The organism is Amycolatopsis thailandensis (genome assembly GCF_002234405.1).
Taxonomy (GTDB): Bacteria; Actinomycetota; Actinomycetes; order Mycobacteriales; family Pseudonocardiaceae; genus Amycolatopsis; species Amycolatopsis thailandensis.
On sequence record NZ_NMQT01000056.1, the window covers coordinates 1 to 53,886 of the forward strand.

Consider the following 53,886-nt stretch of genomic DNA (forward strand, 5'->3'; position numbering starts at 1 on the left):
GATCGGGGACGTTGAGTGTCCCTGATCCTCCGTTGATCAAGGTCGTGCCAGGCGCGACCGGTGACGGGGGAAGATTCCGGACGCTCAACGGCCGGAATCTTCCCCCGTCGACCGCATCGGCTTCACTTGACCGCCAATCACACCAGTGGGTAGGTAAATACGGTCCGCCAGAACCCGAAACGCCACTTACGACACCCGCTTACGCGACTTTGCCGAGACCCAGGCGCAAGGGGCGTTCGCGATCCGCCGGCTCGACTTTCCCGGTCCCTGTTCCCAATGTCGCATTTGTGTCGCTGAGCGTCTCGAATGCGACATTGGGAACATCGCCGCCGAGAACCCGGATCGCCACTCGCGACCACCTGGACCGACCTGGCGAGGGAGGTGTCGGGATCGAGCCGGGGCATTCAGGCGACCCACTGCGACGCTTGATGCCACCGGCACCGCTGGACCGGCACCGCTGGGCCGGGGCGGCCGTGACGCGAAAGCCACGTTCACAACCTTCAACGTTGCGAAAGTGGCTTTCACAACCCCGCGTCGAGCTGATCAAGGCCGTGCCGACCACGTCCAGCGGCAGACGACGTGACGGACCCGGCAGGTAACCGAACATCGCCGCGGAGAACCCGAAGCGCCACTCACGACCACCTGGACCGGTGACTCACCCGGGCAGCAGTGCCAGCTCGGCCAGCGCCTGCTCCCGCCACGCGGTGAACGACGGCGCGGTGGAGAGCTCCACGGCCAAGGTGAGGCATTCCCTGGCCTCGTCGAGGGCGCCGGCTTCCCGCCAGGCCCGCCCCTCGCGGATCGCGCTGATCACTTCCAGCCCGTCGAAACCGCCTTCCCACGCGAGCCACCGGCTGGTGCGGTAGTGACTCGCCGCCTCCCGCCATTCGGCGAGAGCACCGAGCACGTCACCGATGGCGCGCAGGGTCAGGGTCTTCAGCAGCTGATGGAAACCGGGATAGGTGTCGCTCGCCAGTCGTTCGGCGTCGGAGAGCACGGCCCGGTGCACCGCGAGCGCCTCGGCGTGCCGACCGGCGTTGAGCAGTGCCCGCCCGTACATGTTCCGCGCCGTGGTTTGCCCGTCCCAGAACGGCAATTCGCTCGCGAGGTCGTATCCGCGCTTCGCGAACTCGAACGCTTCGGCGCTTTCTCCGATCAACCGCAGCACCTGGCCGAGGTAGATGGACGCCCAGGTCTGTTCGACGCGGTCGCCGATCCGGACGGCGATGTCCAGCGCGCGGCGGTGCGCCACCACGGCGCCTTTGTCGTCGCCCTGACAGACACTGCCGGCCCAGCCGACGAAGTTGAGCAGTTTCGCCTCGCTCCCGGCGTCGCCCAGCGCGCTCGCCGCGGCCGCGCCGAGCGAGAAGATCTCCAGCCACGGCTTCTGGGCGCTGCGTCCGTCGGAGTACCAGTGCAGGGCGATGGCGAGTTCGGCGACCTCCCGGTGCCGGCCCTTCCGTGCCGCCAGCCGGTGCGCGGCGACCCAGTTCCCGCCTTCGACGTCCAGCCACCGTGCGCTCTCGTCCCGCGAGCCGAACCGCCCTGTTTCGGGCGCCTTGGGATAGAACAGCCTCGCCGCTTCGGCCGCTTTGTCGAGCAGGTGGGCGAGCACGATGTCCCGCGTGGCCGGATCCTCCTCCGCCTCGAACCGTTCCTCGGCGAACAGGCGGATCAGGTCGTGGAACTGGTGACGTTCCGGTTCGGCCGTGGTCTGCAGGAGGCTGGCGTCGACGAGTTCGTCGAGATGGTCCTGGACGTCGGCGGGGGAGGCGCCGGAGACGACGCCCGCGAGTTCGGGACCGAAATCGGCACCCGGCACGGTCGCCAGCCGCCGGAACAGCCGCCGCGCCCCGGCCGAGACCGCGCGATACGAGAGGTCGAACGCCGAGCGCAGCTGGAGATCGCCCGCCGCGAGCGCGCGCAGCCGGGTGCTTTCGTCGCGCAGCCGGTCGGCCAGCTGGGCCAGGGACCACTGCGGCCGGGTGGCGAGCCGGTTGCCCGCGATCCGGACCGCGAGCGGCAGATATCCGCACAGCTCGACGAGTTCCCGCGCGGCGGCGGGTTCCGCGCGCACCCGGTCGGCGCCGGCGATCCTGGCGAGCAGGCCGGTCGCGCCGCCGTCCGAAAGCGGTTCGAGCCCCAGCCAGCGGGCGCCTTCGAGGCCGGCGAGCGTGCGACGGCAGGTGATCAGGGTGAGGCTGTCCGGACCGGTGACCAGCAACGGCCGGACCTGCGCCTCGTCGGCGGCGTTGTCGAGCAGCAGCAGCACTTTCCGGTCTTCGAGCAGCATCCGCAGCAACGCCGACCGTTCGCTTTCGGAGGCGGGGACCTGACCCGGCGCGACGTCCAGCGCGCGCAGCAGCCGATCGAGCGCGGCCTTGGCGCTCAGTGGTTCCTCGTCCATCCCGCGCAGGTCCACCGCGTAGCCGCCGTCGGGGAAGTCCGGGCGCCACCGATCCGCCGCGGTCACCGCGAGCGCGGTCTTCCCGACCCCGGCCTGCCCGACGATCGCGACCACGCCGCCACCCTCGGCGACCTTCGCGGACAGTTGCTCCAGTTCGCTTTCCCGGCCGGACAGATCCGCCACCGGCGCGGGCAGCGCGCAGGTCGCCGCGACCTGGGCGGCCAGCGCGGGGTTCCGGCGCCGTCCCTGCTTGGCGACGGTCAGGAAGAATTCGCGGTCACCGCCGGTCAGGCCGAGCGCGTCCGCCAGCACTTCGGCGGAGCGCTGCTGGGCGGCTCGCGCGCGGCCGCGTTCCAGCTCACGCAGGGCGCGGACGCTGATCCCGGACGCTTCGGCCAGCCGCCCCTGTGTCCAGCCCGCGGCCCGGCGGTGTTCGAGCAGCAGCTTGCCGAACACCGACCGCTTCTCAGTCGCCTCCACGGGTTCCACCACCGTCCATTCAACCGGCAGGCTTCCGGTGACGAAAAGCTGCCCCCCGCTTCCGCTTGTCCCGCCTTCTCCGTGGCCGGTTACCTGGAAAGCATGTCGACGACCATGACGACACCGGTCCGGCCGATGGCCAGGACCCAGGAACGCGGGGAGATCCGGGTCGCCGTGCACGCCGGTGACCCGCTCGTCCGGGCGGGCCTGCGCAGCGCGCTCGGCGACGGCCCCGGCATCACCCTGCGGGACGACCCGGACCAGGCCGACGTCCTCGTCGCGGTGGCGGGAAGCGAGCCGCACCGGATCCCGGCCGGGTCCGCCCGGCTGGTGCTGGTCGCGGATCAGCCCAATCAGGCGGAACTGTGGGCCGCGGTGGAACGCGGGCTCGCCGTCGTCGTCGCCCGCGCCGAGGCGACGCCCGGACGGCTGCGGCGCGCCGTCGCGGACGCCCACGCCGGCCGGGGGGATCTGCCCGCCGACCAGCTCGGCAGTCTGCTCCGGGGGATTTCGCGGCTGCACAAGGAAGTCCTCGAGCCGCGCGAGCTGACCCTCAGCGGTTTGTCGCCTCGGGAGACCGAGGTGCTCCGGCTACTCGCGGAAGGCTTCGACACCGGTGAAATCGCGCGGCGCGTGGCGTACTCCGACCGGACCGTGAAGAACATCCTGCACGGCCTGCTCAGCCGGTTCGGACTCCGCAACCGCACCCACGTCGTGGCGTACGCGCTCCGCGAAGGTCTCATCTGACGAGCGGACTTCAGATGACTCCTTCACGGATCGCGTACGCCACCGCGTGCGAACGGTTCCGTAGCCGCAGCCGGTCGGTGACGGAGTAGATGATGTTCTTCACCGTGCGCTCGGAGTAGGAGAGCTCGGCGGCGATCTCACCCGTGTCGAGCCCGTCGGCCATCAGGCGCAGGACGTCGATCTCCCGCGAGGAGAGCGCGGCCGCGGCGGGCCCGCTCGGCGCGAGCATCTCCCGGTGTAGCCGTTCGGCGTGTTCGGCCAGCCGGTCGAGCAGATCGGGCGGCGGGCCCGTGCCCGCCGACGCGGCGACGCGGACGCTGTCGGCCACTCGCGCGTCGGTCGCCGCCGACCTCGGCAGGATGGCGACCACCCGGCACGCCACCGCGGCCGCGAGCCCGCCCTCCTCGATCCGGTCGGTCACCAGCACGATCGGCTTGCCGAGCTTGGCGGTGACGGCGCGCAACGCGGTGACCGCCTCCGTCGAAAACCGGTCGAAGGCCGCGACGACGACGTCTGTTCCTTCTCGCGTCCGGCCGTCGACCACCCGCACGGCCGCCCGGGTGTCGAGGAGGTCGGCCATTCCGGCCTTCGTGATGGGGTCCAGGGCGCAGACGCTCACCCGAACTGCTTGCATGTGCCCCTCTTCTGCCGTGGACCGCTCCGTCCACTGTGGATCTCGGGTTTGTCAAGAGCCGCAAGGACAAAAAGCGTTGCCCGCACGATCGAGCGGACCTCTTGTACCGTGGGCTCCGGGTAGCGGCCCGCCTGGGTGACCCCCACACCTGACGGTGGGTCGCTCCCTTTTCCGCGCGGCTCGTGGCGATTCTCGCCCGCCGCGAACGGCCCCGGCAACGCGTTCGGCCGTGTCCTGCTTCCCCCGCCAGCCGAGACTGGCCGATTGGGCATCCGCTATCCGTACGACCCGAAAAAAGTGCCTCCGAGCTGGGAAGACGCCATGATGGCGCCACGTGGCACCACTTTGGCCTTGCATTGGCGCCATCGTAGTGCCATGATGGCACCATGGATTTGACGCCCTTTGTGGACAACGTTCGCCGGGAGCTCGCCGTCGCCGCCGAGGCGGGCGGAGCCGAGGCGAGTGCCCTCGCCGAACGCCTGACCGCGCCGCTCGCGTCGGCCATCCGTCTCGCGCTGCTGGACGCGTTGTCCGCCGCGTCGGACGAGATCACACGGGACCTCGCGCCCGGTTCGGTCGAGGTCCGGCTTCGTGCCGGGGAAGCCAGCTTCGCCGTCACGCTGCCCGCGGTCGAGCAGGCCGCGCCCGCCGCGGCGGCGGTGCCGGAACCTCCGGCGCCGCCGATGCCGCCACTGCCGCCGATCCCGGACGAGGAAGGGGCGACGGCCCGCATCAACTTCCGGCTGCCGGAACAACTCAAGGCGCGCGTCGAAGAAGCCGCGGCCGCGCAAGGTCGTTCGGTCAACGCGTGGCTCGTGCGGGCCGCGTCCGCCGCGTTGCGACCGTCGGAACCGGCCACGCCGCCCGCCCCGGCGAGCGGCGGTCTTCCCGGCACCCAGCGCTACACCGGCTGGGTCAGCTAGACCACCTAGACCAGCACAAACACCGATCACACCACTTCCGAGGGGACAACCATGCCTTCTTTCGCCACTCCCGAACCCATTCTCGCCGACCTCGAACCGGTCGTCGGCAGCGTCCGCATCGTCGCCGGAGACCGCACCGACACGGTCGTCGAAGTCTCCCCGATGGACGAGAACAACGACTCCGACGTCGAAGCCGCGAAGCGGACCGTCGTCGAATTCTCCGGCGGCACGCTGACGGTCCGCGCGCCGAAAATGCGCCTGCTCGACTTCTCCCGGCGGACGCGGTCGATCGACGTGACCATCGAACTGCCCGCCGGCTCCCGGGTGCAGGGGAGCACCGGCCTCGGCGACCTGACGGTGACCGGGCGGATCGGTTCGTGCCGCTACAAGTCCGGGACCGGGCACATCCGGCTCGACCACACCGGTGAGCTGAAGCTGCACTCCGCGTCCGGGAGCATCGTCGTCGGGCACGTCGAAGGCAACGCCGACATCAGCACCAGTTCCGGCCGGGTCGAGGTCGGCGCGATCACCGGCACCGCGGTGGTCAAGAACTCCAACGGCTCCACCACGATCGGGACGGCGGGGGACGCGATCCGCCTCCGCTCGGCCAACGGCGACATCGCCGTCGACAAGGCCGAAAGCGGCGTGGAAGCCAAGACCGCCAACGGTTCCATCCGGGTGCTCGACGCCGTCAGGGGCAAGCTCAACCTGGACACGTCGATGGGGAACGTCGAGGTGGGCATCCGCGAGGGCACCGCGGCCTGGCTCGACGTGAACACCAGCTTCGGCCGCGTCATCAACGACATGACCGCCGCCACCGCGCCCGGCGCCACGACCGACAAGCTCGAAGTCCACGCCGGTACCTCCGTCGGCGACATCATCGTTCACCGCTCCTGACCCGCGAGTCCTTACATTCCAAGGGGATCCACATGAGACACCCGGCCATCTCCGCGACCGGACTGCGCAAGTCCTACGGCGACAAGGTCGTCTTGGACGGCATCGACCTGCACGTTCCGGCAGGCACCGTCTTCTCGCTGCTCGGGCCGAACGGCGCGGGCAAGACCACCACGGTCAACATCCTGTCCACTCTGGTCGGTCCGGACGCGGGTGGCGCGACCGTCGCCGGCGCCGACCTGGCCACCAATCCGGACGGCGTCCGTGCCGCCATCGGCGTCACCGGCCAGTTCTCCGCGGTCGACAACCTCCTCACCGGTGAGGAGAACCTGTTCCTCATGGCGGACCTTCACCATCTGCCGCGCCGCGCGGGGCGGAAGCGCGCCGCCGAACTCCTGGAGCGGTTCGAACTGAACGACGCCGCGAAGAAGACGCCTGCCACGTTTTCGGGTGGCATGCGCCGCAAACTCGATCTGGCGATGACCCTGATCGGCGACCCGGAGGTCATCTTCCTCGACGAGCCGACCACCGGTCTCGACCCGCGAAGCCGCCGCACGATGTGGGAGATCATCCGGGACCTCGTCGAGGGCGGCGTGACGATCTTCCTCACCACGCAGTACCTGGAGGAGGCGGATCAGCTCGCCGACCGCGTCGCCGTCCTCGACGGTGGCCGGATCGTCGCGCTGGGCACGCCCGACGAACTGAAGCGGCGTGTGCCCGGCGGCCACCTGCAACTGAAGTTCCCCGACGCCGCCGCGCTGAGCGACGCGACCCGCGCGCTTCGAGTGTCCACTTCGGACGAAGAGGCGCTGGTGATCCGCGTGCCGACCGACGGCACCCTCACCGCTCTCCGCGCGGTGCTGGACCGGCTCGACGCCGAGGCCGTCGCCGTCGACAGCCTCACCGTGCACACCCCGGACCTCGACGACGTGTTCCTCAGCCTGACCGGTCACCGGACCGAAGCGACCAAGGAGATGGCCCGATGACCACCCTGTCCCTCTCGATGCGTGACTCGGCGACCATGCTGCGCCGCAACATCCGGCACATGCAACGGTATCCGTCGCTCACCATCATGCTGATCGGCCAGCCGATCGTGTTCCTGCTGCTGTTCGTCTACGTCTTCGGCGGCACGCTCGGAAACGGCCTCGGCGGCGGGGGAGGCAGAGCCGAGTACGTCGGCTACGTGACGCCCGCCATCCTGCTCGTGACCGTGTGCAGTGCCGCGCTCGGCACCGCGATCTCCGTCGCGACGGACATGACCGAGGGCATCATCGCCCGGTTCCGCACGATGGCGATCAGCAAGGCCTCGGTCCTGACCGGGCACGTCATCGGCGCGTTCATCCAGACGGCGTTCGCCCTCGCCGTCGTCTTCGGGGTCACGCTGCTCGTCGGCTTCTCGCCGACGGCGGGCGTCGGCGAGTGGTTCGCCGTCGTCGGCGTGCTGTTGCTGCTGACCATCGCGCTCACCTGGCTTTCGATGGCGCTCGGCCTGGCGGCCAAGAGTGTGGAGACGGCCAGCAACACGCCCATGATCTTCATGCTGCTGCCCTTCCTCGGCAGCGGGTTCGTGCCCACCGACTCCATGCCCGCCTGGCTGCGCTGGTTCGCCGACTACCAGCCGTTCACGCCGGTCATCGAGACCATCCGGGGACTGCTGCTCGGCACCCCGATCGGCGACAGCGGCTGGTTCGCGGTGGGGTGGTGCGTCGTGCTCGCGACCGTCGGGTACCTGTGGTCGAAGTCCTTGTTCGCGAAGGAGCGTGACCGCTGATCTTCGGTGCGCTGGGGGTCGCCCCGGGCCGGAACCGCCTTCAGGGTTCCGGTCCGGGGCGTTTTGCTCGTGAGTGGTAAGGACGGTTCTATTGAGAGGCAAGGTGAATATGGCGTGATCGAGTCTCCTGCCGAGCTGACCTTCGCGACACGGACTGAACTGGCCCGCGGGAGCCGGTCGTGACCTCAACGGTCCACACAGGACACTCGTTCCAGGTTAAACGCCCGTTTTGGTCACTTCGCGCGGTCTTGTGAAGGGGTCGTGAGTGATAAAGAGGGTTCTAACCCTCATTATCACTCACGACCCCCCGCGGAAAACCTCATATGGCCGTAAATCGGACACTCGATCGTCCCATGTTGACACTCGGGGCGCGCCTGGTCGCCGTCCAGTCCGGAACCATGTCCCCGGGCGGCGAAGAGGACCTGCGCGGCAGGATCGACCATGCCATATTTGCTTATCGCCCAATAGTCGTCCTCGCCACTCACGACAGTGCTTTCGCGCGACTGGGTGGACGACACCCGTGCTCAGACGGACGACACACGTGACTGGACGGACGACACGCGACGGGCTCGGCTGCACCTGAGACGCGATCGGCTCTAATCGCCGCTCGCCCAAGCGTCGATGCCGTCCAGGAACCGGTCCACCCCGAAGGCGAGTTCCGCGGGCAGCGCCCCGTCGTCGGCGGCGTCGTGTCCTGAAGGGACAGTGGCTTCCGCCGCGTGGACGGCCGCCAGCGCGGGGTAACCGACGGGGTCGATGAGGTCGTTCAGCGCCAGCGACAGTTCCGTTTCGGTGTGCGGGAGCCCGCCTTTGGTCTTGTGCGCGCTGTTCATGTCCAGGCTGATCTGCGCGGTGCCGCGGACGACGGCGGTCAGGTGCAGGGCGGCGGCCCTCGCCTCGGCGGGGGCGAGCCCGGCTTTGAGCAGGGGCCGGAGCAGGCGGTCCAGCCAGGCGAGGTGGTTGGGGCCGATCGGGGAGTGGTCGAGCGGGACACGCAGCAGCCAGGGATGCGTCCGGAAGCCTGCCCAGAGCGCCCCGACCCACCGATGGACGGCGTCACGGAAGTCCGTCGCGTCGTCGAGTTCGGGTGGCTTCGCGGCCGCGACGTCGGCCATCACCTCCAGGAGCAGGTCCTTGCTCGCGATGTGGTTGTAGATCGACATCGTCGAGTAGCCGAGTTCGCTGGCGACCCGCTGCATGGAGAGCGCGTCCAGGCCGTCGGTGTCCGCGACTTGGATCGCGGCCTGGGCGATGTGTTCCACGGAGAGCCGGGCCCGCGGCCCGCGCCTGCCGGGGGTGCGTCCCGCCCACAACAGCGCGAGGCTGCGCTGGAGATCCGGGCCCTTGCCGTCACGTGTCGCCATCCGTCCATCCTAAAACTCTGTATGCCATACATTCATGTGTATGGTGTACATAGTTTCTGATCGTCTTCTCCCGAACGGATCACCATGACCTCGTCGAACGCGCCCCGCTGGTGGCGGCGCCCCTGGATCGTGCCGTTGATGCTGGTGGCGGGCGCTTTCCTGGCCTTCGCCGTCCCGCCGTACCTGACCTTCGACCCGGCCGAATCGCGCCTCGAACCGCCGCCGGGCAACGACTTCTACTACCCGCTGCTCGTCGCGCACGTCCTCTTCGGCACGGTCGCCATGGTCACCGCCTGTTTCCAGGTCTGGCCCGCGTTCCGGGCCAAGTACCGGCGCGGGCACCGGATCACCGGGCGGATCTACGTCTTCGCCGGAGCCCTTCCCGCCGGGCTGGTGGGGCTGTACATCGGCTGGCACACGGCCGCGGGGCCCTCGGTGCGGGTGGCCAACCTGGTGGGCTCGGTGCTGTGGATCGCGGTCACGGTCATCGGGCTGCGGATGGCGCGTCAGCGCCGGTTCGCCGACCATCGGCGATGGATGTCCCGCAGCTTCGCGCTTTCGATGTCGATCGTGCTGAGCCGGGTGATCAACATCGTGGCCACGATCGTGCTGACCCCGCAGATCGACACCACCTTCGGCGGCAGCGAGGCGCTCATGAAGTACAGCGCCGTGAGCATCGGCGCCTGGGGCGGCCCGTTGCTTCTGCTGGTGCTCGCGGACTTCGTGCTGGAGCGCCGGAAGGCCCCGAAGAAGCCCTCCGGCGAACCCGTCACGAGCCCTGCGCCCCGCAGGCAAGGTCGCCCGGCGGCCGCGAGCCGGTGACCAGGAACCTCGTCGCGAGGTCGTTGGCGCATTCGTTGTCCTTGAACAGGTACGCCAGATGCCCGCCTTGATCGACCGTGACCATCCTGGCGCGGTCCCCGAAGGCCTCGCGCAGCTTCCGGGCGCCTGCCAGCGGCGTGGCCGGATCGCGGAGGTTCTGCACGATCAGCACGTTCGACGGGCCGTGGCCGGTGATCTTCACCGGCGGTTCGATCGGTTCGGACGGCCAGAACGCGCAAGGCGTGACGTTCGCGGCCGCCGCGCCGAACATCGGGTGCCGGAACCGGTCGATCGCCACGTTGCGCCGGTAGTTCCCGACGTTCTCGGGCCAGTCGGAGTCGTTGCAGATCACGTGCAGCTGACTCGCGATGTAGTTGTCGGACGGGTACGCGGCGCCGGCGGGCGATCCTCCGGGGGCGGGCGCCGGCACCGGTTTCCCGGTGTCGAGCGCGCGCCAGGTCTCGGCCAGCTTCGGCAGGTTCTTGTCGTAGTAGAGATCGGCGAACGTGACGTGCCGGAACGCCTTGCCGTCATAGCCGTCCGGGCTCGGTTTCCGGTCCAGCCGCGCGGCGAGCTCGAAGTACTTCGCGGTCACCTGTGCCGGTGTCCGGCCCAGGCCGTACTCGGGCTTCGAGGCGGCGAATTTCGCGAAGTCCGGGAAGCGGTCCTCGACACCCTGTCCGAACATCCGCGCGAAGTCGGCGTCCCAGCCGCCGGGGCCGGTCGCGCTGTCGATCAGGAACCGGTCGCTGCGCTCGGGGAACAACGAGGTGTACACCGAGCCGAGGTAGGTGCCGTAGGAGATGCCGAAGTAGTTCACCTTCCGCTCGCCCAGCGCCTCGCGGACCCGGTCCATGTCGCGCGCGGTGTTGGCGGTGGTCATGTACGGCAAGAGCGACGCGGTGGCCGACGAGCCGCATTTCGCGGCGACCCCGGCGACCCGCTGGGCCTCGGTCGTGACGTCGGCGGAGTTCCTGGCGTACAGCGGGATGTTGGTCGGATGGTCCAGGAGGCTCAGCCCGCAGGTCACCGGGGTGCTGTTGTGGACGCCTCGCGGGTCCATCCCGATCACGTCGTAGCTGTCGAGCACCTCTTGCGGGATCTTCAGCTTCCTGAGGGTGTCCGGATAGGCCAGCCCTTCGCCGCCGGGGCCGCCGGTGTTGGTCAGCAGCACGCCGCGGCGCTTCTCCGGTTTGGCGCTCGCCAGCCGCGAGATCGCGATCTCGATGGTCTTCCCGCCGGGGTCGCGGTAGTCCAGCGGGACGTCGAGGGTGCCGCACTCCAGTCCGAGACCGGCCGCCTCCTCCGGGCACGGACCCCATTTCGGCGGGGGCGCCGCCGACGCGACCGCCGGGGTCGCCGCGGTCACCAAGGCGGCCGCGAGAACGGGAAGAAGGGCTTTGCGCATGAGCTTTCCTCCATTTCGGACGGTCATCGGCGCGGTTCCCAGCGGAAGAGCCGCGAAGCCAGCACGACGGCGACGACGACCCAGGCCAGCGTCGGCGCGAGCAGGAGCAGCGAATCGCCGATGGCGACGCCGCCGTTCCAGGCGTTGACGGCGAGTTCGGTGGCCGAGCCACCGGGCAGCAGCCGCTTGACCAGGGTCAGGTCGTCGGTGCCGGAGAGGCCGACCCACGAGGCCACGGCGATGACGCCGAGGCTGACCGGCAGGGTGGTGACCTGGGCGTGCTCGGGTGAGTTGGTCAGGCCCGCGGTGGCGAGGCCGAGGCCGATCATCATGGCGACGGTGGCGAGCACCGCCACCACCAGCAAGGCGACGTTGGCGGGTGTTCCGGCGACCACCCCCAGCACGATCATGATCACGGTCACCTGGACGAGTGAGATGACGGTGACCGGCAGCACGAGCCCGATCAGGATGGACGAGTCGCCGGCCGCGGTGGAGCGCAGCCGCTTGAGGAACAGGTTCTGCCGCCGCGAGGCCAGCGTGGTCACGGCGCTGGTGTAGAGACCGAAGGCGCACACGGTGAACATCACGATCGCCGCGACGTAGCCGAGACTGCCGATCTTCTCGAAGAGTTCGTGCTGATAGACGAAGAACGCGGAGATGGCGAGGGGCATCACGAAACTGGTGATCAGGACCGAGCGGTTCCGGAAGATCTGGATCAGCTCGCTACGGGCTATCGAAAGCATGTCGGAAGTCCTTTGTGGAGTGGTCTAGTCGTTGTCGATGGCGCGGAACACGTCGTCGAGCCGGGTCGGGCCCGCTTCGAGGTCCAGCAGTTCGATCGCGTTGTCCCGCGCCCACCGCAGCAGGGTGTGCAGGTCCTTCTGCAAGCCGAAGGTCTCGATGACGAACTTGCCGTCGTGTGCACGCCTGCCCTGCAACGGCAGTGCCGGAGCCGACGCCGGAAGGGTGAACCGGATCACGGCGGGCAGCGTCCGCGTCAGTTCGGAGACCGTGCCCTCCTGGTGGAAGGTCCCCCGGTGCATCAGGCCGATGCGGTCGGCGCGCTGCTGCGCCTCCTCCAGGTAGTGCGTGGTGAGCACGATGGTCGAACCGTCCTCGCGCATTTTGTCGACGGCGTCCCACAGCGCGTCCCGCGATTGGATGTCCAGACCGGTCGTCGGCTCGTCGAGGAAAACCAGTTCCGGCGAGCCGTACACCGCGGTCGCGAAGTCGAGCCGCCGTTTCTCGCCACCGGAAAGCTGTGACACCTTCGTGGTGGCCTTGCGGGTGAGGTCCACGACGCCGAGCACTCGTTCGAGCCGGTCCGTACGCCGCGTCAGCGCCCCGATCAAGTGGATCGATTCCTTCACCGTCAGATCCGGTGAGAAACCGCTCTCCTGCAACATGATGCCCATCCTCGGCCGGACGGCGGCGCGGTCCCGCGGGCTCTTGCCGAGCACCCGCACCGTGCCCGACGTCGGGTTTCGGTGTCCTTCAAGGGTTTCCAGGGTCGAGGTCTTCCCGGCCCCGTTCGTGCCGAGCAGGGCGTAGAATTCGCCCCGTCCCACCTGGAAGGACAGATCCTTCACGGCGTGGAAGTCGCCGTACTTCAGGTTCAGCCGGTCAACGTCGATCACTGGTGTCGAAGTCATACCTTGATCTCAGCCGCTCGGACGCGGTCCGGCCAGTGCGGCCACGTCATGATGAATCCATGACGTGGTGTCACTGTTGCCCGCCGTGGCGGAAGGCCGATACTGGTCCCATGTCTGATGTGGACACCGAGCCCGCCAGGGGAAAGCTGCGCAGGCTCAACCTCACCATGTTCCTCCCGCTCTTCGCCGTGGCCGGGGTGATCGTGGTGGTGACGGACGCGCGGGCCTGGTGGCACGCTGTCGTCCTGAGCGCGAGCGTGCTGGCGGCCGGGGTCGCCTTCGTGCGCTGGGCGTCGGGTGAGGTCCTGCGGGTCGCGATCCCGTGCCTGGCCGTCACGGCGGCCGTGTGGCCGTTTTCCGTGCTGCTGATCGGCGGCGGCTCGGCGTTCTTCGGAATCCTCCTCGTGGGTTCCTTCGTCATTCCCCAGCTGCCCCGGCACCGGGTCGCGGCCGCTTTCGCGCTCCCCACCTACATCGCGGGGGTGGGCGCGCTGAGGCTGCTCGTCGCCCACGACGACGTCTCCGGCGAGCTGATCCGGTTCGTCTTCGTCCCCGCCGGGATCACCGCCATCGTGGTCGGCCTCATGTTCCCCAACAAGCGGTTCTACGACGTCGTCGAGGAACTCGAGGAGTCGCGCGAACGGGAAGCGGAATTGGCCGTGATCCGCGAACGCGTCCGGTTCGCCAGCGATCTGCACGACATCCAGGGCCACACGCTGCACGTGGTGAAGCTGAAGACCGCGCTCGCGCGGAAACTGGTGGACATCGACGCCGAGCGGGCCAAGCAGGAGCTGGGGGAGATCCACGCGCTGGTCAGCGACACGATCACCCAGACGAAGGAACTCGCCTATTCTCAGCGAGAGCTCAACCTCTCCGCCGAACTGGAGAACGCGAGGAACCTTTTCGAGGCCGCGGGGATCCGTGTGCGCGTCAACCGGGAGGCGGACGTCGACCCGGACGCGGGCAGGCTGCTCGGCCAGGTCCTGCGCGAGACCACGACCAACATCCTGCGCCACGCGCAGGCGACCCGGGTGCGGATCACCCTGTCGGAATGGAGCATCGGCATCGTCAACGACGGCGCCCAGCGCGCACCGCTGCCGGAACTCCGCGGGCTGGCCGCGCTCGAACAACGCGTCGTCGCCGAAGGCGGCGAACTGACGGTGAAGCAGGAGGACGGTCAGTTCGTGACGGCCGCGTCCTTTCCCGGCAAGCGTTCCGAAGTACTGGAGAAGCGATGACCACGGTGGTGCTCGCCGACGACGAAGCCCTGCTCCGCAAGGCGATGGCCGCGCTGCTCCCGCTCGAGGGCGAGATCACCGTCCTGGCGGAAGCGGAGAACGGCGAGGAGGCCGTCGAGGCCACTCTGCGGCACGAGCCCGACGTCCTCGTCATCGACCTGGAGATGCCCGGTGTGGACGGGCTCGGCGCGGTCGCGGAAATCCGCCGCACCCGGCCGAACCAGGTCATCCTCATGCTGACCCGGCACGCGAAACCCGGGGTGCTGCGCAAGGCCCTCAAACTCGGTGTCCAGGGTTTCGTCAGCAAGGCGGCCGAACCCTCGCACATCACGTCCGTCATCGCCGCCCTGCACCAGGGCAAACGCTGGATCGACCCGGACGTCTCCGCACTCGCCGTCGTCGACGACTGTCCCCTCACCGAGCGGGAGCTGGAGGTGCTGCGGGTGACCGGTGAGGGCTACTCCGTCGCCGAGATCGCCGGCCAGCTGCACCTCGCGCAGGGCACGGTGCGGAACTACCTCTCGAACGCGATGCAGAAGACGCAGACCCAGACCCGGCACGAGGCGGCCCGGTACGCCCGCGAACACGACTGGCTCTAGCTCTGGCGCGCCCGGATGTGGGCGCGTTCGCCCTGCGGCCCGAAAAGGACCAGAGTCTCCACGGCGTGCCCGTCGGCCGAGCCGAGCCAGTGCGGCAGCGCGGTGTCGAATTCGGCGGCCTCGCCGGGCGGCAGGACCATGTCCCGGTCGCCGACCACGAGCCTCAGCCGTCCATTGAGGACATACACCCACTCGTAGCCGCCATGGGTCTGCGGCGTGGGTTCCGCCGGTTCGTCACGGCTCGGGATCAGCATTTTGAACGCCTGGACACCCCCGGCGCGCCGGGTGAGCGGCAGGAAGGTCATGCCGTGGCGGTGAATCGGCCGCAAATGGATCCGCGGGTCTCCGGTGCGGGGCGCGCCGACGAGATCGTCCAGGGGCACGCCGTGCACGCGGGCCAGCGGCAGCAGCAGTTCCAGGGTGGGCCGCCGCCCGCCGCTTTCCAGCCGTGACAAGGTGCTTTCCGAGATCCCGGTCGTCGTCGACACCTCGGCCAAGGTCAGGCCCCGGTGTTTGCGCAGCGCGCGCAACCGGGGGCCCACCGCGTCCAGCACCTCGTCCGTCTCGTCCATGCCGTCGATCTTGCCAGGTCGGCAAGTTTTCGTGCCAATTCGTGCCGCCCGAGGCGAAGGTGGTGCCCATGAACGCGACCGAATTCTGGGACGGACTCCACGAACGGCGCTCCGCCGGACCGCCGAAGGTGAACACGAGACTGGCCGAGATCGCCGGCCCGCTGACCCCGGGCACCGCGCTCGACCTCGGCTGTGGTGGCGGGGGAGACGCGTTGTGGCTGGCCGCCCGGGGCTGGCGGGTGACCGCTGTCGACATCTCCGGCGCTGCCGTGCGCTCGCTGCAGGGACGCGGTGAGCCGATCAAGGCGCTCCGCGTCGACCTGGCCGAAGACTTCCCGGGCGGCACTTTCGATCTGGTGTCCGCGCTGTACTTCCACACACCGTTCGCGCTGGACCGGGTCCGCGTGCTGCGGACCGCCGCGAACGCGGTGAAGCCGGGCGGACGGCTGGTGATCGTCGATCACGGCTCCGCCGCGCCCTGGTCGTGGGATCAGGACGCGCGGTACCCCACCCCGCTCGAAGTGGCCGCCGAGCTGGCGCTCGACCGGACGGAATGGTCGATCGACCGCGCGGACGCCGCCGAACGGCGGGCCACCGGTCCCTCGGGGCAGACCGCGACCGTCGTCGACCACATCCTGGTTCTCGGACGGACGGGGCGATGAGCCGGAAACGGGATGCCGGGCCTCCGTCCACCGGACCGGGTGAGAAGGACGTGCTCGCCGGGTTTCTCGACTACCTGCGCGCCGCCGTCGTCGCCAAGGCCGAAGGGGTGCCGGGAGACCTGGCACGGGCTCCGGGAGTGCCCTCCGGCACGAACCTGCTGGGCCTGGTCAAGCACCTGACCCAGGTGGAACGGCACTGGCTGCTCGGTCACCACGTCGCCGACTGGAAGGCGACGTTCCACCCGGCCCCCGAAGACACGACGGCGTCGATCCTCGCCGCCTACCGGGAAACCATCGCCGAGGCGAACGACGAAATCGCGTCCTGGGACGACCTCGCCGCGAAGGGGCCTCGCCGGGGATCACGGCGCTGGACGCTGGCTCATCTGATCGAGGAAACCGCACGGCACGCGGGACACGCCGACATCCTGCGCGAACTGATCGACGGCGCCACCGGGCGCTGAAACGGAGACTTCCATGCTCCACCGAGCAGCCGCGTTCGTCGCGGCCCTCGCCCTGCTGACGGCTTGCGCTTCGCCGACGGCCGCCCCGTCCTACGACACCGTCACCCGCGGCGACACGGCTTTCGCGCAGCGGTTCCGGCACGAGTTCGCCGACGTCGACGGCGTGAAGATGCACTACGTCACCGGCGGGAAGGGAGCCCCGCTCGTCCTGCTGCACGGCTGGCCCCAGACCTGGTACGGCTGGCACCGCGTCATGCCCGCGCTGGCCGAGCACTTCACGTTGTACGCGCTCGACCTTCCCGGCCTCGGCGACAGCACCGGTGCGCCGCCCGGCTACGACAAGGCGACCCTCGCCCGCTACGTGCACGGACTCGTCGCCGGAAAGCTGGGCCTGCGCGACGTCCGGATCGCCGGACACGACCTCGGTGCGGCGGTCGCTTTCCAGTACGCCGCGCAGTTCCCCGCCGATCTCACGAAGCTCGCCTATCTCGACCTGCCGCTACCTGGCCCCGCGCTCGACGGGGCGGCCTACCGGAACCTGAGCTGGCACATCGCCTTCCACTCGCAGAAGACGGTGCCCGAAGCCGTCGTCGGTGACGACGTCCGCGAGTATCTTTCCCTGTTCTATCCCCAGGTCGCCTACTCGGGAACGGCTTTCGGCGGGCCCGGGGCGCCGTCGCCGTTCGACGACGCCGAGATCGACGAGTACGCCCGGACCTATACCAGGCCCGAGGTCCTGCACGGCGGTTTCGAGCTCTACCGGACGCTCGGCCAGGACGCGGCCGCGAACGTCGGCGCGAAACCCATCACCACGCCCACCCTGCTGATGACCGCCGAAGGACTCCTCGAACCGCAGAAGGCCACGCTGGCTCCCCGCGTCGCCGACCTCGCCCGCGCCGTCGAAGTGCCCCGGGCCGGACATTGGCTCGCCGAGGAGAATCCGGAGTTCGTGAGCGCCGAGCTGGTCGGGTTCCTGAAGTAGGTTGCCCGTGATCGACGACCTTTGCCATGCTTCGCTCGTGTCCTCACCTTCCATGCCCACTTTGGACGTCCTCAACCATCCCTTCCGTGAACAGTTCGAGGTGTTCCTCGACGAGCATCGCCGGGTGCTGGCGGAATGCCTGGAAGGGCTGACCGAGGAGCAGGCGCGCCGGTCGCTCGTTCCCTCCCGCACGACGCTGCTCGGTCTCGTGAAGCACGTGACCTTCGTGGAGAAGGTCTGGTTCGACGAAGCCGTCACCTGCCGCCCGCGTGCCGAGATCGGGATTCCCGACACGCCGGACGAATCGTTCATCCTCGACGACGGGGACACGATCGCGAGCGTGCTGCAGGCACATCGCGAGGCTTGCGAGGCGTCACGGAAGGCGGCGTCGAAGCTGGGGTTGGACGACCTGCTTCACGGGAACCGGCGCGGCCCGCTCCCGTTGCGCTGGGTGTACCTGCACATGCTGCGCGAGCTGGCGCAGCACGGCGGCCACGCGGACATCCTGCGCGAGCAGATCCTGAGCGCCTGAGAAGGACGCGCCGTTCCGATGGGCGGAGTTGTGAAAGCCACTTTCGCAACCTTCAACGTTGCGAAAGTGGCTTTCGCAACTCCGCTTCCGTCATCGCGACACTCTCCAGAACTGCGAGCATCCGCGCCTCGCATCTCGAGAGATACGCGTGATGGCGGGGAACGAAAGCTCCCCGCCATCACGCGCTCATCTGTGTCAGGACCGGGTCAGGGTGACCCCGTAGTTGTTCGCCGCGTCCACGACGGGCTGGTAGTAGGAGTACGAGCCGGTCGCGTTGGAGCCCTGGTTCCAGCCGCAGTCGTGCCCGTCGTCGGGGCCGCCGGAGGTCATGCCCTGCGCGGTGTTGCCCGCGATGTAGGCACCGCCGCTGTCCCCGCCCTCGGTGCAGACGGTCGACTTGGCCAGCCCCGTGGTGGCGACGCTTTCCCCGCTGTAGCGCACGGTCTGGTTGTAAGCGGTGATCTTGCCGCAGGTCCAGCCGGTGGTGTTGCCCGCCTTGCACAGCGTGGTGCCGACCGGCGCCTTCGAGCTGCCGGTGATCCGCACCGTGGTGCCCTTGCGGGTGTCCACGTAGCCGCGGCCGGTGTCCTCGTCGTCGATGTCCATCAGGCCCATGTCGACCGACGGGAACTCGGTGGCGACACCGCGTCCGATGTGGACACCGTTGCGGTTCAGGATGTCCGGGTTGCCCTCGACGCAGTGCCCGGCGGTGAGCAGCACGTTGTCGCCGTCGCTGGTGGTGCCGGGGAAGCCGAGCGAGCAGTTGGTGCCGGGGTCGAGGTCCATGATCTGGCCGGGGATGACGTCGGCCTGCGTGGTGTTGCCGTTGGCGACGCCGGTCCGGACGGTGACGCCGGGCAGAGCCGAAAGCCGCCGGACGAGGGTGTCGGCGGCACCCGGCTGCACGGTGACGACGACCTGGTCGGCCGCGAGTTCCGGGCCCCACGACTGGACCTGGCCGACGTCGCTGCCGATCACCTTGCCGACGGTGCCGGACAGGGCGTTCAGCGCGTTCTCGCCGCGGGCGCCGAGACGCGGCGTCATCCCGGCCGACCGGAGGGCCTGGGCGGATCCGGCGTCGGCGGCGTTCACCACGAGGGCGCCGGCGTCGTCGAAGTACGCGCCGTCGGTGTGCAGGCCACGTGTTCTGATGCTTTCCAGCGACGAGATCAGGTTCTTCTCGTGGTCCAGCTTCTGTGCGGCCTGGAGCGGGCTGACCCGGAGCTGGGCGGCGAGGGTTTCCAGCATCGTCTGGTCGTAGGAACTGGCCTGAGCGGCGGTCGCCGGAACGGCGAGCGCGCCTATTCCGGCGCAGACACTCAGCAGGGTGAGCATGACGGGTCCGCGAATACGCATGCGCGTTTCCTTCGATAAGAGGGAACGACGAACCGCCGGAAATAGGTGAAAATGGCAGGGACCGGGCGGTTCATCTCGACGTGACGCACATTACGAGCGCCCGTCTATCCCGCCGTAGCGCCAAAAGTAGGTTCCGCGATCACGGTCCTACTTTCGTATGCGGAAAACGCGAAAAGACTGCGCATTCAATTGCGCGGAAGTGTCATTGTCTCAATGGTGTCAGTGGTCGCGTCGCTGAGATAGGCATCAAGCGCGGCCGCGCCGGAGAGCAGGGCGCGGCCCCGGGCCGAGAGCCGGGAGTGCCAGTCCCGCAGCGTCGATTCGAGCGGGACGACACCGCCCGCCGACCGGACCTGCTCGATCAGCGGCGCGATCCGCTCCAGGCGATAGCCGCCCCGCCGGAGCTGATGGGTCAGCTTGGCGTCGCGGACGTCGGCCGCGCTGTAGACGCGATAACCCGTCCGCGGATCACGTTCGGGCCGGAGCAGACCGGCGCGCTCCCAGGTGCGCAGGGTGGCGGGCCGGACGCCGAGTTTCCGGGACAGCGGGCCGACGAACGTCCCGCCCCGTTCCTGCGGCACGGGTTCGAGATCGCGGAGCGCGGCCGTGACGACCTGGAGGGTGCGGCGGTCTTCGAGCAGCTGCGCGTGGCTCTCGTCGATGAGCCGCAGCGCCTCCTCGATCGCGCCCCGGTTGACCGCCTCCATGATCGCCGCCGCTGTCGCGTGGCCGTGTCCGGGCACCAGCGCCAGGAAGGCGCGCAGGGCCTGCGCGTGCAGCGGGGTATAGGTGCGATAGCCGTGGGGGCCGCGTTCGGCCGCGGGGAGGATGCCGTCCGCCTCGTAGTTGCGGACGGCCTGTGTGGACAGACCGTGCTCGCGCGCCAGATCGACCGGCCTGAGCCGTCCGCCGGTTCGAAGGTTTCGGCCCACTCGCCCCACGATACAAGTCGCAGGACTTCACGCGTTCAGTCCTCTAATCGCGTGAGGAGCCTGCCCGCCGTTCGTAACGTGCGCGGTCCAGCCGGTACGCCGTGTCGAGCAGTTCACGGACGGCCGCTTCGGTGTTCGACGCTGGATTCACGATCGCCAGCCAGCCCGCGGTGCCGTACACGGGGTGGGCGATCAAGGTGTCCTCGACGCCGGGATCGACGTCGGTTCGGGCCGCTTCCCGGGGTGTTCGCCCGAGCCGCTCGGTGAACTCCTCCTTCCCGGCGTGGATGTTGACGCGGAACGTGTCCGGCCGGTCCAGGCGCGAGGACTCGTCGCCGGGGTAGTTCTTGGTCACGACCGTCGCGAAGGGCTGGACGGTCGTCGGGACGACGCCGTCGGGGGAGTAGTAGAAGAACGCGTCGCCCCAGCTGAGCTCCGGCCGGCCGTCGCCTTCCGAAGGCGTGAGAACCAGGACGCCGTCGCGGCCCGAGACGAGTTCGATGATCTCTTCGATGGTCATGTGCTCAAGCGTCGCATTAAAGTGCTTGTGGAGGGTTCGAGGACTTTTTCGATGGAGTGACGGTGGCAAGTCTCAAAACCGCGGAGATCGCGCGCCGGGCGGGCTGCTCGGTCCAGCAGGTGCGCAACCTCGAACGCGATGGCGTCCTCCCGGCGGCGACGCGGACGGCGTCGGGCTACCGGAACTACGAGGAGATCCACCTCCGGTCCGCGCTGGCCTACCGCGCGCTGGCCGCCGCCGTGGGGCCGGTCGAGGCGAAGAAGATCGTCCGGACCCTGCACCAGGGCCCGCTCCCCGAGGTGCTCGCGCTGCTCGACGCGGCGCACGCCGGGCTGGACGCCGAGCGGGCGGACCTCAGGGAGGCGAGGGAAGCCGTCCGGGTGATCTCCGGCGAACCGATCGACGACGTGCGCGGCTCGGACTCGATGAGCGTTTCCGAACTCGCGTCGGCGCTCGGCGTGCGTCCGTCGACACTGCGGCACTGGGACGCGGAACGGCTCGTGGTCCCCGGCCGCGATCAGCGGGGGACGCGACGGTACACGCCGTCCCAGGTGCGGGACGCGCGGATCGTGCACCAGCTGCGGCTGGCCGGATACCGCGTCGAACCACTGCGCGCGCTGATACCGGAGTTGCGGCGTTCGCGGCGGCTGGAGGACGTCGCTTCCGCGCTCGCCGTCCGGGACGACGGCATCACGGCCCGTTCGCGGGCGCTTTTCGAAGGGAGTGCCGCGCTTTCGCTGGTCGCGTTTGGGAGTGGCGATTCGGGTTAGAGCCGTGTTTTAGGTGCCTGCTGGGTTCCGGCTGTGGCGGAGCGCGAGTCCGGTCAGTGAAGGCCTCCTTGCCTACCCTGAAGGTAGTGAAGGAGGCCTTCACGGACTGGGGTGATCGTCACTTTCAGCTCAGACGCACCAGCAACCACAGCGGCTGCGCGTGAAGGCGCTTCCCTCGGCTGAGCCGAGGAAACTCGACCTTCGCGGCGGCTCAAGTACATGATGGCCCCCTTCCTTGCGCCTAACGCAAGGAAGGGGGCCATCATGTACTTGCGAGCGGGCGCGAGCGGCGGTGACCTTTCGGTCGGGGTGCGTACCGCGGCATCCAGGGTCGCGAAAGTCACTTTCGGGACATCAGACGTCCCGAAAGTGGCTTTCACGACCCTGGACCCGGCAGACGCGCGAGCGAGCGATCACCACACCTTTGCCTTACGGCTCAAGAGAACTCACGAAGCGATGCGTTCCCGCAGGGCGGCGAGCGCCTTGTCGGCGTGCACGTCGAACTTCAGTTCGCTCTTGATCACCGCGAGGACCTTGCGATCGGTGTCGATCACGAAGGTGTGCCGCTTGGCGTGCAGCGGGTTGAACCGGCGCCAGACACCGAACTGCTTCGCGACAGCACCGTCCACATCGGACAGCAGCGGGTAGTCGAAGCCGTGCAAGTTCGAGAATTCACGCTGTTTGGTGACGCCGTCCGGGCTGATCCCGACGCGGTGGGCGCCGACTTCGCCGAATTCCGCGGCCAGATCGCGGAAGTGGCAGCTTTCGGCGGTGCAGCCACCGGTCATCGCGGCGGGATAGAAGAACAGCACGACCGGGCCGGTGGACAGGAAGTCCGACAGTGTGCGGTCCTGGCCGGTGTCGTCGGGCAGGGTGAAGTCCGGGGCGAGGTCTCCTTGGTCCATGTCCGGCATTCGGAGCCCGCGCCGGACCGGATTGGTCAGCGGGTGCAGCGCCAGAAGACCGTCGCGCTGTACGGGAAAAGGATCTTGTCGCACTCCTCGCAGTCCGTGAAGCCGGCCCAGGTCGCCTGGTTCCTGGCGTCATGCCGGGCGTAGATGAGCTCGAGGCCGAAGTCGCTCGACCCGTAGCCGACGAACTTCCTGGTCTCTTGCGTGGTCGCCGAAGCGGGGGTGGCGATCGTGCCGAGGACGGCTGCCGCGCCGAGCAGCGTGAGCAGTGTTTTTCTCATGCCGACCACGCTAGGGCGGGAGCGGTGCGCGCTTCGCCCGCTGGACGGGCGAAAAACGGATATCGTCGAGGTATGTCTTCTCGCAAGGTGGGCACTCAGCGTGCTTTCGACGCCGCCGCCGCCGATTTCACCGCACTGGGGCGTCATCTGTGGGAGCCGATCGGCGCGGCCACGGTGGCGGCGGCCGGGATCGGTGCGGGATCGCGGGTCCTCGACGCCTGCTGCGGCACCGGGGCCTCGGCGATTCCGGCGGCACACGCGGTCGGGGCCGATGGCTTGGTGGACGCGATCGACCTCTCCGGTCCGATGATCGGCGAATTGCGCCGGCTTTCGGCGGATTTGCCGCAGTTGCGCGCGCACGAAGCCGACGCGACGGCGTGGGGCACCGACGGTTACGACGCCGTCTTGTCCGCGCTCGGCATCTTCTTCTTCCCGGACATGACGGACGGAACCGAGCGGCTGATCAGCCGGGTCCGTCCCGGTGGGCGGGCCGTGTTCACCATCTGGCGTGGCGGCGCCATGGTGACGGCGGGCCGCCACGCCGGGCGGGCGATGGCCGCGGTGACCGATTCCGAACCGCCACCGGAGCGGCAGCCCGGCCTGATCGACCGGATCAACCAGGCCGGCACCTACGCCGAGTGGCTTTCCGGCCGGGGCCTGTCCGATGTGGACGTCGTGGTCAACGAGCTGCGGTTGCCGATGACGCCCGAAGTGGCGTGGCTGATCGTCATCGGTTCCGGCTTCCGGGGCATCGTCGACGGTCTCGAACCCGATGTCGTCGAGCGGGTACGCGAGCGCTACCTCGAGTCGTTGCGCGAAGAGGGCGTCACCGAGCTCGACGCGACCACCCTGGTGGGCTCCGGCACCGTCCGCTGATCGTCCGGCGCGCCGGATCCGCTCCACCGAACGGGTCGGGCATGCTGTGCCCCGCACACGAAAGTCGGGGAGGAACGGCATGACCGAGGTACCGGAATCCGTTGTTCCGGAACGGGTGGACAGCCCGGTCCGGCAGGCGGCGCCGTCGAGCAAGGTCGGCCGGTGGCTGATGGAGCATCGCGTCCAGCCGGTGGGGCCGGAGAGCCACGAGGAGCACACCACGCCGCAGTCGTGGTGGAAGGTCATGTGCCTCACCGGCGTGGACTACTTCTCCACGTTGTCGTATCTGCCCGGCATCGCGGCGTTGGCCGCGGGCGCGCTCTCGCCGCTGGCGACGTTGCTGATCGTCGCGCTCACCCTGCTCGGCATGCTGCCGATGTACCGGCGAGTGGCGAGGGAGAGCCCGCACGGCCAGGGGTCGGTCGCGATGCTCGAAAACCTGCTGCCGTTCTGGCGCGGCAAGCTCTTCGTGCTGGTGCTGCTCGGATTCGTGGCGACGTCGTGGATCATCACCATCACCCTGTCCTCGGCCGACGCCACGGTGCACGCGCTGGAGAACCCGCACGTGCCGTCCTTCCTGCACGGCCACGCCGTGCTGATCACGGTGATCCTGCTGCTGATCCTCGGCGGGGTGTTCCTGCTCGGGTTCAGTGAGGCGGTCGGGGTCGCGATCCCGCTGGTGGCGGTGTTCCTGCTGCTGAACGCCGTGGTCGTGGTCGCCGGGATCGGCGAGGTGTTCACCGAGCCCGCCGCGCTCGACCGCTGGACCGACGCGCTCACCTCCGGAGGGGGCGGATTCGGCGGCGTCGTCGGTCCGGCGGTTCTGGCGTTTCCGTTGCTGGTGCTCGGATTGTCCGGTTTCGAGACCGGGGTGAGCATGATGCCGCTCGTCGCGGCCAAGGGCGAGAACGCCGAGCGGAAGCTGGCGAACCGGATCCGCAACACCCGCAAGCTGCTCACCGTCGCCGCGCTCATCATGTCCGTGTACCTGATCGCGACCAGTTTCGTCACCACGGTCCTGATCCCGGCGGATCAGTTCAAACCGGGCGGCGAGGCCAACGGCCGGGCGCTGGCGTACCTCGCGCACGAACTGCTCGGCGAATGGGTCGGCACCGCGTACGACATCAGCAGCATCCTGATCCTGTGGTTCGCCGGGGCGTCGGCGATGGCCGGGCTGATCAACATCGTGCCGCGGTATCTGCCCGCGTACGGGATGGCCCCGGACTGGGCCCGCGCCGTGCGGCCGGTGGTGCTCGTGTACACCGCGATCTGCGTCCTGGTGACGGTCATCTTCAACGCCGACGTCAACGCCCAGGCCGGGGCGTACGCCACCGGGATCCTCGCGATGATGGTGTCCGCGTCGGTCGCCGTCGCCATCTCCGCGGCGAAAAAGCGTCAGCGCAAGGCGGCGATCGCGTTCGCCGTGCTGACCCTGATCCTGATCTACGCCTTGGTGGAGAACGTCATCGAAAAGCCCGACGGGCTCACCATTTCCGCGTTCTTCATTCTCGGGATCATCGTCGTCTCGCTGATTTCGCGGGTCAGCCGCACCACGGAACTGCGGGTGGAGCACATCGAGTTCGACGAACCCGCCCGCCGGTTCCTCACCGATTCGATCGCTCACGACGGCGCGCTGACCATCATCGCGAACCGGCGCCAGGCCGGGGACGCCGACGAGTACCGGGCGAAGGAAGCCGAACAACGCGGAATGAACCCGGTGCCGGGTGCCGCCGACGTCCTGTTCCTCGAAATCGACGTCATCGACCCGTCCGGGTTCAGTGACGTGCTGAAGGTCCGCGGCGTCGAGGTCGAGGGCTTCCGCGTCCTGCGCGTGGAAAGCCCGGCGGCGCCGAACGCGATCGCGGCGATCCTGCTCTCGTTGCGCGACACCACCGGCGTGCGCCCGCAGTGTCATTTCGAATGGAGCGAGGGCAATCCGCTCGGGCATCTGTTCCGCTACCTGATCCTCGGGCGCGGGGACACCGCCCCGGTGGTCCGGGAGATCATCCGCACCAGTGAGCGGGACCCGGCGCGGCGGCCGGGCATCCACGTCGGCTGACGACACGCATCCAGAGGACGAAACGCGGGGAGTTCGGTGTACAGTCGTTCACTCAAACCGGGTGAACGGCGGGTACGGGTGCGATCAGACAACGACTCCTCTCTCCGGGGCCGCGGGCAAGGGCCGTTCGGCTCGTGGCTGCTCGGCCCGCTCGATCAGGACACGGCCGTGCTGCGGCGTCGCGTCCAGGGACTGCTCACCGGGACGCTGATCGCGACCAACGTCATCGGCGCGCTGGTCGTGGTCGGGCTGGCGGCCCTGCTCATGCCCGCGCCCGGCATGTCCGGCGACCTCGTCCGGGTCACCGCGATCGCGGTCCCCGTCTACGTGGTCTCCGCCGTCGTCGTGGGCGCGCTGTGGGGCACCCGCGGCGCGCTGCGGACGTTGCGCTGGGCGGCCGAGGGCCGGAAGCCGACCGACGACGAACGCGCCGCCAGCCTGCGGGTGCCGTTGCGCCTGACGCTGGTTCAGGCGGTGCTGTGGGGCGTCGCGACCGTGGTGTTCGGCGCGCTCGCCGCATTGGTGCAGCCGAAGGTCGTGCTGACCGAACTGCTCGTCGTCGCGTTCGCCGGAGTGGTCGTCTGCGCGATCGCCTACCTCGCGGGCGAGTTCATCCTGCGGCCGTACGCGGCCTTGGCCTTGGCGGGCACTTCGCCGGCGCGGCCGCTCAGCGGCGGGGTCAACCTGCGGATGCTGCTGTTCTGGTGCCTCGGCACCGGGGTGCCGGTGGCCGGGCTGGTGGTCACCGCGATCCTGGCGTGGGTGCGCGGCGACGTGTCGACCACGAAGCTCGCCGTCTCCGTGATCGTGCTGGGCCTGGTGGTGCTGTGCTTCGGCCTGCTGGTGACCGTGTTCACCGCCCGCGCCGTGGTGAACCCGATCCGGTCGGTGCAGCACGCGCTGGGCCGGGTGCGGGCCGGTGACTTCACCGTGGAGATCCCGGTCTACGACGGGACCGAACTCGGCCTGCTGCAAGCGGGCTTCAACGGGATGGCCGTCGGTCTCGCCGAACGCGAACGTTTGCGGGACCTGTTCGGCAGGCACGTCGGCGAGGACGTCGCGACCGAGGCGATGCGTACCACCGCCGAACTCGGCGGCACCGTGCGGACGGTGTCGGTGCTGTTCGTGGATCTGATCGGCTCGACGGCGCTGGCCGCGAGCCGCCCGCCCGAGGAGGTCGTCGGGCTGCTCAACCGGTTCTTCGCGGTGGTGGTCGACGAGGTCGACCGCAACCACGGGCTGGTCAACAAGTTCGTCGGCGACGCCGCGCTCGCGATCTTCGGCGCGCCGGTGCGCCTGGAGGAGCACGCGGCCCTCGCGTTGTCCGCGGGCCGCGCGATCGCCCGCAGGCTGGCGGCGGAGGTGCCGGAATGCCCGGCGGGGATCGGCGTGGCGACCGGCGAGGTGGTCGCCGGGAACGTCGGCGACCCAAGGCGGTTCGAGTACACGGTGATCGGCGACCCGGTCAACGAAGCCGCCCGGCTGACCGAACTGGCGAAGAACGTCGAAGCGCGGCTGCTCGCTTCGTGGACGGCGATCGAGTCGGCGGGCGAGGCCGAAGCCGGACACTGGAAGGCGACCGAGGACGTCACCTTGCGAGGCCGTTCCCGGCCCACCACACTCGCGACCCCGAGGGCTGAACCGGTGCCGGATTCACAGCCTTTGTGAAGGAACCGTGAATCTTGCGCGGTGGGCCCGCCCCCGCTGTCCGCGAACCCGGTGTTTCCTGGCCCGCGAGCGCGCCCCGGAGCTGTGAACGATCACAGCGGTTTCCTCGCGCCCGGTGAGGGCGTTGTCCCCGGAGCCGGTGCGGCGCACGGTTGATCTCCCCATCCCCGTGTCAAAGGAGACATCTGTGAAGAGCCTTTCGAGGGCCGTACTGGCCACCGGAGCCGCCGTCTTCGCGCTGAGCATGCTGCCCGCCACCGCCCTCGCGCAGCCCGGCGACGCCGGGGACCGCCCCACCGGCCTGATCAAGACCCAGACCCACACCCAGGTCCGCGAGATCGCGCCGGTCGCGGGCAACGCGCTCACGGTCGCTTCGACGCTCGCTTCCAAGCAGCTGAACTACACCCAGCAGGTGCAGCAGCAGAACCAGTGGTGCTGGGCCGCGGACGGTTCGAGCATCGAGCGTTCACAGGGCGGCACCGCCACCCAGGCCCAGTTCTGCGCCGCGGGCAAGGGCACGTCGGCCGGGTACTGCCCGAACCAGGCGGCCCAGATCCCCGAAATCGTCCGCGGTTTCCGCGGCACCGGTTTCTCCGCGCAGGACGCGGGCGGGCCGATCAGCTTCAACTCGGTCGTCAGCCAGGTCGACGCCGGGATCCTGAACCTGACGGGGATCTACTGGACCTCCGGTGGTGGCCACGCCGAGGTGATCTACGGCTACGACTCGGCGAACCAGTCGATCATGGTCGGTGACCCGTGGCCGACGTACCAGCGCTACCAGACCTGGAACTACAACCAGTACCGCAGCAACGGCCAGTTCCGCTGGAACGACACCATCGTCAACATCCGGAAGGGCTGAGACGCGGTCATGAACACGATCTGCCGGAAGTTCTCCGGTTGTCTCGCGGTGGCCGTCGCGACGCTGCTGCCCGCCACTCTGCCCGCATCGGCGAGCGAGAACGTCGTCGCGCCCTCGGCCGGCGATCTCGCGGCCGCCGTGAGTGTCGCGGCGCAGCCGGACGCGATCGGACTCGCGAGATCGAACTTCCGGCAGGTCGACCACATCGAACCGCGACGGATCACGATGGGGGAGAAGGGTTTCCCGGTCTACACCCTCAATCCCGACTTCGTCAGGGGCGTCGCGGGCGCGCCGGCGGGCATGCTGAGATCCGTCGCCGTGACGGCCACCGCCGACTCCGGTCAGAAGGCCACGCTGCAGGCGATGCCGGAAGGCCCGGGGAAGTGGGTCGCGGCGAGCGTGTTCTCCGGGAACGACGAAGAGACTCTGAGCGGGCGGATCCGGCCGGGTTCGGTGTTGCTCAACGAACCCCAGATCAACGGCTGGTACGAACTGCGTCCCGACGGCGTGGTGCTGCTGCAGGCGAGCCTGCCGCAGTCGCCGGTGGGGAAGCTCGTCCCGCTTTCCGAGTACCAGCGGAACGTCCACGGCCGCTACGCCGACAAGATGCCGGGATCGGACTATCAGCGCGACGGCGGGATCGGCTTCGCGCAGGCCGCCGCGCCCCCGGCCGTCAACACCGGCCTGCCCGTGTCGATCGTGGCCGGGCTGATCGCCGCGGGGGTCGCCGGAGTGGCGATCGTGCTGTTCGCGGTGTGGCGGAGGCGCACGCTCACTCCCAGATGAGGTCGATCCCCGCGACCCCGACGCCGAGGTCCTCGAAGTAGGCGCTGACCGTCGCACCCGGGCCGGGATGCAACGGCTCACTGACCACGGGAGCGAGTTCTTCGCGCTCCCGCACGGTTTTGACACAGCGGGCGGGGATCGCGGCGGCGTCGAAACGGATCCGGAGCAGGTACGCCGACATGCGGGCCCGCACCGTCCGGTGGAAACAGGTGGACCGGACCGACGCGGCCAGTCGCATGGTGAAGGCGAAGGTGTGAGTCTCCCCTTCGGCCAGGCTGCGGTCGAAGAGGAGCTCGAACACCATTCCCGGCGAAGAGGTGCTTCGGCGCACTCTGCCTCTTCGGCAGCCATCGGTGGCGAAGACCGTGGTGGCCTCCATGTCGGTGCCGTCTTCGTCCTGGTGGGTCACCACGAAGCCGTCCGCGCCGGGCTCCCGCGCCCGCACCACCATGGTGGAGGTGATCTCCGAGGTCCGGCCTTGCCCGGTCATGGTCAGCACGTCGACGACGGTCACCACGTCGAGCTTCGAGTTCCTCACCGCACCGGGCGAATCGCTCAGTTCGTCCAGCAGCGAGCAGGTTTCGGCCCAGCTCTGCCGCAGTTCCACCACCGAAGGCCGATGGTCGTCGCCGGGGGATCGGCGCTGCGGGCCGATCAGGACGACCAGGCTGTCCGGCGGCAGACCGAGCACCGCTTCGAGCGCGCGGACGACGTCGAGCGAGCGCGGTGTCGACGGATGCCGGTGCCCGCGCTGCCAGTAGCTCAAGGTCGATTCGGCCACGGAAACGCCTCGTGCCGCCAGATGCGCGCGGATCCGGGACAGGGAAAGACCGCGGTGTTCCACCGCTTCGGAAAGCGCGCGATGGAATGGTCCGGACCTGACCGCGTCCGGCACCGCTCGCCGCGCGCTGGGTTCCTCGCGTTCCTGGTACATGGCTGGCACCCCCACCGACGCCGGGTTGGCGCAAAGCATGCGCAGTCCGGCGCCGGTCGGCAACCGTCAAAGGTCGAGAACCGGACTTTCCGCCCCGTCAGGCGAATTCGAGCCGCAGGCTTTCCATCCCGCGCAGCGTCACCTGCTTCACCCAGACCGGATCGGCCGTCCGCCGGAAAGAGCGGCCGGTACCGAGAAGCGTTTCGAACAGGGTCCGGGCTTCCAACCGCGCGAGCGGGGCACCGAGACAGAAGTGGATGCCCTGCCCCAGCGCGAGATGCCTCGGCGAGGGGCGGTCGACGTCGAAGCGGTCCGGCCGCTCGTACGCGCGCGGGTCGCGGTTCGCCGCACCCAGCAACACGACCGCCTGGGAGCCCGCGTTGACGGGCAGGTCGCCGATGGTCGTGTCCCGCAAGGCGATCCGCATGGTCAGCTGGACGGGGGAGTCGAACCGGAGCATCTCCTCGACCGCGTTCGGGATCTTCGACCGGTCCTCGGCCAGCTTCCGGTGCTGCTCAGGGTTGTCCAGCAGCGCGAGAACCCCGTTGCCGATCAGGTTGGTCGTCGTCTCGTGCCCGGCGACCAGCAGGAGCATTGCGGTGATCACCAGCTCGCCCTCGCTGAGCCTGTCACCCTCGTCGGACACCGACACCAGGTCGGAGAAGAGGTCGCCGGTCGGCCGTTTCCGCCGTTCCTTCGCCAGCTCGCGGAAGTAGGCGACGAACTCGCGCCGGGCCGCGACGGCCGCGGTGACGGTCTCCTTCGAGATCAGGAAGGCCGGGTCGAGCGCGCGCCCCATGGCGTCCGACCACCCTTCGAAGCGGTCGCGATCGGCCAGGGGAACCCCGAGCATCTCGCTGATCACGACGACCGGCAGCGGTTTCGCGACCTCGGTCATCAGGTCGAATTCGCCCGTTTCGAGCGCTTTGAAGACGAGTTTCTTCGCCACTTCCCCGACCCTCGGGGCGAGCTGTTCGACCATCCTCGGCGTGAACGCCTTGGAGACCAGCCGACGCAGCCGGGTGTGATCGGGCGGGTCGAGCGCGAGGAACGACCGGACCACCCGGCCCTGGTCGTCCACCGGCTCGTTCTCGTGCGGATCCGGCAGCACCTCCGGCTCCGAATGCCCGAACGCGGGGTTCTTGAGCAGCGCGGACGCCTCCTCGAAGCCGCTCACCACGAAGAACCGGTCGGCGGCTTCGAACACCGGGCCGCGGTCGAAGACCTGACGGTAGAACGGGTACGGATCTGTCCTGGTCTCCGGCGTGAGCAGGTTCTCGAGCATGCCCCCGATCCTAGGCTCAGCCGGAGGTGTCCCGTGGCTTTCGCTACGCCGCCGCAAGACCCGTGGTGAAGGGGACTTTCCTCTCGTGTGATGAGGGGAAAGTCCCCTTCACGCGGTATCGCCGTGACTAACTGGTGAGGGTGTCGTTCGGACCGCCCAGCTCAGTCGCCGAGGATCTCCGCCGGGGTGGCGAAGCGGTACCCCAGCGCCCGCAACGAGTTCACCAGGTCCCGCAGGCCACCCTCGCCGAGGAACGGGTGGTAGAAGAAGCCGGCGACGTTGTCTCGGACGACGAGCGCGCTCTGGGCGTCGGCGAGCATGTCGACGGCGGTGCGCGAGGCGTGCTGGTTGAACGCGACAGGCGCGACGTTGCCGATGTTCTCCGGGACGACGTTCGCGCCGTAGACGTCACGCACCGGGTACGGGAAGAACTGGCCGTACACCTGTTCCGTCGTCGCGGTGGCCGTCGATCCGCATCGGCCGCCGGGGCAGAAGCCCGCGTAGTAGCTGCCGCGGTCGTAGCGGGCCTGGAAGAGTTCGGTGGTCCGCTGGTAGTCCACGGCGGAACCGCCGTAGTGCGGGAATTCGAACATCGTCGGCTCCGGCAGGCCCACTCGCCGGAACTCCCCGAGCCCGGTCGCGACGCGCTGGTCGAACCACTGCGCGGAGTCCTCGGGCATCGGCCCGTCCATGCGCACGACACCGTCGCCGCCGACACTGGACTTGTAGAACTCGAAATCGCTCGCGCTCACCCCGTCGTACGGGTTCGGGCCGCTCTCGCTCTGGTGGCTGTAGCCGTGCATGACCAGCGTCGCGCCCGCTTGCACCGCCTCTTTGAGCGCGGAGACCAGTTCCGGCGAGTCCACCAGCCGAGCGGAGGTCGGGTTGCCGTCGTTGGCCCGGCCCTGGGGATCCGAGTAGTACGGATAGACCGCGAGGGAGAACGGGATCTTCTCCCGGATGAGGAAGTCGGTGACCCGGCGGAGTTCTTCCGGTTTCGTCCGCGGCCCGACGTCTTCGAGCCGGATCAGCGCGCGGTGCCGGTTCGGCGCCTGCGGTGAAAGGACGCCCAGGAGGATGTCGGCCGCGGCGAGGTAGCGGTCCTGTGCTTCGGCGTACGCGTAAGGAACTTCGGCCACGTACGTCAACTGTCCTGAATGGACGGCCCAGGGGGAAGGCGTGCCGCCCGGAGCGCTCGCTTCGGCCAGGATCTGGACCCTGGTCGCGTCGCGGACGTCGATCGCGACGACCCCGGTGCCCGAACGGGGATCGCGGCGCAGGGGAGTGCCCTTGTAGGTGACGGTGGTGGGGTTGTCGTCGCGGTAGCCTTCCGCCCGCCAGCCGGCAGTGGCGCGCAGTTGCCAGATGTTGGCACCGATCCAGACCACGGGAACCCGGGCCGTCGTGACGTCGTCGAGAAACGCTTTCGGCAACGCCGCGTCGGAGACCGAGCCGAGATACACGACGGCCTGGAAGTCGTTCGCCTGCCGGGGCCGGTAGTCGGCGGCGGGCTGCATCGTCCAAGCGGTGCCGCGGGAAACGAGATTCGCGGTGAACATCGCGTACGCCTCGGCCGTCCTGACCTCCTCGGGCGGGGAGGCGGTCCCGTTCTTCTTGCGCCCGTCGTCGTAGAGCACGAGGGTCTTCCGGTTCGGATCACCGCCGGGACCGGGCTGACCCGCCTTGGCCGTTTCGGGAGCGCGGCCGGCGAGCGGCACCGGCGTGGCGGCCGGGGATGCCGTGACCGGCTCCGTCTTGGTGACCTGGACGAGCACGACCACGGCGACGGTGACGGCGACGACCGCGACGACGGTGAGCCGGAACCAAGCGGGCAAGCGGAAGCGCTGCCCGCCCTTGTCCTTCTTCATCGGGTCAGACCTCGGCCAGCTCGTTCGCGGTGGCGGGCCGGAACGGGGCGGGCAGGTCCGGGGCCAGCCCCAGCAGACGCGCGAGCGCCTGCTCGGTCCGTTCGGCGGCGGCGCCGTCGCCGAACGGGTTGCCGCTGCTCATCATCCGCGTGCGCGCCGCCGGGTCGTTCAGCAGTTCCTTCGCTGTCGAGACGATCTTGTCGCGGTCGGTGCCGACGAGCAGGGCACAGCCGGCGTTCACCGCCTCCATGCGCTCGGTGACGTCACGGAGCACCAGGACCGGGACGCCGAAGGTCGGGGCTTCTTCTTGGATACCACCGGAATCGGAGAGCACGAGCGTGCTCGCGGCCAGCGTCGCGGCCAGTTCGGGATAGGGCAGCGGACCGGTGATCAGCGCGCCCGGCGTGCCGGCCAGTTCCTCGCGGACCAGGCTTCGCACCTCCGGGTTCGGATGCGCGGGAAGCACCACCCGCAGTTCCGGATCCGCGGCCATCAGGTCGTTCACCGCGCGCAGGACCCGGCGCATCGGCTCGCCCCAGGATTCGCGGCGGTGGAGGGTGACCAGCATCAGTTTGACCGCGCCGCGGGTCGCGTTCTCGAGCAGTGTCGCCAATTCCGGATTGTGCACCGTGGTGGATTTGTCCGTCACCGTGAGGATCGCGTCGACGACGGTGTTCCCCGCGACGAGCACGTTCTCGTCGGGAACCCCTTCGGCGCGCAGGTTCGCGGCGGCGTCGGGCGTGGGGGCGAGGTGGAGGGTGGCCGCCTGGCTCACCAGTTTCCGGTTGAGCTCCTCGGGAAACGGCGCGCCGAGGTCGAACGAGCGGAGACCCGCCTCGAGGTGCACGACGGGGACGCGGCGCCAGAACGCGGCGAGCGCTCCGGCCAGGGTGGTCGTGGTGTCGCCCTGGACGACCACGGCGGCGGGCGGCCGCCGGTCGGCCACTTCTTCGAGACCCGTGAGAAGGCCGGAAAGCAGTTCCGGCTGGGAACCCGTTCGCCTGGTGAGGGTCAGATTTTCATCCGCCGTCAAGCCGAAGGTCGCCAAGGCTTGGCCGACCATTTCCGGATGCTGTCCCGTGGCGACGATCACGGGCCGCATCCGGCCTTCGGAAGCCAATGCCCTGGCCACCGGAGCCAGTTTCACGGCTTCCGGGCGGGTTCCCGCGACCAGCCAGATTTCGGGCATGACGTCGGTCTCGTTCTGTGCGTTACGCACCTGGTCCTTCTTCCGGGTTCGCGCTGAGGTACGGCGTGAATTCGTCGTTGAAGTCACGAAAGACTGGGAGGTGAGGCGAGGATCACTAACCGATGGTCACCTTTACGGGGGATCGCTGCCCGCGAAACTTAACACGGACGGGGTAGTCTACCCACTCGAAAGGCTGAATATCGCTCCTACGGGTGACCACTTTGTTCACGATATAAAACTGTGAGTAGAGGCTCATGGCGCCCCTTGCCAGAAGGAAAGACATGTCGATGGTGCCGGTGGGCCCGGTCAAGGTTTCCGCGCTCGGAATCGGCGCGACGATGGCCGGCGCGACGGTGAGCACCGTGCTCGCGATGGTGATCGGGGCGGTCGCCTTGCTGCTCATGGCGCGTTCGCTGCACCTTCGCTTGAAGGACTGATGGCCACTCCCGCCTTCGCCGCGACCATGATGCTGCTGCTCCTGTGGTGGCCGGCGCACAACATCCTGCTCGCGTCGTTCGCGTGGCGCACCGGGCGTTCCCGGCGGTCGGTGGCCTCGCGCGGGGAGGGGCTGGAGTTCTGGATCGTCATCCCCGCGCTCAATGAGGAACGCGTGGTCGGCAACACCGTCCGGAACGCGCTTTCGCTTGGCACGGAACGAAACCCGGTACGTGTCCTGGTCATCGACGACGGCTCGGACGACGGCACGCCGGAGGTCCTCCGCGAGGTGAGGGATCCGCGGCTGCACGTCCTGCGCCGTGATCTCCCGCATGCCCGGCAGGGCAAGGGCGAGGCGCTGAACGCCGGGTACCGCTACATCCACCGGCTGTGCGAAGCCGAGGGAAGCGTGCTGAAGACGATCGTCGGCATCATCGACGGGGACGGCCGCGGCAGCCCGGGGATGCTGCGCGAGGTGGCCGACGTGTTCGGCGACCGCGGCGTCGGTGCCGTGCAATGCCGGGTGCGTATCCACAACCGGCGCAGCGTGCTCGCTTTGTTGCAGGATTTGGAGTTCGGCGCGGTCGCCGACGCGTCGCAAAGTCTGCGCGATCTCGCGGGCAGTGTCGGAATGGGCGGAAACGGGCAATTCTCGAGACTCGGCGTACTACGCCGCTTCGATCCGGCGCCGTGGTCGGACTGTCTCGTCGAGGATCTCGAACTCGGGCTGAGGTTGCACGTCGCCGGTATTCGGATGCGTTATGTGAAATCGGCCTGGGTCACGCAACAAGGCCTCGTCGATCTGCGCAGGCTGCTGCGGCAGCGCACTCGATGGGCGCAGGGAAATCTGCAATGCGCGCGGCATTTGCGAAAACTGCTGGCGTCACGGCATGTGGGCAGTATCGGTCTTTTGGACTTCCTCGCTTATCTCGTGACACCTTGGTTGACGGTGCCGTTGTCCTTGGTGGTTTCGCTGTTGTTCGTGGGCACACTCGTCGCCTCCTGGTCGGGCGTCACGCTGGGCGGGTTGATCGCGCCGCCGTCGGCGTTGCCGGGCGCGGCGTTGATCGGCGTGGTCGTCCTGCTGGTGCCGGGTCTCGTGTGGGCGGTCGTGCACCGGCTGCGTCTCGGCGAGGAACCGCTCCGCCGTTGTCTGCTCGCGGGGCTTCTCTATCCGGCGTTCCTGGTGCTCGGCGTGATCGCGACCTGGCGGGCCCTGTTCCGTGTGCTGGCCCGCCGCAACAGCTGGACCAAGACGGAACGCTTGAGCGAGGACGAGGTCGTCCCCGCCGGAGTCGCCTGAGAAAGTGTCCGGATGACTGTCGACGCGATGATCGAAGATCTCAGGACGCTCGTCGAAATCGAGTCGCCTTCGGGGGACATCGAGGCCCTGACGACGTCGGCCGAGGCGGTGGCCGCCCTTCTCGAAGCCCGCCTCGGCGGAACGGCGACCCTGGTGGAGAGCGCGGCGGGGCCGCATGTCCGGTGGTCCGGCGGTGGTGAGCCCCGCGTGCTGATCCTGGGGCATCACGACACCGTGTTCCCGATCGGCACGCTCGCCCGCCGCCCGTTCGCGGTGGCCGACGGCCGGGTGACCGGACCCGGGGTGTTCGACATGCTCGGCGGGCTGGTGCAGGCGATCCACGGTCTGGCGGCACTCGACGACCTCACCGGTGTCGAAATCCTGGTGACCGCCGACGAGGAAACGGGCTCGCACGCGTCCTGGACCCTCATCGAGGAGCGCGCCCGCGCGTGCGGCACGGTGCTCGTGTTCGAAGGGGCGGCCGACGGCGGCGGTCTCAAGATCGGCCGCAAGGGGTGCGGCACGTTCGAGGTCGTCATCACCGGCAGGGCGTCGCACGCCGGCCTGGAACCCGAGGCCGGGGTCAACGCGCTGACCGAAGCCGCGCATCAGGTGCTGGCCATCGCCGCGCTCGACCGCCCCGGGGCCGGGACGAGCGTCACCCCGACCGTCGCTTCGGCGGGAACGGCGAGCAACGTCGTACCCGCGTCCGCGACCGTCGTGGTCGACGTCCGGGTCGAGTCCACCGAGGAGAAAGAGCGCGTCGAAGCCGGGTTCGCGGCGCTGACCCCGCGTCTCCAGGGGGCCGAAATCGAGGTGCGAGGCGGGATCCACCGGCCTCCGATGTCCGAGTCGGCCGCCATGGACCTCTTCGCCGTCGCGGAACGGCTCCTGCCCGGGGTCGCGGGGGTGGCCGTCGGAGGCGGGAGCGACGGGAACCTCACGGCGGCGATCGGCGTCCCGACGCTCGACGGGCTGGGCGCTGTCGGGGGTGGCGCTCACGCGGATCACGAGTATCTGCTGGTCGGGTCGATGGCGGAGCGGGCGGATCTGGTGACCGGCCTGGTCACGGCTGTCCGGGCTAGCGCGCCAGGGTGGTCGTGAGTGGCGATTCGGTTTACCTACCCACGCCTGAACTGGGCGAGAGTGGTGGTTCGGCGGCTGCCGGGCGCGACGATGAAGGAATTGGGACGTTGAACGTCCCAAATCCTCCACACTCGCCGGTCACACCAGTGGGCACGCAAAGACGAGTCCGCCAGAACCCGAATCGCCACTCACGACCACCCCGGCCGAACGATCACCGCGAGGACTTCCTTGGTGGAAGCCGCGTATGAAGCGCTGCTGTCCTGTGAACTCTCGCATCGAGAGGACTAAACGCGAGGAGAAAGTCCCCAGTTCTTGCCCGATTTCGGGCAAGAACTGGCGTTTCGAGGTCGTCCTGTGCATGATGGGTCCGGTGGAGGACGCGGACATCGTCGAGCAGGTGGCCTTGTCGACGGGTCTGTCGACGGCCATCGCCGCCCGTGTCGTCGAGGACGTCCTGGCGTTCTACCGGCAACCGGTCGAGCAGTACGTCCGGTCGCGGCACGCCCAGTTGCAGGCCGAGGGCAGGAAGAACCCCGAGATCTTCCCGCTCGTCGCCGCGGAACTGAGCCGCCGCCTCGTCGCGCCTCCCGACCTGTCCGAGCGGCAACTGCGCCGCATCGTCTACGGCTGACGGAACGCCCGGTCTTCGCGTACCCCGTCCGTTTTCTTTGTGAGGTTGACTCGTCATGTGCGGAATCGTCGGCTACATCGGCGGCCAGAACGCCGCCCCCATCCTGATCGAGGGGCTGACGCGGCTGGAGTACCGCGGCTACGACTCCGCCGGGATCTCCGTCCTGGGCGGCAAAGGCGCCCAGGTGCACCGGATCGTGGGGCGGGTGCGGAACCTGACCGCGGCCCTGCCCAAGCGGCTCGCCGGCAAGGTCGGCATCGGGCACACGCGGTGGGCGACGCACGGCCCGGCGACCGAGGCCAACGCCCATCCGCACGTCTCCGAGGACGGCCGGATCTCCGTGGTGCACAACGGGATCATCGACAACGCCGACGCCCTGCGCGAGCAGCTCGGCCAAGCCGGGGTGACGCTGACCTCCGAGACCGACACCGAGGTGCTCGCCCACCTCATCGCGAGGTCGGGTCCGAAGACCCTCGAAGACGCCGTCGTCGAAGCCGTTTCCCGCGTCACCGGCACCTACGCGATCGCCGTCACCGACACCGAGCACCCCGACCGCGTCGTGGTGGCGCGGAACGGATCGCCGCTGATCATCGGCGTCGGCGACCGGGAGATGTTCGTGGCCAGCGACCTGTCCGCGCTGGTCCGGCACACCTCGCAGGTGGTGCACCTCGACGACGGCGAGTTCGCCAGCGTCTCCGCCACGGGTTACCGCACCTTCACCGTCGACGAGAGTGACACCGGCAAGGCCGCGACCGCGATCGACATCCAGGCCGACGACCTCGATCTCGGCGGTCACCAGCACTACATGTACAAGGAGATCCAGGAGCAGCCGGAATGCCTGGAGCGCATGATCCGCGGCCGCCTCGACGACCGGTTCGGAGTGTCCCGTTTGGACGGTCTGAACCTGACCGCCCGTGACCTGCGCGGTTTCGCGAGGGTGAAGATCCTCGGCTGCGGCTCGGCGTACTACGCGGGGCAGATCGGCGCCACCATGATCGAAGACCTCGCGCGGGTCCCGGCCGACGCGGAGGCCGCGTCCGAGTTTCGCTATCGCAACCCCATCATCGAAGCGGACACGCTCTACATCGCCGTCAGCCAGTCCGGCGAGACCGCGGACACCGCGTTCGCCGTCGAAGAGGTCAAGCGCAAGGGCGGCCGGGTGGTCGGCCTCGTCAACGTCGTCGGCTCGACGATCGCGCGGGCCTGCGACGGCGGCCTGTACCTGCACGCCGGTCCGGAGATCGCCGTCGCGTCGACCAAGGCGCTGACCAACATGGCCGTCGGCTTCGCGATGATCGCGCTGGCGCTGGGCCGGGTCCGCGATCTGTCCAACGCGGACGGACAGCGGATCGTCGCGGCCCTGCGGGCGCTGCCCGCGCAGGTCGCCGCCATCGTCGAGGCGGAGTTCCAGATCGCCGAGCACGCCAAGATCTGCGCGGACGCGCGGAGTCTCTTCTTCATCGGCCGCGTCCGGGGCTTCCCGGTGGCGCGGGAAGGCGCGCAGAAGTTCAAGGAGATCTCGTACCGGCACGCGGAGGCCTACCAGACCTCGGAACTCAAGCACGGTCCGCTCGCGCTGATCGACGAGGCGCTGCCGACCGTCGCGATCGTGCCGTCCGACGACCTGGCCGACCGCAACCTCGCCGCGATGCAGCAGATCAAGGCGCGCAAGGGGCAGGTCCTGGCGATCACCCACGACGACGTCGACTTCGGCGACCTCGACGTGCCGCGGTTCGTCGTCCCGCGTTCGGAGCCGGAACTCGACCCGATCCTGCTCACGATCCCGCTGCAGCTGCTGGCCTACCACGCGGCGCTGATCCTCGGGCACGACATCGACAAGCCCCGGAACCTCGCGAAGTCCGTCACCGTGGAGTGACCCTGATCTTCCGGGATCGGGTCTTTCCCTGATGTCCCCGCCGTCCGGCGCGGACATCATGTGTGACATGAAAACACTGGTTGTCACAGCAGTCGCCGCCGTCGCGGCGGTCCTCACCTCGGTGCCGGCCGCCGCGGCGTCGGATCTCGGAAAGCCGGATCCCGCCGCGTTGTCGGCGGCGATCAGAGGGCTGCCCGACAGGGACACGACGGGCGCGCTGGTCCGGGTCACCGGCGAGTCGGGCTCCTGGTCGGGCACCTCCGGGGTGGCCGATATCCGCACGCACGCCCCCGTCCGGCCGGACGGGTTCTTCCGGATCGGCAGCACCACCAAGGTCTACACCGCCGTCATGGTGCTGCAGCTGGCGCAGGAACGCCGGATCGACCTCGAACAGCCCGTCCAGCGGTATCTGCCCGGGGTGCTCCCGGCGGACTACCCGCCGGTGCCGGTGCGCACCCTGCTCGACCACACCTCCGGGCTGCCGTCCGTGGACATCCCCGGTCTCTACGATCCACAGTGGATCCTCGCGCACCGCTACGAGCACTGGAGCCCGCGTCGCGTCGTCGACACCGCGCTGCGCCACCCGATCGACTTCCGGCCCGGCACGGCGCAGAAGTACACGAACACGGCTTACGTCATGGCGGGGATGCTCGTCGAGAAGGTGACGGGACAGTCCTACGCGCGCAACCTGCGCGATCGCATCACCGTCCCGCTCGGCCTCTGGCACACCTACTATCCGGAGGACGACCCGCGCCTGCCGAACCCGGCCGCGCGCGGTTACCTGGACGTGGACGGGAAACTGGTCGACGTCACCGAGATGAACCAGTCGATTCCCGGCGCCGCGGGCGCGATCATCTCCACGGCGGAGGACCTCGACAAGTTCATCACCGGCCTGTTCCAGGGATGCCTGCTCGACCGTTCGATGATGCCTCGGTTGTTCGCCGTTCCCGATGTGCCGATGTTCGACGGCAGCGGCCGGGCTTCGTACAGCCAGGGCCTGATGAAGCTGAGCCTGAACGGGATCACCGTCTGGGGGAAGACCGGCAGCCGGTACGGCTACGCGAGCGGGATCTTCGCCACCCGCGACCTGTCGAGGGTCGTGGCGTACTCGGTCAATCCCACGGTGAAGTCGCCGGACGGGCAGCCGCTCATCGTGCAGAAGATCGCGGACGCCGCGAGCCGGAGCCTCCCGAAGGACTAGGGAGTCCGGGTGTCCGTGAAGGCCTCCTTGCCTACCTTCAGGGTAGGAAAGGAGGCCTTCACTACCAGGTGATGGTCGGGTCGCCGCGCCCTTCGGGAATCGTCGCGAACACTGCCCAGAAGGGCAGTTCCGCCGCCGATTCGGGCAACGCCGGGCGGAAGGCCACTCGGCGTTGTGTCCTCAATGGACAGAGCGCGCCGGAAGCCTGCCCGGATTCAGGGTGGGTTCCGTTGTCGTACCCGCGAGAAACCAACTATTGTCGCCATGACCGCTCATCCGCCAGGGCAGGAGGTGAGGCGTTGTACGCCGAGGAGCGGCAGCGCGCCATTCTCAAGCAGGCCCGGCAGAACGGCCGTGTCGACGTGGCGACGCTCGCGGCCGCTTTCGAGATCACCAGCGAGACCGTCCGTCGCGACCTGACGGCGCTGGAGCGCAGCGGCGTGGTGCGGCGGGTGCACGGGGGCGCGATCCCGGTGGAACGGCTGGGCATCGAGCAGGGTCTCGACGCCCGTGACGCGGTGATGTCGGCGGAAAAGGACCGGATCGCCCTGGCCGCGCTGGAACAGGTCCCCGCCGAGGGCGCGATCCTGCTGGACGCGGGCACCACCGTGGGACGGCTGGCGAACCTCATCCCCGCCGACCGGGAACTGACCGTGGTCACCCCTTCGCTGCCCAACGCGTTCGCCCTCGCCAACCGGCCCGGTATCACGCTGATGCTGGTCGGCGGACGGCTTCGCGGGCACACCATGGCCTCGGTCGACAGCTGGGCGCTGAGCGCGCTCAAGGACACCTACGTCGACGTCGCCTTCATCGGCGCCAACGGTCTTTCCGTCGACAGGGGACTCACCACCCCGGACACCGCCGAGGCGATGGTGAAACGCGCGGCCATCGCGTCCGCGCGGCGCTCGGTCCTGCTGGCCGATCACACCAAGGTCTGCAATGACCACTTCGCCCGCTTCGGCGAACTCGAGGACGTCGACACCCTGATCACCGACACCGGCATCGACGCCCGGATGGCCGACGAGATCACCCGGACCGGCGTCAAGGTGATCGCCGTTTGAGGCGAACAGGCGAGCGGCTCGCCGGATACCTGATGACAGCGCCGTTCTACCTCCTGTTCGGCGTCTTCGGTCTCTTCCCGCTGCTCTACACGGCATGGGTGGCGCTGCACCATTGGCACCTGGTCAACGGCGACACCGGGTTCGCCGGGCTCGGCAACTTCGCGGTCCTGCTCCAGGCCCCGCATTTCTACAACGCGCTGTTCAACACGGTCAGCATTTTCGTCCTGTCGACCGTCCCGCAACTGCTGGCCGCGCTCGGGCTCGCCGCGCTGCTCGACCGCCCGTTGCGCGCGCGGACGCTGTGGCGGGCCAGTGTGCTGTTGCCGAACGTCGTCTCGGTGGTCGCGGTGGCGCTGGTGTTCAGCCAGCTCTTCGCCGAGGACTACGGCGTCGTCAACTGGGCGCTGGGCCTGGTCGGTCTCGACCCGGTGGACTGGCGATCGGACCGGTTCGCCTCGCACGTCGCGGTGAGCGTGATGGTGATGTGGCGCTGGACCGGCTACAACGCGCTGCTCTACCTCGCGGCGATGCAGTCCGTGCCCCAGGAGCGTTACGACGCCGCCATGCTCGACGGCGCGTCGCGCTGGCGGACCTTCCGGTCGATCACCGTGCCCGCGATCCGGCCGACGATCGCCTTCACCGTGGTCGTCTCGACCATCGGCGGGCTGCAGCTGTTCGCCGAACCGCAGTTGTTCGACGACTCCGGCACCGCCGGGACCGGCGGCGCGGACAGGCAGTTCCAGACGCTGGCCATGTACCTGTACGAGAAGGGGTTCGGCGAGTTCGACGCCGGATACGCGGCGGCCATCGCGTGGCTGCTCTTCCTGCTCTCGGCCGGGTTCGCGCTGGTCAACTTCTCGCTCGTGCGCCGGATCCGGGGCGGTGAGTGAGGCGTGGCGGCCAGGCAAAGGACCGGATTCGTCGTCTACGGGCTGCTGCTCGCCGTCGGCATCGCGTCGATCTTCCCGCTGTACTGGTCGTTCGTGGTGTCCTCCAAGGACAATTCCGCTCTCGGTGAGACCACCCCGCCGCTGGTGCCCGGCGGCAACCTGGTCGAGAACGTGGGCAGGGTCTTCGACACCGTCGACTTCTGGCTGGCGATGCAGAACTCGCTGATCGTCGCCGGCACCGTGACCGTGTCGAACGTGCTGCTCTCCAGCATGGCCGGATTCGCCTTCGCGCGCCTGCGTTTTCCCGGCCGCGACTCGCTCTTCCTCGTCGTCATCGGCACCGCCATGGTGCCCGCCCAGCTCGGGGTCATCCCGCTCTACCTGGTGGTCGGCGAACTCGGCTGGTACGGGCGGCTGGAAGCGGTGATCGTGCCGGGACTGGTCGGCGCGTTCAGCGTGTTCTGGATGCGGCAGGCGTGCGAGGAGGCGATCCCCGGCGAGCTGCTCGACGCCGGGCGTGTCGACGGCTGTTCGGCTGCGCGGCTGTTCTGGAACATCGCCCTGCCCGCCATCCGCCCCCAGGCCGCCGTCCTTGCGATGCTGACGTTCATGACCGCGTGGAACGACTTCTTCTGGCCGTTGATCGTGCTCGACCCCAACGCGCACCCGACCGTCCAGGTGGCGTTGTCGCGGCTGGCCAGCGGCTACTTCACCGACTACTCGCTGATGCTCACCGCGGCCACCATCGGCGTGCTGCCCGTGATCGTGCTGTTCATCCTGCTGGCCAGGAAGGTGGTCGACGGGGTGATGCGAGGCGCGCTACGGGGCTGATGGCCGCGGCCGCGCTGAGGTCTTGTTCTCGGGCGGACAAGCAAAGGTGCATGTTGTGAAAGCCACGTTCGCAACCTTGAACGTTGTGAACGTGGCTTTCACAACGTCGGTGTGCCGTCCTGACGGCTACGAGAGCCCGTTGCGCGCCACCACGTCCGCGTAGAACCGGGCGCTGTCCTTGACCACCCGCTCCTGGGTTTCGAAGTCGACGTGCACGAGCCCGAACCGCTGCGTGTACCCCATGGCCCACTCGAAGTTGTCGAGCAGCGACCAGGCCATGTAACCGCGGATGTCCGCGCCGCCTTCGATCGCGGCGTGCACGGCGGCGAGGTGCTCGGCGAAGTACCGCACGCGGTTCGCGTCACGAACCCGTCCGTCCACGACCTCGTCCACGAAGGCGGCGCCGTTCTCGGCGATCACGAGCGGCAGGCCGGGGCAGTGGCCGTGCAGCCACAGCAGCAGATCGGTGAACGACTCCGGCCGCTGCTCCCAGCCGAGCGAGGTCAGCTCACCGCGGGGCGGCGTGACGTCCATCCCGCGCAGACCGGGCAGCGGGCAGTTGCTGTCGGCTTCGGGATCGTCCAGCGGGACGGCGCGGGCGGGCGCGTAGTAGTTGACGCCCAGGACGTCCAGCGGCTGCGCGATGAGTTCCAGGTCGCCGTCGGCGATCGCCGGTTCGAGCGTGCCGAGATGTGCCAGATCCGCCAGCAGTCCGGGCGGATAGCCACGGCCGAGCAGGGGATCGAGGAAGAACCGGTTGTGCAGGAAGTCGAATCTGCGCGCGGCTTCGCGGTGCTCGTCGTCGTCCACATCGGTCAGTACCGGGGCGAAGTTGAGCACGATGGACACTTCCTGCTCGCCACCGTTGGCGCGCAACGCCTGCGCGGCCCGGCCGTGTGCGAGCAGGAGGTTGTGCCCGGCGACCAGCGCCGCGCCTTCGTCCCGGAGACCCGGCGCGTGATCGCCGTTGCCGTAGCCGATGAAAGCGGCGCAGAACGGCTCGTTGATCGTGGTCCACTGCCGGACGCGGTCGCCGAGTGCTTTGTGGACGGTCAACGTGTAGTCGGCGAACAGGCTCGCGAGATCGCGGTTGGGCCAGCCGCCCTCTTGTTGCAGCGCCTCCGGCAGATCCCAGTGGTAGAGCGTGACCATCGGGGTGATCCCGTGCTCCAGCAACGTGTCGACAAGGCGATCGTAGAAGGCGAGCCCGCGCGGTTCGAGCGTGCGGCCGTCCGGCATGACCCGCGACCACGCGACGGAGAAGCGGTAGTACGGCACGCCGAGTTCGCTCAGCAGGCCGACGTCCTCGCGATAGCGGCGGTAGTGGTCGCAGGCCGGGTCGCCGGTGGCGCCGTCGAGCACCCGGCCCGGCCGCGCGGTGAAGGTGTCCCAAATGGATGGTCCGCGGCCGTCCGCCGTCGTCGAACCCTCGATCTGGTATGCCGCCGTGGCCGTGCCCCAGCGGAACCCGGCCGGAAAACTGCGTGTCACGCCGTCTCCACTCACTTGGCGGCCGCGGCGCGGCCTTCGGTCGCGGCCTGGCTCCAGGCCTGGTCGATCGATTGCTTTCCCTCTTCGACGCGGCCGAGCGCGTGCCCGTACACCGGCCGCACCTCGCCGTCGCGCAGCCCGCGGTAGTTCGGCCGCAGGGCTTCGGCGGACGCGGCGAAGATCTTGCCGACCGGCGCTCCGCTGAAGTAGTCGCTGGTGTGGGACAGCACGGCCGGGTCCTGGTAGGCGCCCAGCGCGCTCGGCAGCAGCCCGCTTTCCAGGAAGATCCGCTTCTGCTGCTCGGGCGCTGTCAGCCAGACGGCGAGGTCGTAGGCCTCCTTGCGGTGCGCGCCCTGCTTCGGGACGGTCAGGAACGACCCGCCCCAGTTGCCCGCCCCGCCCGGCACCGAGGTGACGTCCCATTTGCCCGCCAGTTCCGGGCCGCCCGCCTCCTGGATCTGGGTCAGCATCCAAGCGGGACAAGTGATCGCGGCGAACCGGCTCTGCTTGATCGCCACCGTCCACGGCTGCGTGAAGGTGGTGACCGCCGCCGTCTCCTTCTTCAGCGCCATCCCGCCCGCGAGGTCGAAGGCCTTGCGCACGTTCGGGTTCTTGTCGGCGATGAACGTGTCGTCCTTGGCGAAGTAGTTCTCCTGGGCCTGGTTGAGCATCGCCGTGTAGACGGTGCCCGCCGAGTCCGCGAACTTGACCCCTCCCGATCGCGAGCTGAACTTCTCCCCGGTTTCGGCGAACTTGTCCCAGGTCGGCCACAGCGCGGCCACCTGGTCGCGGTCGGTCGGCAGGCCGGCGTTCGCGAACAGGTCGCGGCGGTAGCAGAGGGCGAGACTGCCCATGTCGGTCCCGAGGCCCATCACGAACTTGCCGTCGTCCGCGGTGCCCTGGTCCCATTTCCAGCTCGGCCAGTTCTGCTTAAGGCCCTGCGCGCCGAACTCGGACAGATCGGAGAACTTGTCCGTCGACTGGCGGAACTTGGGGAGGTACTGTTCTTCGATCGCGACCACGTCCGCGCCGCCGCGTCCGGCGCCGAGGCCGGTGGCCAGCTGCCGGTGGTGCGTCTCGAAATCGGCGACCCGGCCTTCGACGGTGACCCCGGGGTGCGCCTTCTCGTAGTCGTCGAAGAGTTTCTCGTAGCCGAACTCGCCGAAGGTGGCGACGGTGAGCTTGATCGGCCCGGCGGCTTCCGGTTCGCTCGAACAGCCGGTGAGCAGCAGCGCGAAGGCGGTCAGTCCGGCCACCAGGCGGGATCCACGCGGGCGGGTCATCGTTCTCCTCGGTCGTGCGCGACTCGCGGACTGCGAACGCATCATCTCGTGGTGATCGGACGGTGGCAGCGCGTGCCGTCCCTTCGGACGACGGTGTTGCCCGAAGGGACACTCACGCGAGCCGTCTCGGCAGCTGATCGCCGACGGTCAGCCGGGAATCGGCGTGCAGTTTGGTCAGCACCCGGGACACCAGCGACTGCACCGTCCTCCTCGGCAGGCTCAGCTCCGCGGCGATCTCGGGATTGGACAGTTTCGCCGCCACCAGCCGCGCGACCCGCAGTTCCAGCGGCGACAGCGCCCCGGCGTGCCGGGGCCCCCGCTCGGCACGGCTCAGCACACCGTAGCGGCGCAGCCGGTTCTCCGCCCTGCGGATGCTCCACGTGGCGCCGACCGGCCCGAGTACCTCGCACGCCTCGGTGAGCGACCGGGTGGCGGCTTCGAGGTAGCCGGCGCGGCCGAGCAGTTCGGCGGCGTCCTCCAGGGCGGCCGCGAGTTCGATCGGGCGGCGGACCTCGCGGTAGTGGTCGGCCGCGGCCAGCACGCCTTCGGGGTCGCCGTCGATCAGCGCGCGGCATCGGGCGGCGGCCGCGGTGGCCCTGGCCGGCACGGACTCCATGCTCGCCTCTTCGTCGCAGACGGCGAGCGCTTCCCTGGCGACGGCGTCGTTCCCGGCCGCGAGCGCGACGCGGACGACGTCGGGAAGCCATTGGTGCCGCAGCATCATCCGCGCGTAGTCGGGACGCAGCACCGGAGCGACCAGCCGCAGCGAGTCGTCGAGCCTGCCGCGCTGTTCCGCGGCCATCGCCATGGCCGCCAGGTAGAAGTCGCAGCTTTCGCGTTCGGACGAGTTCGACGGCGAGTGCGCCTCGGCCGCCTCCAGATGCGCGCGGACGGAGACGCGTTCGTCCCGGTGGCCTGCGATGAGCGCGGCGACGCCGTGCAGCAACAAGGCGGCGGCGCCCGGCTCGCGCACGCCGTAGAAGGTGATCGCCGGACCGTCCTCGGTGACCGAGTCCAGTTCGGCCAGTGCCTCGTCCCAGCGGCCGGTCCAGTAGTAGTGCACGGCGGCTGAGACCTGCGGGCCGGTCGGCAGGCCGTGCCGCGCGGCCGTCTCGTACCCGGCGTGCAGCGTGGCGTCGGCCTCGTCGAGCCGGTCGAGGTTCTGCAAGGTGAAGAGCCGGTTGTCGAGCAGGTCGAAGCGCAGCGTGGCGAGGTCGGCCTCGTCGCCGGTGGTCTCGAGCGCGGCGTCGATCGAGGTCAGCGCCTGGTCGTGCTCGCGGCGGATCGAGTGCACGAGCCACAGGGTCTGCTGCGCGTGCGCGGCGGGATACCGCTCGCCCTTCTCGACGGCCTCGGCGTGCAGCCCGCGCGCGATCCGTTCGGTCTCGTCGAGATCGTCGAGGGTGCCGCGCCGGAAGTTGGCGAGCAGCGTCCGGGTGCTGGTGCGCCACAGTTCCGGCATCGACGGGTCGTCCGCGGTGTCGGCGAGCGCCTCGATCGCGCCGGGCGTGTCACCCCGGCGGTAGCGCAGCGCGGCGAGGACATGCCGCATCTGCGCCAGATCCGCCTTGCCGCCGACCGTCTTCACCGCTTGCTCGGCCTCGGCCTCGGGATCCTTTTCGAGCCGGAACAGCACGCGCACCAGCGCGGCGATCAGGGTCTCCCGCTGCTCGCCGGTGGGCACGGTGCTGTCGAGCGCGCCGCGCAGGAGGTCGGCCGCGATGTGCGGGGCGCGGTTGGACACCGCGACGTGGTTGGCGGTGAGCCACTCGACCAGCCACGGGTCGTACGGCACCGGCCCGGCCGCCAGTTGCTCGGCGACCCGTTTGATCGGCGCCCCCGTCCGGGCGAGCGACTCGGCCGCACGGCGGTGCAGCGCGGCGCGGACCGGTTCGGCGATGCCGCCGTAAAGCGCCTGACGCTGGAACGGGTGGTGGAAGGCGAGTTTGTCGCCCGCGTACTCGATCACGCCCGCGGTGGTGGCCGGTTCCAGCTCTTGCAGGACTTCCAGCGGGCTCTTGCCCGCCAGCGCGGCGAGGTCCTCGACGGCGAACTCCGCGCCCAGCAGCGACGCGGTGCGCAGGATCTCGGTCGTGGCCGGGTCGAGGGTCTCCAGGGTCCGGGCGACCGCCGCGAGCAGAGACCGCGGCGCGTTCTCGGTGCCGTCCAGGGTCACCTCGGCCACGCCAGCCTTGATCCGCAGCGAACCGGTGCGGACCAGGTCATGCGCGATCTCCCTGGCGTAGAGCGGATTCCCGGCCGCGCGCCGGACCAGCGGGCGCAGGCTCGGGCCGAGTTTCGCCGCGAGGATCACCTCGAACACGGTGGCGATCTCGTCGTCGGTCAGCACCTCGACCGGCATGATCTCGCCGTCCCTCGCCTCGACCCCGCGGCGCAGCTGGGCCAGGTCGCGACGGCCGTGCCCGGTGCGGGTGGCGGCGACCAGGAGCAGCGGCAGCTGACGGGTGGCGGCGGCGAGGCGCTGCCACAGCAGCACACTGGCCTCGTCGGCCCAGTGGAGGTCGTCGATCACCAGGACCAGCGGGCCCGCCGCGCAGGTCTCGTCGACCAGCGCCAGCAGTTTGTCCACAGTGGACAGGATCGGGTCGGCTGGGCCCCAGTTCCCGTGCGCGGGCTCGGCGTGCAGCTCACCGGCCAGTTTGGCCTTGGCCGGATCCGACGCGCCGTGGTGCACGCCGAGGCACTCCATGATCACCTGGAGCGGGAACCGTTGCTGGAGTTCGTCGGCGGCGGTCCAGGCGAGCTGGCAGCCGCGCGCCGCGGCGTTCGCCAGCCCGGCGATCAGCAGTTCCGATTTGCCGATACCGGGTTCGCCTTCGAGCCAGACCGGACGGCCGCGGCCGGCGAGCACATCGGTGACGAACCCGTGCAGCCGTTCGACCTGCCGGGTCCGGCCGGGCAGGGTGCCCTGGCCGCCGCGTTCGATCGCCTTGGCCACCGGCGGCGGCACGATCCGCACCGGTGCCGGTTTCGATCCGGTGACAGGTTTCTCGCTGCCGTCCAGGATGCGCTGGTGCAGGTCGCGCAGCGGGGCCCCGGGTTCGACGCCGAGTTCGTCCTGGAGGACCCGGCGGGCGTCGCGGTAGGCGGTCAACGCCTCGGTCTGGCGCCCACTGGCGTGCAGGGCGCGCATGAGCGTCTCGTGCAGGGACTCGCGCAACGGATGTTGCTGCACCAGCGCGGTCAGCTCGGCCACCAGTTCACGATGGTCGCCGAGGCCGAGCAGCGCGGTGGCCCGCAGCTCGACGGCGGTCAGCTGGAGTTCGGCGAGCCGGACGCGTTCGGCCTCGGCGAACGGGCCCGGCACGCCCGAGTACGCCTCGCCGCGCCAAAGAGAGAGGGCGGTGGTGAGCCGGGCGGCCGCGCCACGCTGATCCGCCTGGGCGAGGAGCCGCCGGGCCGCGGTGGCGTCCTGTTCGAACCGGCGGACGTCGAGCGCTTCGCGGTCCAGCCGCAGCGTGTAGCTCGATCCGGCCGAAAGCAGTACCTCGTGCGCGTCGCCGCCCGCCTTGCGGATCGCGCCGCGCAGGCCGGAGACGTAGGTGTGGACACTGCCGGTGGCGCTGGCGGGCGCCGATTCGCCCCACACGTCGGAGATCAGTTCGCCGAGCGGGACGGACTGGCCGCGGCGTGCCGCCAGGGTGGCGAAGACCGCGCGCTGGCGGGCGGGCCCGAGCTTCAGCTCGACGTCTTCGAGCCAGGCACGAGGAGGCCCGAGCAGCTCGACGCGCAGCCCGTTGGTCACACCGGCTCCAATTCTGTCCTCACCGAAAGTGGCCGGATCACTACCGTGCCCCGCAGTTTAGGACGTGCCCGGATCAGTTCGGTTGCGTACCCGGGCGTAGGTCAGATCGCGTCGCGCTGAGGGGGCACGGCGGGCCGCGCGAAAGCGTGCAGCGGCGCGCACCACGGCTGCGCGGCCCCCAGGGAGCGGGTGGCGGACCACGGGGCCGACATACCCGCTTCGGGCAGCAGCAGCGCGGCCAGCTCACCGGTCAGGCTCTGATGCTGTTCCTCGGTGAGATTCCGTTGGTGCGAAAGCAGATGGAGCAGCTCGACGGCGAGCCCGGTGGGCAGTGCGCGGACGTTGTCGAGCAGCCACTGGGGGATCCAGCGTGCCGTCAGTTCGTCGCCGACCTGGAGCAGCTGCTCGGCGACGCGGTCCGCGGGCACGCCGGAGCCCGCCATCGTCGCGGCGATCTCCTGGTGCAGCACGGCGCGGATGGCGGGCGGGGTGTTCGCGGCGAACACCGAGCGCACCAGAGGGACGCGGAACCGCAGACGTTCCCCCTCGGTTTCCAGCACCCGCGCGGCGAGTGCCTCCTCGACCGCTTCGATGAGCGCCCGCAGCTCGCGGCCGGTGACGCCCACCAGGTCGGCGACCGTGAACGACGAGCCGAGCAACGCGGCCGATGTCAGCGTTCGCTTGCACGCCACGGAAAGCGTGGCGAGATGATCTTCCACCACGGCGGCGGCCCTGCCGTGCGGCGCGGTGCCGAGCTCGCGGCCTTCGGCGAACTCGGCGAACAGTTCGGACAGGTACGCGGGGTTCCCGGCGGTGTACTCGGCGGCGAACCCGAGGAACTCCTCACCGGGGTCCCTGGCCAGGGTCTCGTCGGCGAGCGCGGCGACGGCCGGGCCGTCGAACGGCGGCAGCGAGACGATCTCGCCGTCGACCCGCGAGCGGAGGACGTCGAGGGTGCGGCGCCGGGGGAGCGGGCGTGCCGAGCCGATCAGCAGCAGCGGCAGATGCGTGGTGAACCGGTGAAGCCGCTGCCACGCGAGCAGGCTTTCCTCGTCGGCCCAGTGCAGATCCTCGAAGACGAGCACCTTGGGCCCGGCTTCACACAGTTCGGTGACCGTCTTGCCGAGGTCCTCCAGTGCTTCGCCGCCGAGGCAGTCCGCGATCAGGCTCAGCGGGACCGCGCTGGTCAGCTCGTCGGCCTCGACCCAGCGTGTGTGGCTTCTCGCCGTCGCGAGGACCTCCGCCAAGAGCGCCGTCTTGCCGCTGCCCGCCTCGCCGTCCAGCCACACCGTCCCGCCGAGGCCGTCGTCCAGCAGCGCGGACAGATGATGGCGCACCCGGTCCAGTTCGTACTCGCGTCCGACGAAGGCGGGCGGCCGTTCGGGCTGGGCCTGGGTCGGCCGATGGTGTTCCGGCTGGTCCTGGTGGTGCAGCGTCGGATCGTCGTCGAGGACCCGCTGCCGAAGGGCCAGCAGTTCCGGGCCGGGTTCGAGGCCGGACTGCTCGATGATCGTCTCGCGGGCGCTGTCGAACGCGGCCAGTGCCTCGGCCTGCCTGCCGGACCGGAACAACGCGGTGATCAGCATGCGGTGCAGGCCTTCGCGCAGCGGATGGCGCTCGACCAGTACGGCGAGCTCGCCCACGAGTTCGCGGTAGCCGCCCAGGTGCAGCGCGACCTCGGCCCGGCGTTCGAGCGCGCTCATGCGCAGTTCGTTCAGCCGGGCGCGCTGGGTCTCGGCGAACGGGCCGGGGATCCCGTTGAGCGCGGAACCCCGCCACTGCGCGAGCGCGGACCGCAGCGACTCCAGTTCCCGCCGGTGCTCTCCGGCGAGCCGGTGCGCGCGGGCCCGTTCCAGCTCGGCTTCGAAGACGTGGACGTCGACCTGGTGCTTCGGCAGGTCGAGGCTGTAGCCGGCGCGGCTGGCGACGAGCGGTTCGCCCACCGGCTCCAGCGCGCGGCGCAGCGCCGAGACGTAGGTGTAGACGATGCCGGTGGCGCTGTCCGGGGGCTGCTCGCCCCAGACGGCGTCGATGATCTCCTTGCGGGAGACGAACCGGCCGGCGTGCAGGGCGAGCGCGGCGAAGACCGCTTGCCGCTGAGCGGGCCCCAGGGCGATCTCGGCGTCACCGTGCCGGGCGGGGGGACCGCCCAGGAGCCGCACCGTCAGCGAGGGAACCTCGTCCATGACCTGCCGCCTGTGCGTCCGACTTTCGAAGGGCGTCCTGCCCGGCGAAATCCTAGTGGCGCCGATGTGGGTTTCGCAATCAATCGGGCACCCTTCGTGTGGGTTTTGTCCGTCTGTTATGAGACATTCTCGGGTTTTGCCAGGGTAGTTCGGTTCAAGTGGATTCACGTTCGTGAACAGGTCCGAGGTTTGGTGCCCGTTCATGTGGTTTTCAGGGCTTGGACAGGTGAGGGGCGACTGGGCAAAGCCGTACGTTCGCAGGGGCAAAGTGTCGGCTGACGCTGGTCGTGGCATGCGTGGCTCTGCATGCTGTGACAGTGAGCCAGGATCATGAACAGTTCGCCGGGGACGTCCTGCTCGGTCTCGCCCACGACGGCAGGCTGGTGGTCGACGCCGACGAAGCCGAAGAACGCATCGCCGAGCTTCGGCGGACGCTGGCCTACGGGTACGCCCTGCTCGCCGACCCGGACTACACCGGACCCGAGGACAGGCTCCGCGACATCCTCGACGAGCTTCCCAAGTACGTGGAGGCGTTTCAGCAGGCCACGAAGTCCTTCACGCCTCGTTGAGAACTCGTGGAGAGTTCGTGAAGAGCTCCTTCGCAGACTGTGTCCCATCCGACTGGGGCCGCGGATCAAGCGGAGGGGACAGAGGTGGACACGGAAACCCGACAGATCACCGTGGCGGTGCACGCGCCCGATCCGATCACCACGGCGGGCCTGGCCAGTCAGCTGGGCACGCAGCAGGGGATCGACATCCGGGACTGGGACCAGCGCGCCGAGACCGACGTCCTGGTGTTCGCCGCCGAATGGCTGACACCTGAGACCGTGCTCTGGCTGCGGCGGCTGGCCGCCGAGGACGGCAAACCGGTGGTGCTCGTGGTGAGCCAGATCAGCGAGGCGGAACTCGTACCCGCGATCGAGTGCCGGGTGGTCGCGGTCCTGCCGCGCTCGGCGACGACCGGCGAACGCCTGGCGCACGCGGTCCGCGCGGCGGCCACCGGCGGCGGTGTGCTCCCGCCGAGCCTGCTCGGCGAACTGCTCAAGCATGTGGAACGGCTGCAGCGCGAGGTGCTCGACCCGATGGGCGTCAACACCGCCGGGCTCACCACGCGGGAGATCGACGTGCTGCGGCTGATGGCCGAGGGCAAGGACACCGTCGAGATCGCCGGCGAACTCAGCTACTCGGAACGCAGCGTGAAGCACATCATCCAGGGCATCACCGGACGGCTGAAGCTGAAGAACCGGCCGCACGCCGTCGCTTACGCGGTGCGGGCTGGGGTCATCTAGCTTTCCCGGGGCACCGGCGCTCCTGTCCGCTTGCCAGTACATGAAGGCCCCCTTCCTTGCGCTAGGCGCAAGGAAGGGGGCCTTCATGTACTTCAAGCCTGAGAATAAACGCCGG

General features: G+C 69.3%; 49 protein-coding genes. 29 read left to right on the forward strand and 20 right to left on the reverse strand.

The window, feature by feature from the left end:
• Window positions 1–655 precede the first annotated feature (655 nt).
• The gene (locus CFP71_RS16105) at window positions 656–2,896 is read right to left on the reverse strand and encodes an ATP-binding protein (RefSeq protein ID WP_093934704.1); all 2,241 of its coding nucleotides are present in this window, start codon (window positions 2,894–2,896) and stop codon (window positions 656–658) included.
• Between the two features lie 93 nt (window positions 2,897–2,989).
• Here CFP71_RS16105 and CFP71_RS16110 point away from each other — a divergent pair, with 93 nt between their 5' ends.
• The gene (locus CFP71_RS16110; RefSeq protein WP_093934705.1) at window positions 2,990–3,634 is read left to right on the forward strand and encodes a helix-turn-helix transcriptional regulator; all 645 of its coding nucleotides are present in this window, start codon (window positions 2,990–2,992) and stop codon (window positions 3,632–3,634) included.
• A 10-nt stretch (window positions 3,635–3,644) separates the two neighbouring features.
• Here the strand turns inward: CFP71_RS16110 and CFP71_RS16115 are convergent, their stop codons facing one another.
• Entirely contained in the window at window positions 3,645–4,214 is a 570-nt protein-coding gene (locus tag CFP71_RS16115; RefSeq protein ID WP_093934667.1) for a response regulator transcription factor, read from the reverse strand.
• A 440-nt stretch (window positions 4,215–4,654) separates the two neighbouring features.
• Between CFP71_RS16115 and CFP71_RS16120 the strand changes: the two genes are divergently transcribed.
• The 4 genes from CFP71_RS16120 to CFP71_RS16135 are packed head-to-tail and all read left to right on the forward strand — an operon-like array spanning window position 4,655 to window position 7,856.
• On the forward strand, window positions 4,655–5,191 hold the full coding sequence (locus CFP71_RS16120) for a toxin-antitoxin system HicB family antitoxin (protein WP_244199709.1): 537 nt from the start codon (window positions 4,655–4,657) through the stop codon (window positions 5,189–5,191).
• Window positions 5,192–5,242: 51 nt separating this feature from the next.
• Complete coding sequence (locus tag CFP71_RS16125; protein ID WP_093934669.1) at window positions 5,243–6,088, forward strand: DUF4097 family beta strand repeat-containing protein; 846 nt, start codon at window positions 5,243–5,245, stop codon at window positions 6,086–6,088.
• A 32-nt stretch (window positions 6,089–6,120) separates the two neighbouring features.
• Window positions 6,121–7,071, forward strand: a complete 951-nt coding sequence (locus tag CFP71_RS16130; RefSeq protein ID WP_093934670.1) for an ATP-binding cassette domain-containing protein — start codon at window positions 6,121–6,123, stop codon at window positions 7,069–7,071.
• Window positions 7,068–7,856, forward strand: coding sequence for an ABC transporter permease (locus CFP71_RS16135; protein ID WP_093934671.1), 789 nt, complete (start codon window positions 7,068–7,070; stop codon window positions 7,854–7,856). Before CFP71_RS16130 ends, CFP71_RS16135 begins: the two co-directional genes overlap by 4 nt.
• Window positions 7,857–8,452: 596 nt before the next feature.
• Here the strand turns inward: CFP71_RS16135 and CFP71_RS16140 are convergent.
• The gene (locus CFP71_RS16140) at window positions 8,453–9,220 is read right to left on the reverse strand and encodes a TetR/AcrR family transcriptional regulator (protein WP_093934672.1); all 768 of its coding nucleotides are present in this window, start codon (window positions 9,218–9,220) and stop codon (window positions 8,453–8,455) included.
• Window positions 9,221–9,304: 84 nt separating this feature from the next.
• On the opposite strand from CFP71_RS16140, the gene CFP71_RS16145 reads away from it, so the two are divergent.
• Window positions 9,305–10,042, forward strand: a complete 738-nt coding sequence (locus CFP71_RS16145; RefSeq protein ID WP_093934673.1) for a DUF2306 domain-containing protein — start codon at window positions 9,305–9,307, stop codon at window positions 10,040–10,042.
• Here the strand turns inward: CFP71_RS16145 and CFP71_RS16150 are convergent.
• The 3 genes from CFP71_RS16150 to CFP71_RS16160 are packed head-to-tail and all read right to left on the reverse strand — an operon-like array spanning window position 9,990 to window position 13,102.
• Window positions 9,990–11,450 (reverse strand): alpha/beta hydrolase, encoded by a 1,461-nt coding sequence (locus CFP71_RS16150; protein ID WP_093934674.1) that lies wholly within the window; start codon window positions 11,448–11,450, stop codon window positions 9,990–9,992. The two genes, CFP71_RS16145 and CFP71_RS16150, sit on opposite strands and share 53 nt — an antisense overlap.
• A 23-nt stretch (window positions 11,451–11,473) precedes the next feature.
• Window positions 11,474–12,193, reverse strand: coding sequence for an ABC transporter permease (locus CFP71_RS16155; RefSeq protein ID WP_093934675.1), 720 nt, complete (start codon window positions 12,191–12,193; stop codon window positions 11,474–11,476).
• Between the two features lie 24 nt (window positions 12,194–12,217).
• Window positions 12,218–13,102, reverse strand: coding sequence for an ABC transporter ATP-binding protein (locus CFP71_RS16160; protein ID WP_208635968.1), 885 nt, complete (start codon window positions 13,100–13,102; stop codon window positions 12,218–12,220).
• Window positions 13,103–13,221: 119 nt separating this feature from the next.
• On the opposite strand from CFP71_RS16160, the gene CFP71_RS16165 reads away from it, so the two are divergent.
• Together CFP71_RS16165 and CFP71_RS16170 are read left to right on the forward strand one after the other, a co-directional pair.
• Window positions 13,222–14,340: a sensor histidine kinase gene (locus CFP71_RS16165; RefSeq protein WP_093934677.1), complete on the forward strand. Its 1,119-nt coding sequence runs from the start codon at window positions 13,222–13,224 to the stop codon at window positions 14,338–14,340.
• The gene (locus tag CFP71_RS16170) at window positions 14,337–14,939 is read left to right on the forward strand and encodes a response regulator transcription factor (RefSeq protein WP_005156662.1); all 603 of its coding nucleotides are present in this window, start codon (window positions 14,337–14,339) and stop codon (window positions 14,937–14,939) included. Before CFP71_RS16165 ends, CFP71_RS16170 begins: the two co-directional genes overlap by 4 nt.
• Here CFP71_RS16170 and CFP71_RS16175 read toward each other — a convergent pair.
• Window positions 14,936–15,511: a helix-turn-helix domain-containing protein gene (locus CFP71_RS16175; RefSeq protein WP_093934678.1), complete on the reverse strand. Its 576-nt coding sequence runs from the start codon at window positions 15,509–15,511 to the stop codon at window positions 14,936–14,938. The genes CFP71_RS16170 and CFP71_RS16175 overlap by 4 nt on opposite strands.
• A 68-nt stretch (window positions 15,512–15,579) precedes the next feature.
• On the opposite strand from CFP71_RS16175, the gene CFP71_RS16180 reads away from it, so the two are divergent.
• From CFP71_RS16180 to CFP71_RS16195, 4 genes are read left to right on the forward strand one after another with little or no spacing between them, the layout of a single operon-like run.
• Entirely contained in the window at window positions 15,580–16,173 is a 594-nt protein-coding gene (locus CFP71_RS16180; RefSeq protein ID WP_093934679.1) for a class I SAM-dependent methyltransferase, read from the forward strand.
• Complete coding sequence (locus CFP71_RS16185) at window positions 16,170–16,634, forward strand: DinB family protein (protein WP_093934680.1); 465 nt, start codon at window positions 16,170–16,172, stop codon at window positions 16,632–16,634. The genes CFP71_RS16180 and CFP71_RS16185 overlap by 4 nt, the downstream gene beginning before the upstream one ends.
• A 13-nt stretch (window positions 16,635–16,647) precedes the next feature.
• Window positions 16,648–17,616: an alpha/beta fold hydrolase gene (locus CFP71_RS16190; protein WP_093934681.1), complete on the forward strand. Its 969-nt coding sequence runs from the start codon at window positions 16,648–16,650 to the stop codon at window positions 17,614–17,616.
• A 52-nt stretch (window positions 17,617–17,668) separates the two neighbouring features.
• Window positions 17,669–18,148: a DinB family protein gene (locus CFP71_RS16195; RefSeq protein ID WP_093934706.1), complete on the forward strand. Its 480-nt coding sequence runs from the start codon at window positions 17,669–17,671 to the stop codon at window positions 18,146–18,148.
• A 195-nt stretch (window positions 18,149–18,343) separates the two neighbouring features.
• On the opposite strand, the gene CFP71_RS16200 is transcribed toward CFP71_RS16195, so the two are convergent.
• The 3 genes from CFP71_RS16200 to CFP71_RS16210 form a co-directional block, all read right to left on the reverse strand.
• Window positions 18,344–19,504, reverse strand: coding sequence for a S1 family peptidase (locus tag CFP71_RS16200; protein WP_093934682.1), 1,161 nt, complete (start codon window positions 19,502–19,504; stop codon window positions 18,344–18,346).
• Between the two features lie 185 nt (window positions 19,505–19,689).
• A complete protein-coding gene (locus CFP71_RS16205; protein ID WP_093934683.1) occupies window positions 19,690–20,436 on the reverse strand; it encodes a TioE family transcriptional regulator in 747 nt (248 codons plus the stop codon).
• Window positions 20,437–20,479: 43 nt separating this feature from the next.
• Window positions 20,480–20,956, reverse strand: a complete 477-nt coding sequence (locus CFP71_RS16210) for a DUF6194 family protein (RefSeq protein ID WP_093934684.1) — start codon at window positions 20,954–20,956, stop codon at window positions 20,480–20,482.
• Window positions 20,957–21,018: 62 nt separating this feature from the next.
• Between CFP71_RS16210 and CFP71_RS16215 the strand changes: the two genes are divergently transcribed.
• Entirely contained in the window at window positions 21,019–21,726 is a 708-nt protein-coding gene (locus CFP71_RS16215; RefSeq protein WP_093934707.1) for a MerR family transcriptional regulator, read from the forward strand.
• 446 nt (window positions 21,727–22,172) lie between these two features.
• On the opposite strand, the gene CFP71_RS16220 is transcribed toward CFP71_RS16215, so the two are convergent.
• Both CFP71_RS16220 and CFP71_RS16225 read right to left on the reverse strand, forming a co-directional pair.
• A complete protein-coding gene (locus CFP71_RS16220) occupies window positions 22,173–22,631 on the reverse strand; it encodes a peroxiredoxin (RefSeq protein ID WP_093934708.1) in 459 nt (152 codons plus the stop codon).
• A 35-nt stretch (window positions 22,632–22,666) separates the two neighbouring features.
• Window positions 22,667–22,918, reverse strand: coding sequence for a hypothetical protein (locus CFP71_RS16225; RefSeq protein ID WP_167406146.1), 252 nt, complete (start codon window positions 22,916–22,918; stop codon window positions 22,667–22,669).
• A 72-nt stretch (window positions 22,919–22,990) separates the two neighbouring features.
• On the opposite strand from CFP71_RS16225, the gene CFP71_RS16230 reads away from it, so the two are divergent.
• From CFP71_RS16230 to CFP71_RS16250, 5 genes are all read left to right on the forward strand, one after another.
• Window positions 22,991–23,794, forward strand: coding sequence for a class I SAM-dependent methyltransferase (locus CFP71_RS16230; protein ID WP_093934685.1), 804 nt, complete (start codon window positions 22,991–22,993; stop codon window positions 23,792–23,794).
• A 79-nt stretch (window positions 23,795–23,873) separates the two neighbouring features.
• Complete coding sequence (locus CFP71_RS16235; protein WP_093934686.1) at window positions 23,874–25,853, forward strand: APC family permease; 1,980 nt, start codon at window positions 23,874–23,876, stop codon at window positions 25,851–25,853.
• A 78-nt stretch (window positions 25,854–25,931) separates the two neighbouring features.
• Window positions 25,932–27,521 (forward strand): adenylate/guanylate cyclase domain-containing protein, encoded by a 1,590-nt coding sequence (locus CFP71_RS16240; protein ID WP_093934687.1) that lies wholly within the window; start codon window positions 25,932–25,934, stop codon window positions 27,519–27,521.
• 187 nt (window positions 27,522–27,708) lie between these two features.
• The gene (locus CFP71_RS16245) at window positions 27,709–28,380 is read left to right on the forward strand and encodes a papain-like cysteine protease family protein (RefSeq protein WP_093934688.1); all 672 of its coding nucleotides are present in this window, start codon (window positions 27,709–27,711) and stop codon (window positions 28,378–28,380) included.
• A 9-nt stretch (window positions 28,381–28,389) separates the two neighbouring features.
• On the forward strand, window positions 28,390–29,166 hold the full coding sequence (locus tag CFP71_RS16250; protein ID WP_093934689.1) for a hypothetical protein: 777 nt from the start codon (window positions 28,390–28,392) through the stop codon (window positions 29,164–29,166).
• Here CFP71_RS16250 and CFP71_RS16255 read toward each other — a convergent pair.
• From CFP71_RS16255 to wecB, 4 genes are all read right to left on the reverse strand, one after another.
• On the reverse strand, window positions 29,153–30,100 hold the full coding sequence (locus CFP71_RS16255; RefSeq protein ID WP_093934710.1) for a helix-turn-helix domain-containing protein: 948 nt from the start codon (window positions 30,098–30,100) through the stop codon (window positions 29,153–29,155). The genes CFP71_RS16250 and CFP71_RS16255 overlap by 14 nt on opposite strands.
• A 97-nt stretch (window positions 30,101–30,197) precedes the next feature.
• A complete protein-coding gene (locus CFP71_RS16260) occupies window positions 30,198–31,385 on the reverse strand; it encodes a cytochrome P450 (protein WP_093934690.1) in 1,188 nt (395 codons plus the stop codon).
• A 161-nt stretch (window positions 31,386–31,546) separates the two neighbouring features.
• Complete coding sequence (locus tag CFP71_RS16265; protein WP_093934691.1) at window positions 31,547–33,253, reverse strand: DUF2334 domain-containing protein; 1,707 nt, start codon at window positions 33,251–33,253, stop codon at window positions 31,547–31,549.
• A gap of 4 nt (window positions 33,254–33,257) precedes the next feature.
• Window positions 33,258–34,472 carry a non-hydrolyzing UDP-N-acetylglucosamine 2-epimerase gene (wecB, locus tag CFP71_RS16270; RefSeq protein WP_093934692.1) on the reverse strand — a complete coding sequence of 405 codons (1,215 nt, stop codon included), beginning with the start codon at window positions 34,470–34,472 and terminating at the stop codon, window positions 33,258–33,260.
• A 251-nt stretch (window positions 34,473–34,723) separates the two neighbouring features.
• Between wecB and CFP71_RS44185 the strand changes: the two genes are divergently transcribed.
• The 9 genes from CFP71_RS44185 to CFP71_RS16310 all read left to right on the forward strand — a co-directional run bounded on the left by CFP71_RS44185 (window position 34,724) and on the right by CFP71_RS16310 (window position 43,756).
• On the forward strand, window positions 34,724–34,879 hold the full coding sequence (locus CFP71_RS44185; protein ID WP_167406147.1) for a hypothetical protein: 156 nt from the start codon (window positions 34,724–34,726) through the stop codon (window positions 34,877–34,879).
• Window positions 34,879–36,180: a glycosyltransferase family 2 protein gene (locus CFP71_RS16275; RefSeq protein WP_093934693.1), complete on the forward strand. Its 1,302-nt coding sequence runs from the start codon at window positions 34,879–34,881 to the stop codon at window positions 36,178–36,180. The genes CFP71_RS44185 and CFP71_RS16275 overlap by 1 nt, the downstream gene beginning before the upstream one ends.
• A 12-nt stretch (window positions 36,181–36,192) precedes the next feature.
• Window positions 36,193–37,284 carry a M20 family metallopeptidase gene (locus tag CFP71_RS16280; protein ID WP_093934694.1) on the forward strand — a complete coding sequence of 364 codons (1,092 nt, stop codon included), beginning with the start codon at window positions 36,193–36,195 and terminating at the stop codon, window positions 37,282–37,284.
• A 340-nt stretch (window positions 37,285–37,624) separates the two neighbouring features.
• Window positions 37,625–37,897 (forward strand): hypothetical protein, encoded by a 273-nt coding sequence (locus CFP71_RS16285; RefSeq protein ID WP_039917776.1) that lies wholly within the window; start codon window positions 37,625–37,627, stop codon window positions 37,895–37,897.
• Window positions 37,898–37,952: 55 nt separating this feature from the next.
• Complete coding sequence (gene glmS, locus CFP71_RS16290) at window positions 37,953–39,773, forward strand: glutamine--fructose-6-phosphate transaminase (isomerizing) (protein WP_093934695.1); 1,821 nt, start codon at window positions 37,953–37,955, stop codon at window positions 39,771–39,773.
• 67 nt (window positions 39,774–39,840) lie between these two features.
• Window positions 39,841–40,974, forward strand: a complete 1,134-nt coding sequence (locus CFP71_RS16295) for a serine hydrolase domain-containing protein (protein WP_244199710.1) — start codon at window positions 39,841–39,843, stop codon at window positions 40,972–40,974.
• A 299-nt stretch (window positions 40,975–41,273) separates the two neighbouring features.
• Window positions 41,274–42,035: a DeoR/GlpR family DNA-binding transcription regulator gene (locus tag CFP71_RS16300; protein ID WP_093934696.1), complete on the forward strand. Its 762-nt coding sequence runs from the start codon at window positions 41,274–41,276 to the stop codon at window positions 42,033–42,035.
• Window positions 42,032–42,925: a carbohydrate ABC transporter permease gene (locus CFP71_RS16305; protein WP_093934697.1), complete on the forward strand. Its 894-nt coding sequence runs from the start codon at window positions 42,032–42,034 to the stop codon at window positions 42,923–42,925. The genes CFP71_RS16300 and CFP71_RS16305 overlap by 4 nt, the downstream gene beginning before the upstream one ends.
• Before the next feature lie 3 nt (window positions 42,926–42,928).
• The gene (locus tag CFP71_RS16310; RefSeq protein WP_093934698.1) at window positions 42,929–43,756 is read left to right on the forward strand and encodes a carbohydrate ABC transporter permease; all 828 of its coding nucleotides are present in this window, start codon (window positions 42,929–42,931) and stop codon (window positions 43,754–43,756) included.
• Between the two features lie 126 nt (window positions 43,757–43,882).
• On the opposite strand, the gene CFP71_RS16315 is transcribed toward CFP71_RS16310, so the two are convergent.
• The 4 genes from CFP71_RS16315 to CFP71_RS16330 form a co-directional block, all read right to left on the reverse strand.
• The gene (locus CFP71_RS16315; RefSeq protein ID WP_093934699.1) at window positions 43,883–45,247 is read right to left on the reverse strand and encodes a GH1 family beta-glucosidase; all 1,365 of its coding nucleotides are present in this window, start codon (window positions 45,245–45,247) and stop codon (window positions 43,883–43,885) included.
• 11 nt (window positions 45,248–45,258) lie between these two features.
• Window positions 45,259–46,530, reverse strand: coding sequence for an ABC transporter substrate-binding protein (locus tag CFP71_RS16320; protein WP_093934700.1), 1,272 nt, complete (start codon window positions 46,528–46,530; stop codon window positions 45,259–45,261).
• 112 nt (window positions 46,531–46,642) lie between these two features.
• Window positions 46,643–50,296 (reverse strand): ATP-binding protein, encoded by a 3,654-nt coding sequence (locus CFP71_RS16325; protein WP_093934701.1) that lies wholly within the window; start codon window positions 50,294–50,296, stop codon window positions 46,643–46,645.
• A gap of 101 nt (window positions 50,297–50,397) precedes the next feature.
• The gene (locus CFP71_RS16330; RefSeq protein ID WP_093934702.1) at window positions 50,398–52,482 is read right to left on the reverse strand and encodes an ATP-binding protein; all 2,085 of its coding nucleotides are present in this window, start codon (window positions 52,480–52,482) and stop codon (window positions 50,398–50,400) included.
• A gap of 317 nt (window positions 52,483–52,799) precedes the next feature.
• Between CFP71_RS16330 and CFP71_RS16335 the strand changes: the two genes are divergently transcribed.
• Together CFP71_RS16335 and CFP71_RS16340 are read left to right on the forward strand one after the other, a co-directional pair.
• The gene (locus CFP71_RS16335) at window positions 52,800–53,051 is read left to right on the forward strand and encodes a hypothetical protein (protein ID WP_093934703.1); all 252 of its coding nucleotides are present in this window, start codon (window positions 52,800–52,802) and stop codon (window positions 53,049–53,051) included.
• 84 nt (window positions 53,052–53,135) lie between these two features.
• Window positions 53,136–53,771, forward strand: a complete 636-nt coding sequence (locus CFP71_RS16340) for a helix-turn-helix transcriptional regulator (RefSeq protein ID WP_005164996.1) — start codon at window positions 53,136–53,138, stop codon at window positions 53,769–53,771.
• Window positions 53,772–53,886: the final 115 nt, after the last annotated feature.

Coding starts and splice junctions, on each gene's coding strand:
- CFP71_RS16220 (WP_093934708.1), bottom strand. CDS start 22,631: ATGGACCAAGGAGACCTCGCCCCGGACTTCACCCTGCCCGACGACACC.
- CFP71_RS16125 (WP_093934669.1), top strand. CDS start 5,243: ATGCCTTCTTTCGCCACTCCCGAACCCATTCTCGCCGACCTCGAACCG.
- CFP71_RS16285 (WP_039917776.1), top strand. CDS start 37,625: ATGATGGGTCCGGTGGAGGACGCGGACATCGTCGAGCAGGTGGCCTTG.
- CFP71_RS16260 (WP_093934690.1), bottom strand. CDS start 31,385: ATGCTCGAGAACCTGCTCACGCCGGAGACCAGGACAGATCCGTACCCG.
- CFP71_RS16140 (WP_093934672.1), bottom strand. CDS start 9,220: ATGGCGACACGTGACGGCAAGGGCCCGGATCTCCAGCGCAGCCTCGCG.
- CFP71_RS16160 (WP_208635968.1), bottom strand. CDS start 13,102: ATGACTTCGACACCAGTGATCGACGTTGACCGGCTGAACCTGAAGTAC.
- CFP71_RS16115 (WP_093934667.1), bottom strand. CDS start 4,214: ATGGCCGACCTCCTCGACACCCGGGCGGCCGTGCGGGTGGTCGACGGC.
- CFP71_RS16200 (WP_093934682.1), bottom strand. CDS start 19,504: ATGCGTATTCGCGGACCCGTCATGCTCACCCTGCTGAGTGTCTGCGCC.
- CFP71_RS16235 (WP_093934686.1), top strand. CDS start 23,874: ATGACCGAGGTACCGGAATCCGTTGTTCCGGAACGGGTGGACAGCCCG.
- CFP71_RS16280 (WP_093934694.1), top strand. CDS start 36,193: ATGACTGTCGACGCGATGATCGAAGATCTCAGGACGCTCGTCGAAATC.
- CFP71_RS16330 (WP_093934702.1), bottom strand. CDS start 52,482: ATGGACGAGGTTCCCTCGCTGACGGTGCGGCTCCTGGGCGGTCCCCCC.
- CFP71_RS16120 (WP_244199709.1), top strand. CDS start 4,655: ATGGATTTGACGCCCTTTGTGGACAACGTTCGCCGGGAGCTCGCCGTC.
- glmS (WP_093934695.1), top strand. CDS start 37,953: ATGTGCGGAATCGTCGGCTACATCGGCGGCCAGAACGCCGCCCCCATC.
- CFP71_RS16110 (WP_093934705.1), top strand. CDS start 2,990: ATGTCGACGACCATGACGACACCGGTCCGGCCGATGGCCAGGACCCAG.
- CFP71_RS16145 (WP_093934673.1), top strand. CDS start 9,305: ATGACCTCGTCGAACGCGCCCCGCTGGTGGCGGCGCCCCTGGATCGTG.
- CFP71_RS16255 (WP_093934710.1), bottom strand. CDS start 30,100: ATGTACCAGGAACGCGAGGAACCCAGCGCGCGGCGAGCGGTGCCGGAC.
- CFP71_RS16195 (WP_093934706.1), top strand. CDS start 17,669: ATGCCCACTTTGGACGTCCTCAACCATCCCTTCCGTGAACAGTTCGAG.
- CFP71_RS16180 (WP_093934679.1), top strand. CDS start 15,580: ATGAACGCGACCGAATTCTGGGACGGACTCCACGAACGGCGCTCCGCC.
- CFP71_RS16265 (WP_093934691.1), bottom strand. CDS start 33,253: ATGAAGAAGGACAAGGGCGGGCAGCGCTTCCGCTTGCCCGCTTGGTTC.
- CFP71_RS16225 (WP_167406146.1), bottom strand. CDS start 22,918: ATGAGAAAAACACTGCTCACGCTGCTCGGCGCGGCAGCCGTCCTCGGC.
- CFP71_RS16250 (WP_093934689.1), top strand. CDS start 28,390: ATGAACACGATCTGCCGGAAGTTCTCCGGTTGTCTCGCGGTGGCCGTC.
- CFP71_RS16230 (WP_093934685.1), top strand. CDS start 22,991: ATGTCTTCTCGCAAGGTGGGCACTCAGCGTGCTTTCGACGCCGCCGCC.
- CFP71_RS16185 (WP_093934680.1), top strand. CDS start 16,170: ATGAGCCGGAAACGGGATGCCGGGCCTCCGTCCACCGGACCGGGTGAG.
- CFP71_RS16170 (WP_005156662.1), top strand. CDS start 14,337: ATGACCACGGTGGTGCTCGCCGACGACGAAGCCCTGCTCCGCAAGGCG.
- CFP71_RS16275 (WP_093934693.1), top strand. CDS start 34,879: ATGGCCACTCCCGCCTTCGCCGCGACCATGATGCTGCTGCTCCTGTGG.
- CFP71_RS16210 (WP_093934684.1), bottom strand. CDS start 20,956: ATGACCATCGAAGAGATCATCGAACTCGTCTCGGGCCGCGACGGCGTC.
- CFP71_RS16175 (WP_093934678.1), bottom strand. CDS start 15,511: ATGGACGAGACGGACGAGGTGCTGGACGCGGTGGGCCCCCGGTTGCGC.
- CFP71_RS44185 (WP_167406147.1), top strand. CDS start 34,724: ATGTCGATGGTGCCGGTGGGCCCGGTCAAGGTTTCCGCGCTCGGAATC.
- CFP71_RS16320 (WP_093934700.1), bottom strand. CDS start 46,530: ATGACCCGCCCGCGTGGATCCCGCCTGGTGGCCGGACTGACCGCCTTC.
- CFP71_RS16130 (WP_093934670.1), top strand. CDS start 6,121: ATGAGACACCCGGCCATCTCCGCGACCGGACTGCGCAAGTCCTACGGC.
- CFP71_RS16150 (WP_093934674.1), bottom strand. CDS start 11,450: ATGCGCAAAGCCCTTCTTCCCGTTCTCGCGGCCGCCTTGGTGACCGCG.
- CFP71_RS16155 (WP_093934675.1), bottom strand. CDS start 12,193: ATGCTTTCGATAGCCCGTAGCGAGCTGATCCAGATCTTCCGGAACCGC.
- CFP71_RS16295 (WP_244199710.1), top strand. CDS start 39,841: ATGAAAACACTGGTTGTCACAGCAGTCGCCGCCGTCGCGGCGGTCCTC.
- CFP71_RS16135 (WP_093934671.1), top strand. CDS start 7,068: ATGACCACCCTGTCCCTCTCGATGCGTGACTCGGCGACCATGCTGCGC.
- CFP71_RS16190 (WP_093934681.1), top strand. CDS start 16,648: ATGCTCCACCGAGCAGCCGCGTTCGTCGCGGCCCTCGCCCTGCTGACG.